This window comes from Pseudomonas sp. Pse79, from assembly GCF_024519615.1.
GTDB classification, from domain to species: Bacteria; Pseudomonadota; Gammaproteobacteria; order Pseudomonadales; family Pseudomonadaceae; genus Aquipseudomonas; species Aquipseudomonas veronii.
This window is the reverse complement of the sequence record NZ_JALJRR010000004.1, coordinates 57,672-115,342: the sequence shown is the minus strand read 5'-3', so window position 1 is coordinate 115,342 and position 57,671 is coordinate 57,672. Positions and strand designations below refer to the sequence as shown.

Below are 57,671 nucleotides of genomic sequence, written 5' to 3'. Positions count from 1 at the left end.
CTCGGCGGTCTCGATGCCTTCGGCCACGACCTTGAGCTTGAGGTTGTGGGCCATGGCGATCACGGCTGAGGTGATTTCCATGTCGTCCTGGTTGTCCGGGATTTCGTGGATAAAGCTGCGATCGATCTTGATGATGTCGATCGGGAATTTTTTCAAGTAGCTCAGCGACGAGTAACCGGTGCCGAAGTCGTCCATGGCCAGGGTCAGGCCCAGGCTTTTCAACTGGTCCAGTTGCAGACGGGTGTCCTCGGTGGCCTCCAGCAGCAGGCCTTCGGTCAACTCAAGTTCGAGCAGGTTGGCCGGCAGTTCTTCTTCCTTGAGGATCGAGGCAATCGAGGCCACCAGGTCCGGGTCGGAGAACTGTTTGGGCGACAGGTTGATCGCCACCTGCAGGTTGCCCAGGCCGGCGGCGCTCAGTTGCTTGCTCATGCGGCAGGCCTGGCGGGCGATCCATTTGCCGATGGGGATGATCAGGCCGGTTTCTTCGGCCACGCTGATGAACTGGTCGGGGCGGATCATGCCCTTTTCCGGGTGGTTCCAACGCAGCAGCGCCTCCATGCCCAACAAGCGGCCACTGCGCAGGCACAGCTTGGGCTGGTAGAACACGTCCAGCTCGTTCTGGGTCAGGGCGCGGCGCAGGTTGTTTTCCACGAACAGTTTGTAGCTGGCCTCGGCGTTCAGCGCTTCGGTAAACACTTGTACCTGGTGTTTGCCGTTGGCTTTGGCCTTGTGCAGGGCCAAGCCGGCGTTGCGCATCAGGGTTTGCGGGTCGCGGCCATGCAGCGGCGCGCAGGCCAGGCCCACGGAGCCGGTGACGCTGATCAATTGGTTGTCGACGAACATCGGCTTGTCGAGGGTCGCCAACAGTTGGCTGGCAACGAGCTGGCCGCTCTCCAGGTCGGTGTCGTCGAGCAATACCGCAAATTCGTTACTGGCAAAGCGCGCCAGGCTGCCACCGGCGCTGAGGCTGTTGCGCAGGCGCCGGGCCAGGCTGATCAGCAGCTTGTCGCCGGTCTGGTGGCCGAGGCTGTCGTTGATCCGCTTGAAGTTGTCGATGTCCACCAGCAACAGACAGATCGGGCTGTCGCTGTCGCGGGCAAAGCGTTCGTCGAGGTTGCGGATAAACGCCGGACGGTTGCCCAGGTTGGTCAGGTTGTCGGTATAGGCCAGGCGCTCGATGCGCTGCTGGGCCAGCTTGGTCTGGGTGATGTCTTCGTAGATGCCGATATAGTGGGTCAGCTCGCGATTGTCGCCATAGACCTTGGAGATCGACAGCTGGCCCCAATAGGGTTCGAGGTTCTTGCGTCGGCTCTTGAACTCGCCCTGCCAGCTGTTGCTCTTGGCCAGGCTCGACGGCGCGTCGAACAGCAATTCGCTGAGGTTTTCCAGCGCGGGCAATTGCGCCAGGCGATGGCCGTGGACCTCTTCGGTACTGTACTGGGTGATCGCGGTAAAACTGGGGTTGACGTACTCCACCACGCCATCGCAATTGACCAGCAGGAAGGCGTTGGCGCTTTGTTCCACCGCGCGCTGAAACAGGTGCAGGGCGCTGGTGGCGGTACGACGGTTGTGATTGTTGATCACTTGCGCGAACTGATCCGCCAGCTCGCCGGCAAAGGCGATCTCGTCGGACTGCCAGACGCGTGTGCAGCCGCTTTGTTCCAGGCACAGCACACCCACGACCTGGCCATCGACACGGATGCTCGCGTCGAGCATTGCATGCACGTCGTTGGCCTGCAGCGATTCGGCCATTTCGCGGGTGCGTGGGTCGCGCATGACATTGGTAGCATCGATCGCCCGGCTGGTTTGCAGGGCTTCGAGATAGTCCGGAAAGCCACTGGCATCAATCGGCTCGGGCAAGTGGTGGCGCTGATCGGCGCGCTGGTACGCCGAGATCGGTACCAGGCGCTGGCCTTCGAGGTTCCAGATGCTGGCGCAATCGATCTGGTAGATATCGCAGGCGCTGCGGGTAATCAGCTCGGCGGCTTCCTGCAGCGAATTATTCGTGGTGTAGCGCTGGCGTGCGAGCAGCAGGATCAGCTCTTGCTGGGCGCGTACCCGTTCCAGGTGCAGCAACTGTTCCTGTTGCGCGCGCTGGTTGAGTTCCAGGGCGATCTGCAGGCGGCTGTTCTGGCTTTCCAGGTCGGCTGTCGGCGCTGTCGACGGGATCTCGCTGAACAGGCCGTCGACCACCATCAGGTAGCCCCGCAGCAGGTGGCGATTGTGTTGTTTGTAGGCTTCGCCCAGTTCCAGCAGGCTTAGAGGGCCGTCGTTGGTGTGCAGGGTGTAGCGCACCAGGTAATGAGGGCTCTCGGCCAGTTGCTGCTGGATGGCATCGTGCAGTTGATAGCGCGCCTGTGGCTCCATCAGGCTGGCGTAGGGCGAGCCGATCAGCGCGCACAGTTCAACCGCCGGCAGGCCGAATTGGCGCTCGCAATTGGGGTCTAGGTAGAGCAGGGCCCAGCTTGCCTCATTCAGCCGCTCGAAACGCAGCATACCGAGGCGCGAAGGCACCGGTAATTGCGTCACTACCTCGGCCGCCGTCCGGGCGACATCGGGTTGGCTTTTCATGGGGAAGCTCACTTGAAAAAACGCACTCGGCGCCGGGCTCACGCCCTCTTTACTGTTGCCTGCAGCAAGGTTGCATCATGCAGCCCAGGCTGACAAGAGAGGATGAAGGCTAAGTGCTATAAGGGTTATATCGGCTACGCGGTCGATTTCTGCAATCGGGGTGATAGGTGGTGTACAACCCTGTTTTTACTGTCCAAGAAACGCGCAAAAAAAGCCCCGCCAAGTGGCGGGGTTGAGGTACGAGCGTGGCGCTCGGAAATCGATGCAATCGGGCCTCCCTCGTGCAAGGGAGGCCCGTCGCGGCTTACAGCAAGATGGTGCGGATGTCGTTCAGCAGTTGGCTCAGGCGCTGGGTGAAGCGTGCCGCTGCGGCGCCGTTGATCACGCGGTGATCGTAGGACAGCGACAGTGGCAGCATCAGCTTCGGCTGGAAGGCTTTACCGTCCCATACCGGCTGGATGGTCGCCTTGGAAACGCCCAGGATCGCCACTTCCGGCGCATTGACGATTGGCGTGAAGCCAGTGCCGCCAATGTGACCGAGGCTGGAGATGGTGAAGCATGCGCCCTGCATGTCGTCCGCGGTGAGCTTCTTGTCGCGGGCCTTGGCAGCCAGCGCAGCGGCTTCGGCAGCCAGTTGCAGCAGGCTCTTCTGGTCGACGTTCTTGATGACCGGTACCAGCAGGCCATCCGGGGTGTCGACGGCAAAGCCGATGTGAACGTACTTCTTGCGAATGATCGCCTTGCCGCTTGGCGCCAGCGAACTGTTGAAGTCCGGCAGCTCCTTGAGCAGGTGCGCGCAGGCCTTGAGCAACAGTGGCAGCACGGTCAGTTTCACGCCGGCCTTCTCGGCCACGGCTTTCTGCGCAACGCGGAAAGCTTCCAGGTCGGTGATGTCGGCCTGGTCGAACTGGGTCACGTGCGGGATGTTCAGCCAACTGCGGTGCAGGCTCGACGCGCCGATTTGCATCAGGCGGGTCATCTGCACTTCTTCGGTTTCGCCGAAGCGGCTGAAGTCCACGACCGGGATCGGCGGAATGCCAGCACCACCGGTAGCATTGCCGGCAGCCGGGGCTTCCTTGGCTTTCTGCATCATGGATTTGACGTAAACCTGCACGTCTTCCTTGAGCACGCGACCGTGCGGGCCGGTGGCCGTGACGGCGTTCAGCTCGACGCCGAACTCGCGGGCCAGTTGGCGCACGGCAGGGCCGGCGTGAACCTTGGCACCGCTTCGTGCCGGTGCCGCCGCCGGGGCCGGTGCGGCCTCGGCGTTTGCGGCAGGCGCTGGAGCTGGAGCCGCGGCGGCCGGTGCGGCTTCAGCCTTGGCAGCCGGCGCAGCGGCCGGTGCCGGGGCAGCAGCCGACGCAGCGCCTTGGACTTTCAGCTTGAGGATGAAGTCGCCAGTGCCGACTTCGTCTTCCAGCTTGACCGCGATGCTTTCCACCACGCCGGCAGCCGGCGAAGGGATTTCCATGGAGGCCTTGTCGGACTCCAGGGTGATCAGCGACTGGTCGGCTTCGACGGTGTCGCCGACCTTGACCAGCAGTTCGATGATCTTGGCCTTGCCCGACGAGCCGATGTCCGGGACATGAATGTCCTGGATGGTGGCTGCGGCCGGTGCGGCAGCCGGGGCCGCAGGAGCCTCGGCAGCAGCAGGTTTTTCAGCCGGCGCTGGCGCTGGCGCCGGTGCAGCTGCGGCAGCTGGAGCAGGGGCCGCAGCGGCGGCGCCCTCGATTTCCAGCTCCAGCAGTTCGTCGCCTTCTTTCAGGCGATCGCCCAGCTTCACTTTCAGGCTCTTGACCACGCCGGCCTTGGGAGCAGGGATTTCCATGCTCGCCTTGTCCGATTCCAGGGTCAGGATGCTCTGGTCGGCTTCGACGGTGTCGCCGACCTTCACAAACAGCTCGATTACTTCACCTTCACCGCTGCCGATGTCAGGTACGCGAATGAGTTCGCTCACAAAAAGTCTCCTCAGCAGTCCAGTGGGTTGCGTTTTTCCGGGTTGATCCCGAACTTGACGATGGCGTCAGCCACCACCTTGGGTTCGATCTCACCGCGGTCAGCCAAGGCTTCCAGGGCTGCCAACACCACGAAGTGACGGTCGACTTCGAAGAAGTGACGCAGCTTCTTGCGGCTGTCACTGCGGCCGAAACCGTCGGTGCCCAGGACTTTGAATTCCTTGGACGGGACCCACTGGCGAATTTGTTCCGCAAACAGCTTCATGTAGTCGGTGGATGCGATGACCGGACCTTTACGGCCAGTCAGGCATTCTTCGACGTAGCTCAGCTCAGGCTTCTGACCTGGGTGCAGGCGGTTGTTGCGTTCTACGGCCAGGCCGTCGCGACGCAGTTCGTTGAAGCTGGTCACGCTCCACACGTCGGCGCCGACGTTGAATTCGTCACGCAGGATCTTCGCCGCTTCACGCACTTCGCGCAGGATGGTGCCGGAGCCCATCAGTTGCACGTGATGCGCTGCTTCCTTGGTGTCTTCTTCGAGCAGGTACATGCCCTTGATGATGCCTTCCTCGACACCGGCCGGCATGGCAGGTTGCTGGTAGGACTCGTTCATCACGGTGATGTAGTAGAAAACGTCCTGCTGCTCCTGGGTCATCTTCTTCATGCCGTCCTGGATGATCACCGCCAGCTCATAGCCGTAGGTTGGATCAAAGGTGCGGCAGTTCGGAATGGTGGCCGCCAGGATGTGGCTGTGACCGTCTTCGTGTTGCAGGCCTTCGCCGTTCAGCGTGGTGCGGCCGGCGGTGCCGCCGATCAGGAAACCACGGGTACGGCTGTCGCCTGCTGCCCAGGCCAGGTCGCCGATACGCTGGAAGCCGAACATCGAGTAGAAGATGTAGAACGGCAGCATCGGCTGGTTGTGGCAGGAGTACGACGTACCGGCCGCGATGAAGGAGCTCATGGCGCCCGCTTCGTTGATGCCTTCTTCGAGGATCTGGCCCTTCTTGTCTTCCTTGTAGAACATCACCTGGTCTTTATCGACTGGCTCGTAGAGCTGGCCGACGGAGGAGTAGATGCCCAACTGACGGAACATGCCTTCCATACCGAAGGTACGGGCTTCGTCCGGGATGATCGGCACGATGCGCGAACCGACTTCCTTATCCTTGACCAACTGCGCGAGGATCCGCACGAAGGCCATGGTGGTGGAGATTTCACGGTCGCCCGAGCCGTCGAGGATGGCCTTGAGGGTATCCAGCGCCGGTGTTGGGATGTTGACGCTCTTGGCACGGCGCTGTGGCACGAAACCGCCCAGTGCGGCACGACGCTCGCTCAGGTAACGGGCTTCGGCGCTGTTCGGCTCTGGCTTGAAGAACGGCAGGTTTTCCAGCTCTTCGTCCTTGACCGGGATGTCGAAGCGGTCGCGGAACAGCTTCAGGCTGCCGACGTCGACTTTCTTGGTGTTGTGCGCAGTGTTCTTCGCTTCGCCGGCACCGGTGCCATAACCCTTGATGGTCTTGGCCAGGATGACGGTCGGTTGTTCTTTGTGGTTGACCGCTTCGTGGTACGCCGCGTAGACCTTGTACGGGTCGTGGCCGCCACGGTTGAGTTTCCAGATCTCGTCGTCGGACAGGTCGGCAACCATCGCCTTGAGTTCAGGCGTGTTGAAGAAGTGTTCACGCACGAACGCGCCGTCTTTGGCCTTGTAGTTCTGGTACTCGCCGTCGATGACTTCGTCCATGCGACGTTGCAGGATACCGTCGACGTCCTTGGCCAGCAGTGGGTCCCAGAAACGGCCCCAGATGACTTTGGTCACGTTCCACTGAGCACCGCGGAACACGCCTTCGAGTTCCTGGATGATCTTGCCGTTGCCGCGAACCGGGCCGTCGAGGCGCTGCAGGTTGCAGTTGATGACGAAGATCAGGTTGTCCAGCTTCTCGCGGCCGGCCAGGGAGATGGCACCCAGGGATTCCGGCTCGTCGCACTCGCCGTCGCCCAGGAAGCACCAGACTTTCTGCTTGCCTTCGGGGATGAAACCACGGGCTTCCATGTACTTCATGAAGCGCGCCTGGTAGATCGCCTGGATCGGGCCCAGACCCATGGAAACGGTCGGGAACTGCCAGAAATCAGGCATCAGCCAAGGGTGCGGGTAGGACGACAGGCCCTGACCGTCGACTTCCTGGCGGAAGTTGTTCATCTGTTCTTCGCTGATGCGACCTTCCATGAACGCACGGGCGTAGACGCCTGGCGAGGTGTGGCCCTGGAAGTAGATCAGGTCGCCGCCGTGTTCGTCGGTCGGGGCCTGGAAGAAGTAGTTGAAGCCGATGTCATAGAGCGTTGCGCTGGAAGCGAAGCTGGAGATGTGACCGCCCAGGTCAGAATCTTTCAAGTTCGTACGCATTACCATCGCCATGGCGTTCCAACGTACCAGCGAGCGAATGCGGCGTTCCATGAACAGGTCGCCAGGCATGCGTGCTTCGTGGGTAACAGGGATGGTATTGCGATATGGCGTGGTGATGGCGTAGGGCAGTTGCGAGCCGCTGCGGGTCGCGAGTTCGCCCATACGGGTCATCAGATAGTGAGCACGGTCTTCGCCTTCTTTGTCGAGAACCGATTCCAGGGCGTCCAGCCATTCCTGGGTTTCGACGGGATCGAGGTCTTGCATGGCTTGCTCCAGGGCGGAAAGGCTACCAGAATCGGTTGCCTGAAGTTTGCGACTGGCCTTGTGGGCAGACGACATAAATTCTTGGATGGCCGGAGGTTGCTCCGGCGTCCTGTAGTTTTACTACAAATCGTCGGCCATTTCAGCCTTTCGAATGTATATACGAGTAGTAAAACTACACAAGACTGAGCGGATTGCTCGGTCCGTTAGGTGAGCATAATCGTTATTGTTGATCTTTTGCGAAGAAGAAAAGGTAGAAATTTAATGTTACCTGCCAAAATTTATGAATTTTCAGCTATTTCTAACTTTTGTTCGACAGTCATTCATCGCGCCTGCCTCCTGCGTTCACCGCAACAAGCCCTTTACGCGCCGTTCAAGGATAGACCATGAGCCTTCCAACGCTGGCCGAGCTGCCGGCCGTTCTCTTGCCGTTCGCCATTCGGGCCGAACAGTCATTCCGTGACGCAGTGGCCGCGCTGGACGACGATCATGGCCTTTCTGAATGGACGCCGCAACGCTGGGCCGATTTCGCGCGGGTGTGCGCGGCCAGTGATTTCGTGATTGAACAGAGTGTTCGTGACCCGTTGATGTTGCTCGAACTGGTCGCCTGGGGCGAGTTGGACCGTGGTTTTGCACCGGGCGAGCTGTGCGGGCAGATTGCCGGTGCCGTGCAACAGGCTGAAACAGAAGATGAGTTGGGCCGCGTGCTGCGCCGCCAGCGTACCCGCCAGCAAGTCCGCATCATCTGGCGCGACCTGACCCGCCAGGCGGATCTGGTGCAAACCTGTCGCGACCTCTCCGACATGGCCGACGCCAGCATCGACCAGGCCTACCAGTGGCTGTACCAGCGCCATTGCGCGCAGTTCGGCACGCCGACCGGGCGCCGCAGCGGTGAGCCGCAGCAGATGGTGATCCTCGGCATGGGCAAGCTCGGCGCGGTGGAGCTGAACCTGTCATCCGACATCGACTTGATCTTCGCCTACCCCGAAGGCGGCGAGACGGTGGGGGTGAAGCGCGCCCTGGATAACCAGGAGTTCTTCATTCGCCTGGGGCAAAAACTGATCAAGGCCCTCGACCCGATGACCGTCGACGGTTTTGTCTTCCGTGTCGACATGCGCCTGCGGCCTTACGGTTCGGCGGGCGCGCTGGTGCTCAGCTTCAATGCGTTGGAACAGTATTACCAGGACCAGGGCCGCGACTGGGAGCGCTACGCCATGATCAAGGCGCGCGTGGTGGCCGGCGATCAGGTGGCCGGTGCGCAACTGCTCGACATGCTGCGACCGTTCGTCTACCGCCGCTATTTGGACTTCTCCGCCATCGAAGCGCTGCGCACCATGAAGCAGTTGATCCAGCAGGAAGTGCGGCGCAAGGGCATGGCCGACAACATCAAGCTCGGTTCGGGCGGCATCCGCGAAGTGGAATTTATCGCCCAGGCGTTCCAGCTGATCCATGGCGGGCGCGACCTCAGCCTGCAGCAACGGCCGTTGCTCAAGGTGCTGGGCACCCTGGAAGGCCAGGGCTACCTGCCGCCGGCGGTGATCGCCGAGTTGCGCGATGGCTACGAATTCCTGCGTTACACCGAGCATGCGATCCAGGCGATTGCCGACCGCCAGACCCAGATGCTGCCGGACAGCCCCGAAGACCAGGCGCGCATTGCCTTTATGCTCGGCTTCGCCGATTGGGCCGCGTTCCATGAGCGCCTGATGTACTGGCGTGGGCGGGTAGACTGGCACTTCCGCCAGGTGATCGCTGATCCGGATGAAGAAGACGGCGAAGAAAGCGAATTGGTCGTCGGTGGGGAATGGTTGCCACTGTGGGAAGAGTCCCAGGACGAAGACGCGGCCTGCCGCCAACTGGCCGAAGGTGGCTTCACTGACGCGCCCAAAGCGCTCAAAGCCTTGGCCGGCCTGCGCGGCAGCCCGCAATTGCGCGCCATGCAGCGCCTCGGTCGCGAGCGCCTGGATGCGTTTATCCCGCGTCTGCTGGCGCAGGCCGTCGAGCACGCCAACCCGGACCTGGTGCTGGAACGCGTCTTGCCGCTGGTGGAAGCCGTCGCCCGGCGGTCCGCCTACCTGGTGTTGCTCACGGAAAACCCCGACGCCCTGCGGCGCCTGTTGACCTTGTGCGCCGCCAGCCCGTGGATCGCCGAACAGATCACCCGCTTCCCGCTGCTGCTCGACGAATTGCTCAACGAAGGCCGCTTGTTCAAGCCGCCGTTGGCGCCGGAACTCGCCGCCGAACTGCGCGAACGGCTTACGCGTATCCCCGAAGACGACCTTGAGCAGCAGATGGAAGCGCTGCGGCACTTCAAGCTGGCTCACCGCTTGCGCGTGGCCGCCTCGGAAATCGCCGGCAGCCTGCCGCTGATGAAAGTCAGCGACTACCTGACCTGGCTCGCCGAAGCCATCCTCGAACAAGTGCTGGCCCTGGCCTGGCGCCAGACCGTCGCCCGCCACGGCGCGCCGCAACGGTTGGACGGCAGCGTGTGCGATCCTGGGTTCATCATTGTCGGTTATGGGAAAGTCGGCGGCATCGAATTGGGGCATGGTTCGGACTTGGACCTGGTGTTTATCCATGACGGCGACCCGCAGGCCGAAACCGATGGCGCCAAGCCGATCGACGGCGCGCAGTTCTTCACGCGCCTGGGCCAGCGGATCATCCACTTGCTGACCACCCAGACCAACTCGGGGCAATTGTATGAAGTGGACATGCGCCTGCGGCCGTCGGGCGCATCCGGTTTGCTGGTGAGTTCCCTCGGCGCCTTCGCGCGCTATCAGGAAAACGAAGCCTGGACCTGGGAACATCAGGCCCTGATCCGCGCGCGGGTGTTGGTGGGCAGCCAGGACGTGGGCCGCGCCTTCGAGCAGGTGCGGGCCAAGGTGTTGGGCCGTGAACGCGACCTGACGAAGCTGCGCCAGGAGGTCAGCGAGATGCGCGCCAAGATGCGCGACAACCTCGGGACCCGGGCCACGGCGGCCGGTACCGGCGCGAATGCCTTCGAACCGACGGTGGCGTTCGACCTCAAGCAGGACGCCGGAGGTATCGTCGATATTGAATTTATGGTGCAATACGCCGCTTTGGCATGGTCTGCGCAACATCCATCGTTGCTGCGCTACACCGACAATATCCGCATTCTGGAGGGCCTGGAGCAGGTCGGGCTGATGCCCGCCGCCGATGCCCATTTACTGCGCGAGGTATATAAGGCCTACCGTTCCGCGGCGCACCGCCAGGCTTTGCAGAACGAAGCCGGTACGGTGGCCGGGGATCAGTTCGCCGACGAACGGCGCCAGGTGATGCGAATCTGGCAGGCGCTGGGGTTAAGCTGACACTCGATTAAATGAGCGACGCCAATCTAATGTGGAAACCGGCTTCATGTGGGAGCAGGCTTGCTCGTGATGCAGGCGCTGCGGTCTGTCTAGCGGACCGCGGTGATGCTATCGCGAGCGAGCCCGCTGCCACACAAAGTGCGATCTACAGTAATCATCGAGGCGGGGAGGCGTAAGCCTCCCCGCATCGTTTGTGGAAACTACATGAATATTCTGATCGTTGGGCCCAGCTGGGTCGGTGACATGGTGATGGCGCAGACACTGTTCCAGTGCCTCAAACAACGTCATCCCGACTGCCAAATCGACGTGCTCGCCCCTGAGTGGAGCCGGCCGATCCTTGAGCGCATGCCGCAAGTGCGCCAGGCTTTGAGCTTCCCGCTCGGCCATGGCGCCCTCGAACTGGCGACCCGCCGTCGCATCGGCAAATCCCTGGCCGGGCAGTACGACCAGGCGATCTTGCTGCCCAACTCGATGAAATCGGCGCTGGTGCCGTTTTTCGCCGGCATTCCCAAGCGCACCGGTTGGCGCGGCGAGTTTCGCTACGGTCTGCTCAACGACGTGCGCAAGCTCGACAAGGCGCGCTACCCGCTGATGATCGAACGCTTCATGGCCCTGGCCTACGCGCCGGGTGCCGAGTTGCCGACGCCGTATCCGCGCCCGAGCCTGCAGATCGACCCGATCACCCGCGACGCGGCCCTGGCCAAGTTCAGCCTGGCCCTTGATCGTCCGGTGCTCGCGCTGTGCCCCGGTGCCGAGTTTGGCGAGTCCAAGCGCTGGCCGTCGGAGCATTACGCCAAAGTCGCGGAGACGAAGATCCGCGAAGGCTGGCAGGTGTGGCTGTTCGGCTCGAAGAACGATCATGCGGTGGGTGAAGACATCCGCCAGCGCCTGATCCCCGGCCTGCGCGAAGAAGCGGTGAACCTCAGTGGCGACACCTCGCTGGCCGAGGCCATCGACTTGCTGTCCTGCGCGGATGCGGTGGTGTCCAACGACTCCGGGCTGATGCACGTCGCGGCGGCGCTGAACCGCCCGCTGGTCGCGGTGTACGGCTCGACCTCCCCAGGGTTTACCCCGCCGTTGGCCGACAAGGTCGAAGTGGTGCGCCAGGGCCTGGAATGCAGCCCGTGTTTTGACCGCACCTGCCGTTTCGGCCACTACAACTGCCTGCGCCAGTTGTTGCCGCAACCGGTCAACGAAGCCTTGCAGCGGTTGCAGGGCACTGTGGTCGAGGTTCGCTGAGTTGCGGGTACTGGTAATCAAGACCTCATCCCTGGGCGACGTGATCCATGCGTTGCCGGCACTGACCGATGCGGCGCGGGCGATCCCGGGCATTCGATTCGACTGGGTGGTGGAAGAAGGCTTTGCCGAGATCCCCACCTGGCACCCGGCGGTGGACAAGGTGATCCCGGTGGCGATTCGCCGCTGGCGCAAGAACCTCTGGCAAACCTTCAAAAGTGGCGAATGGCGGCGCTTCAAGCAGCGTATCCAGTCAACCAAATACGACCTGGTGATCGACGCCCAGGGCCTGCTCAAAAGCGCCTGGCTGACCCGCTACGTGCGCGCCCCGGTGGCCGGGTTTGACAAAAACTCGGCGCGTGAACCGATCGCGGCGCGCTTTTATTCGCGGCGCCTGGCCGTGGCCCGCGGGCAGCACGCGGTGGAGCGCCTGCGCCAGCTGTTCGCCGTGGCCCTCGGCTATGACTTGCCCAAGGCCCTGGGCGACTACGGCCTGAGCGTCGACAAGCTGCTCGGCCTGCCGCCGAAAAAGCCGTTTGTGTTGTTGCTGCACGGCACCACCTGGGACACCAAGCACTGGCCCGAAGCCTACTGGCGCGAGCTGGCCGAGCGCATGGGCCGCCTGGGCGTGGACGTGAAGTTGCCATGGGGCAATGCCGCCGAAAAGGCCCGCGCCGAACGCCTGGCCCAGGGCCTGGACAACGCCGAGGTGCTGCCCAAACTGAACCTGGCCGGCGTCGCCCGCGTGCTCGCCGGCGCCCGCGCCTGCGTTGCGGTGGACACCGGCCTCGGGCACCTGGCCGCAGCCCTGGACGTGCCGACCATTTCGCTGTTCGGCCCCACCAACCCCGGCCTGACCGGCGCCTACGGCAAGAGCCAGATTCACCTGGCCAGCGACTTCCCGTGTGCGCCCTGCCTGCTGAAACAGTGTACCTATCAACCCACGGCCGACGATCTGCGTCGGTTCGACATCAAGCGCGAATCGCCCCTGTGCTTCACGCGGCTGAACCCTGAGCGTGTGGCGAGCCGGCTGAGCACGTTGTTACTGGCCGAGGAGATGCACTGATGCAACTGGCGTTTGTTCTGTACAAGTATTTCCCGTTCGGTGGCTTGCAGCGCGACTTCATGCGTATCGCCCTGGAGTGCCAGCAGCGCGGTCATCAGATCCGTGTCTACACCCTGATCTGGGAAGGCGATGTACCGCCCGGTTTCGAAGTGCTGGTGGCGCCGGTCAAGGCGCTGTTCAACCATCGCCGCAACGAAAAACTCTACGCCTGGATTCAGGCCGACCTGGCCAAGCGCCCGGTGGACCGCGTGGTCGGGTTCAATAAAATGCCCGGGCTGGACCTGTACTTCGCCGCCGATGGCGTGTTTGAAGACAAGGCACAAACCCTGCGCAACCCGATGTATCGCTGGTTCGGCCGCTACAAACACTTTGCCGAGTACGAGCGCGCCGTCTTCGAACAGAGCGCCAAGACCCAGATCATGGTGCTCTCGGCCCATCAGCAGGAATTGTTCACGCGTTACTACGGCACCCAGGCGCAGCGCTTTCATTTGCTGCCGCCGGGCATCGCCCGTGACCGGCGCGCGCCGCCGAATGCCGCGCAGATCCGCGCACAGTTTCGCGATGAGTTCGGCCTGGCCGAGGACGATTTGCTGTTGGTGCAGATCGGTTCCGGCTTCAAGACCAAGGGCGTCGACCGCAGCCTCAAGGCCGTGGCCGCATTGCCGTCGGCGCTGAAGAAACGTACCCGGCTGTTTGTAATCGGCCAGGACGACCCCAAAGTATTCCAATTACAGAGCGCCGCACTGGGCCTGGGCGAGCAAGTGCATTTCTTCAAGGGGCGCAGCGATATTCCGCGCTTTCTGCTGGGGGCCGACCTGTTGATCCACCCGGCCTACAACGAAGCGGCCGGCATGGTGCTGATCGAGGCGGTTGTCGCCGGCCTGCCGGTGCTGGTGAGCAAGGTCTGCGGTTATGCCTTCTATATCGACAAGGCCGGCAATGGCCGGGTGTTGGACGAGCCGTTCGAACAGGCTCAACTCAATCAATACCTGGTCGATATGCTCGACGATCCACAAGCGCGCGCGACCATGAGTCGCAATGGTCTGGCCTTCGCCGAGACGGCCGACCTCTATAGCATGCCGCAGTACGCTGCGGACCTGATCCTGGCGGAGCCGAACCGATGAAGTTGATGCTTGCCGAACCGTTCAAGACCCTTTGGGCCGGACGCGATGCGTTCGCCGAAGTCGAGAAGCTGGACGGCCTGGTGTACCGCGAACTCGATGCCCGTCGTACCTTGCGTACAGAGGTCGAGGGCCGCGGTTATTTCGTGAAGATTCACCGTGGTATCGGCTGGGCCGAAATCCTCAAGAACCTGATCACCGCGAAGTTGCCGGTATTGGGCGCCGGCCAGGAATGGCGGGCGATCCAGCGCTTGCAGCAAGTCGGCGTGCCGACCATGACCGCCGTGGCTTATGGCGAAAAGGGCAGCAACCCGGCCGACCAGCATTCGTTTATCGTCACCGAAGAGCTGGCGCCCACCGTCAGCCTCGAAGACCTGAGCATGGACTGGCTCAAGCAACCGCCATCGCCAGTCATCAAGCATGCGCTGATCGCCGAAGTGGCGCGCATGACCGGCATGATGCACCGCGCCGGGGTCAACCATCGCGACTGCTATATCTGCCATTTCCTGCTGCACACGGACAAGCCGCTGGTGGCCGACGATTTCAAGTTGTCGGTGATCGATCTGCACCGTGCGCAGGTGCGCTCGAAGATCCCGCTGCGCTGGCGCAACAAGGACCTGGCGGCGCTGTATTTTTCGGCGCTGGATATCGGCCTGACCCAGCGTGACAAGCTGCGTTTTCTCAAGGGCTACTTCCAACAGCCGTTGCGCCAGATTCTCGCCGAAGAGGCCGCACTGCTGCAGTGGCTTGAGCACAAGGCGGCCAAGCTCTACGCGCGCAAACAACGTTACGGGGATGCGCTCTGATGGCGGGTTGGAACCTGGAACCCGCATACGCCGGCCTCGCGGATGATTTTGGAAGCCTTGAAGCGGTGTTCGCCCTGCAAGGCGAGCGGCTGACCCGCGACCCGCTGTCGGAAGTGATCCGGGTGGCGCGCGGCGGGGTCAATTACTACGTCAAGCGCTACGTCGGTGCCGGCAAGGGCCTGCGCCGCTACCTGGGCAAGCCGCGGGTGAAGTCCGAGTGGCAGAACCTCAAGCGTTTCGCCAAGTGGGGCATTCCCACCGCCGACGTGGTCGCCTGGGGCCTGGAGCGCAATGGCCTGGCCTACGCCCGCGGCGCGCTGATCACCCGTGAGTTGCCCAAGACCGAAGACTTGTCGGTGCTGGCCGAGCGCAGCGACGTGCGCCTCAAAGACCCCAAATGGGTCGATGCGGTCAGCCGCCAGCTCGCCGAATACACGCGTACCATGCACGATCATCACTTCACCCATAACGACTTGAAGTGGCGCAACCTGCTGATCGACGACCAGCACACCCTGTACCTGATCGATTGCCCCAACGGCGATTTCTGGCGCGGGTTCTGGCTCAAATACCGCATCACCAAAGACCTGGCCTGCCTGGACAAGGTGGCCAAGTATCACCTGTCGGCCACCCAGCGCCTGCGCTTCTACCTGCAATACCGCCAGCGCGCGCACCTGAGTGCGTCGGACAAACAGCGAATTCGCCATGTGGTGAAGTTTTTCGAGGGACGCGAATGAGTGATTTCCTGGCGGCCGAAGACCGCGCTCTGCTGGAGCGCAACGGTCTGGCCAGTTTCGATGCCCTGTGGGCCAAGCAACTGGACGCGGTGGACGAGCCGAACACCAGCCGTGGCGGCTGGAGCAGCGTGTTCCGCCTGGAGCTCGACGGCCACGGTTACTACCTCAAGCGCCAGAGCAACTACCTCACGCGCAGCTTGCACCGACCGTTTGGCGAACCGAGTTTTTCCCGCGAGTTTCGTAACATCAGCCGTTATCGCGCGTTGGGTATCCCGGCCTTGCAGGCGGCGTTCTACGGTGAGCGCAAAGTCGCTGGCGAGCACCGCGCGATGCTGTTGACCCGTGCCCTGGACGGCTGGAATGACCTGGACTCGTTGCTCGAACAGTGGCCGCAACTGAGCGACGCCCAGCACCGTGCGATCCTGTTGGCCTGCGGCCAATTGGCGCGCCGTCTGCACGGCGTGGGACAGGTCCACGGGTGTTTTTACCCCAAGCATATTTTCCTGCAGGCCACCGGCGACGGTTATGCCGCGCAGTTGATCGACCTGGAGAAAACCCGCCCGCTGCTGTTTGGCTGGCGTGACCGGGTCAAGGACCTGGAGCCGCTGTTGCGCCGTGCGCCGCAGTGGTCGGATGCGCAAACGCGTCACCTGCTGGCGGCGTATCTGGAACAACCTGAAGACAGCCCGCTGGTCGCCACCTGGCAGCAGCGCCTGACCGCTCGCCGCAGCCACAAGGAGCACCGTTAATGCGTTTATCCGCGCTGAAGCAGGCCGGCCGCAGCCCAAGCCTGCCGCTGACCATCGAACTGGCGGACGCCGCAGGCCCTGGTCAATTGCAATTGCTCAGCCTGTTGCGCGTGTTGCCGGGCCAGCGCTATGTGGGCGCCGGTGTCTGGCGCGGTCGCGCGGTGTTGGCCAAGTTGTTGGTGGGCAGCAAGGCGGCGCGGCATTTTCAGCGTGAGCTCAACGGCGTGCGCCTGCTGGCCGAGCAAGGCCTGACCACGCCGCTGCTGCTGGCCGACGGTTTGCAGGAAGGCGAGGGCGGTTGGCTGCTGTTTGAGTTTATCGACGGCGCCGAAAGCCTGGCCGATGCCTGGCAAGCGGTCGAAGGCCTGCCGCCGTTGGCCGATGAGCAGACCGCTGTGCTCGCCGAAGCGCTGGACGCGATCGCCCGTATGCACGCCAAGGGCCTGTGGCAGGAAGACCTGCACCTGGATAACCTGCTGCGCCAGGGCGGCAAGCTGTACCTGATCGATGGTGCCGGGATCTGCGTGGAACAGGCGGGCCAGCCGCTGTCGCGCAACCGGGTGCTGGAAAACCTAGGGGTGTTTTTCGCCCAGTTGCCGAAAAACCTCGCGCCGTTTACCGAAGAGTTGCTGGTGTATTACCTGCTGAGCAACGGCGAGCATGCGTTACCGCTCGAAGCCCTGGAGAAGCAGGTGCGCAAGGTCAGCGCCTGGCGCCTGAAGGACTTCCTCGACAAGGTCGGCCGCGAATGCACGCTGTTCAGCGTGGTGCGCGGCGCGTTTGGCTTGCGGGCGATCCGTCGCGAGGAGGAGCGCGCGATGCTGCCGGTGCTGGAGCAGGCCGATGCCTTGCTCGACCAGGGGCATTTGTACAAGACCGGCGGTGCGGCCAGCGTGGCCAAGGTCGAAGTGGCCGGCCGGCCGCTGGTGATCAAACGCTACAACATCAAGGGCTTCGCCCATTGGCTCAAGCGTTTCTGGCGCCCGAGCCGCGCCTGGCATTCCTGGCGCGAAGGCAATCGCCTGGCGTTCCTCGGCATTGCCACACCCAAGCCGCTGGCCGTGCTGGAAAAGCGCTTTTTCTGGCTGCGCAGCCGCGCTTATCTGGTCACTGAATACCTGCCGGGGCCGGACATCATCGAGCGCTTCGCACCGTATGTGGAGCAGGGCGACGCGCCTGAAAACGAACTGCTGGCGCTGGACCACCTGTTCGCCGAGCTGATACGCGAGCGCATCAGCCATGGCGATTTCAAGGGCCATAACCTGTTCTGGCACGACGGCCGCTGGGCCTTGATCGACCTGGATGCGATGCGCCAGCACCGCTCCGACGCCAGCTTCGCCGCGGCGTTTGCCAAGGACCGCGCACGCTTCATGCGTAATTGGCCGCAAGGCAGTGCGCTGTATCAGGTCATCGATCAGCGTTTGCCGAAGGAAGTCGGCGGCGCCGGCTGACGGTCGAGCGAGGTTTTCAGGTAGAACGTGGTCAAGTGTGGGGGCAGGCTTGCAGGGGCCTGTCCCCCAGCAGCCAGTTGGCCTGCACGAACCGCTCGAATCTGGCAATTATGTATCATTTTATACAATGCCCGGTTGCGAGGCTGTCTTGATACGGGTTGCGGGCTTTAAGTAAGTTAGAAGTTGAAACGGGTTCGGCGGATAGCGCGAAGTGTGCTGGTTTATATCAGACTTGTCCTAGAGCAATTTATTGGGGCAAGGTATTTGTTTGGTTGTATTGTACTTCTTGTTTTAAACGGATACATGTGTGGCGCATGTTGCGGGTTGAGCATTCTTTTATCGTTCTATAAATTTGTTCTACAGCCGATGAGGTTGTTCAATTATTTATAGGAGGTTTTTATGTCGTCTATCAATGCTAACTCAAACGTGGCTGCTGATTATCAGAGGTACGAAAGTAATAACTTTAATGAGAAGGGGCAAAACAATCCGCTGGATCAGGCGGCCGGGGAAGATGCTGAGTATTTGGATGCGCAAAATCAGCCGATTGATCATGAGATTCAATCCGACGGTAACGGTGGTTTCTATCAGCCAGGTACGGGCAGGGGGCAGCCGGGTAATGGTGAGCCAGGGTTAGGAAGCATCAACGTTGGAGCGGGGCATCAAATTGACTTTGATGGTGCGGAGCCTCCGCGGTCGCTGCACTATTAAGGCGCCCGTGGGCGTGTAAGGTCGAAAAGAATGCTGCTGCATGGGTATGCGCAGCATTCATGCCGTCTCGTCGCTATTGCGTTTTTTGGGTAATGGGTTTTATGCCGTTGATCATGTTGATAGTTGCAGGTACGGTTTAAAGGAAGGGTTGGTTTGAACGTTAATCAAGCGTATTGATTTGCCCGTCAGTGCTCTTTGCTCCGGTGTGTTTGCGGCGCGAAGCAACTAAGTCTGTATTGTCTTCTCGGAACTTTCTCACAGAACGTATCGGTGTGTCGGTGTAGGCTATCTTCGCTGGCGATGTTAGTGTGGTCGACCCTCTATGCTGAACGGTGTCGTTCATGATCCGTATGTACCCTGTGTTGCTTGCTGCTCTCCTGGCAATCTCCGGTTGCGGGACCATCAACACCGTCTTTCGCCCGGACGCTGTCGCCAGCCAGAACCTCAAGGAGTCGCGCAGCTACTGCGAAAATATCCCGCGCATCTACAGTGGGGTGATCTACGGGTTTTGTACGCTCAATGCTGAGCCCGCCCCAGAAAAAAGCCTGAATGACCGAGCCCTGTCGGACCACGAGAACAATGCTTTCCCGATCATCGCCATCGAGTTCATCGGCTCTGGCGTGCTGGACACCCTGGTCCTGCCCTACACGATCTACCGTCAGAACAAGGACGGCAGCATCGAGATCTTCCGCTGAACCTCCTCGACGCTCGCCGCTAACAGCTTCCTCCTGCTTTTGAGCTATAATCCCGCCCTTTAGCTGTTTCTCGCCCAGGCGAGAGGCACACTTTTTTCAGGCGTAACGCGCCTGCATGCAGACTAAAAGAGGCTAGACCCCTGTGGCATTGACGATTCTTGGCCTGTCCGGCGCCCTTAGCCATGATCCTTCCGCAGCCCTGTATATCGACGGCAAGCTGATCGCGGCCGCCGAAGAAGAACGCTTCGTGCGCGACAAGCATGCAAAGCACCGCATGCCCTACGAATCGGCGAAATTCTGCCTGGAACAGGCCGGCATCAAGCCTTCCGACGTTGATGTGGTCGCGATCCCGTTCGCCCCGATCAGCCTGTTCGGCGAAGCGCGCTGGCACTATGCCAAGCGTTACTGGTACGCCCCGGACCGCGCTCTCGATGCGATCCTGATGGGCAACCGGCGCTACAAGCGCTACCGCAACAAGATCGTCTGGTGCCTGGAACAGCTGGGCTTCGATCCGAAGAAAATCAAGATCGAGCCGGTTGAACACCACTTGGCCCACGCCTCCAGTGCCTACCACTGCTCCGGTTTCAAGGAGAAAACCGCGATCCTGGGGATCGACGGCAAGGGTGAGTACGCCACCACGTTCTTCGGCTACGGCGAAAACGGCAAGATCCACAAGATCAAGGAATTCTACGATCCGGACTCCCTCGGCGGCCTGTACGGCGCGGTCACCGAGTTCCTCGGTTTCGAGATGCTCGACGGCGAGTTCAAGGTCATGGGCATGGCGCCTTATGGCGATGCCAGCAAGTACGACTTCTCGCGCCTGGCCTCCTTTGAAAACGGCGAGCTGGTGATCAACACCGACTACGCCAACGTCATCGGCCTGCGTCGTTATAAAGAGAAGGGCAAGGGTTTCTACTTCTCGCCCAAACTGATCGAGTGGCTGGGGCCCAAGCGCGAAGGCGACATCGCCGACGAGCCGTACATCCACTACGCGGCCAGCATGCAGGCGCTGTTCGAGAAGCTGTCCCTGCAGATGATCGACTACTACCTGGGCGACATCCTCAAGGAAACCGGCAAGCTGGCCTTCGCCGGCGGCTGTGCGCTGAACGTCAAGCTGAACCAGAAAATCATTGCCCGTGACGACGTGAAAGAGCTGTTCGTGCAACCGGCGTCCGGCGATGCCGGCACCGCCGTGGGCGCCGCCGCTTACGTGTCCAACGCCCGTGGTGTGCCGGTGGAGAAGATGGAACACGTCTACCTCGGCCCGTCCTACAGCAACGAAGACGTGATCGCCGCTTGCGCCAAGCACCCGAGCAAGCCGGACTGGCGCAAGATCGACAGCATGCCTAAACGCATCGCCAAGATCATGGTCGACGGCAACCCGGTGGCCTGGTTCCAGGGGCGCATGGAGTTTGGCCCGCGTGCCTTGGGCGGTCGTTCGATCATTGGTTGCCCGAGCGCTACCGGCGTGGCGGACCGCATCAACCATCAGATCAAGTTCCGCGAGCGCTGGAGGCCTTTCTGCCCGTCGATGCTCGACACCGTGGCCCCGCTGATGATCAAGGTCGATCACCCGGCGCCGTTCATGACCTTCACCTTTGAAGTGTCGGAAGAGTGGAAAACCCGCGTGCCGGAAGTGGTCCATGAGGACGGCACGTCCCGCGCCCAGGTACTCAAGCGCGAATACAACCCGCGCTACTACGACATGATGAAAGAACTCGAAGTGCTGACCGGCAACGGCGTGTCCCTGAATACTTCGCTCAACCGTCGTGGCGAAGCGATGATCTGCTCGCCGACCGATGCGCTGAACATGTTCTTCGGTTCCGACCTGCAGTACCTGATCATGGAAGACATCCTGGTGGTCAAGGACGGCGTGGACCCTTATGACGCTGTGGTTTAAATGCTGAATCGCTTCCAGGGTTGGCGTGAACGCGGCTGGGTACCTGTCGAGGCCGAGGTCTACGCCCAGGCCTGGCAGCGGTTTGGCGGCAGCGTGGCGACGCATCCGCTGATCGTCGAACGGTTGGCGGACCTGGCGCAGATTCCGGTGCGCTACCTGGGCTGGGAGCAGGACGGCGAGCTCAAGGGCGCGATTGCCACTTGGGGGCGCGACCTGGCCTTGTCCAAGGACGTGCTCAAGCGGCGCGGCAAGAAAGGCGTGTTCGATCTGGGCAATGCCGAAATCATCCTGCCGATCGCCGCCGACGCGCAGTTGCCGGTGCGCCACCGTGGGCGTTACCTGTCGGCGTTGAACGAGGGGCGCGTCAGCACCCTCAAGCCCCAGGCCGAGCAGTTGGCCATGGCGCGCACCCCGGAAGACCTGTCGAAGAAGTTTCGCTACAACCAGCGCCGCGAATTGCGGTTGCTCGAAGAAGCCGGCGGCGTGGTGCGGGCGGTGAGTGAGTTTTCCAGCAGCGAGCTGGCGGCGATCTACTGCGACCTGTTCCAGCGCCGCTGGGGCTTCCCGGCCACCGGCGCCGAGCATCTGGCGCAGGTGCTGGGCTTGCTCAAGGAGTTCCTGGTGGGCTCGGTACTGTTTCTCAACGATGCGCCGATTGCCGTGCAACTGGTGTATCGCGTCGAGGCGCCCGAGTGGGTCAGCATCGAATACGTCAACGGCGGTGTCGACCCCCAGACCCGTGAGTTCAGCCCCGGCAGCGTGTTGAGTTTCCTCAATACGCAAAGCGCCTGGGAACAGGCGCGGGCCGTGGATAAACCGCTGCGCTTTTCCTTCGGGCGCGCCGACCGTGAATACAAGGAGCGCTGGTGCAACCCGGTGCCGGTGTTCAGCCTATGAGCCGCAAGCAGCAACTGCTCAAGCGTCATCGGCGCACCAAGCGCATCGCGCTGCTGATTGGCTTGCTGGTGCTGATCGCGGCCGGTGTGCTCGTGGCCTGGTGGCTGCCGTTGATTCTGGCGGTGGTGCTGTGGGCGGCCCATGAAGCCTGGTTTGCCGATCATCTGTTCTATTCGCCCAACGAGGATTATGCCTACGCATTCCCTCACGGCAGTGAAGTGCCAGGCCTGCGCCTGGACGCGGGGCGGCTGCTGCTGGACGCGCCGCTGGCGGCGGACGACACCCTGATCGTCGGCATCGAGCTGCGCAGCTCGTGGCTCGGGCGTTTCATCGACCCGGCGGTGGAACTGCTGGGCCTGCAAACGCCGGACCGGCAAGTGTTCGAGCGTGGCGTCGGCGGGCGCCGTTACCTCAACCTGACCGGCGCCGCCGACGCATTGGCCGCCAGCAAACTGCGGGTGCGCGGGCGTTTTTGCCGGATCAACGGCCAGCCGACGCTGTGGCGTTTCCGCCAGCCGGATTATCGCCAGCAACGTGTGATGGTGATTGCGCCCCATGCCGACGACGCCGAACTGGCGGCCTTCAGCCTGTACAGCCAGGCGGCCGAAAGTTGGATCGTCACGTTGACCGCCGGTGAAATCGAAGCCGAGCATTATCAACAGATGGGCCTGCCCAAGGCGCAAGCGGCGCAACTCAAAGGGCGCCTGCGGGCCTGGGACAGCATTGCCGTGCCGCGCTGGGCCGGCGTTCCCGAAGCACAGTGCGTGCAATTGGGCTACTTCTGCATGCAGTTGGCGGCCATGCAGGCCGCGCCGGACCAGGCTCAAGCCTCCCGCGAGGCGCAATTGAGCGATACGCGGCTGTTTCGTCAGTTCAATGCCTTTGCGCTGCCCGGCGACGTGGACGGCGCGCCGACCTGGCACAACCTGATCGCCGACCTGCGCGCGCTGCTGCTCAAGGCGCGACCGCAGGTGATCGTGCTGCCGACGCCGTTGCTCGATCCGCACGCCGACCATATCTGCGCGCACGCGGCGATACTGGAAGCCCTGGAGGGCCTGGCGTGGCAGCCCGACACATTGCTCGGTTACGCCAATCACTTGCATGATAACGACCGCTGGCCCATGGGCGACTCGGGCGCCGGCGTGGCCCTGCCGCCGCGTTTCGACACCGCGGACGAACTGGTCCCCTGCAGTTTCACGCTCGCCTTGAGCCAGCAGCAGGACAAGGCCATGGCCCTGGGCATGATGCACGACCTGCAACCGCGCGCGCCGTTCAAGCGCCGTGTGCGTCGCTGGTTGCAACAGGTGCTGGCCGGGCGTAGCCCATCGCCATACGGAGAGAACGAATTCTTCCGCAAGGCTGTGCGTCGGCATGAATTGCTGTGGGTCCTGAAACAGGACTGAGACCTTATTTACGGCAGACCGCATCCGTTTGCCGCACCATTTTTTGCCGGGCTGCGCGCCCGCAGCCAGATCGCTGCATGGAGAGTTATGAAGCCTCGTTTCAAGGTTTTGCAGTTACAGCCGGACTACAACGTCAAGACCAATGACTTCGCCGACCTGGGTGAGCAGATCGTCAAATCGTTGCCGGTTGAACGCTTCGAGGTGACATCGGGGTATCTCAGTGGCCGCCCGTTACCGGGCCAGCCGCTGAGCGTGGCCGAGCACTCCCACTATTTCGAACTGCCGGAGAAGTCCCTCAAGGGCATCCGCTTTGGCGCCATGTGGCAGATCTACAAGTATTGCCGCGAGCAGAAGTTCGATGTGGTCATCTGCAACCGCTTCAAGTCGGTGAACATGATGCTGTCCCTCAACCGCTGGTTGAAGATCCCGCTGTGCATCGGCATCTCCCATGGTTTCGGCGAGTACGCCCGTGGCTACCGCCGGCGTCAGACCCAGCGCTGGGTGAGCCCGGCGTGGCGCTTCGTCGGCGTGTCGGAGGCGGTGCAGGAGTACCTGGTGGCGCTCAATTGCGGGTTTACCCGTGAAAACACCACCTATGTCACCAACGCCATCGACATCCCGCAGGCAGAAGCCTTGCAGTTGCCGCGCGATGAAGCACGCAAGGCCCTGGGCCTGCCGCTGGATGCGCGGATGATCGGCGCCCTGGGCCGCCTGGTGCCGATCAAGGGCCACACGCATCTGCTGCAGGCGTTTGCCACGCTCAAGGACAAATACCCGCAGGCACAGGTGGGGATCATCGGTTCCGGCCGCGCCGAAGCCGACCTGCGTGCCGACATCGAGCGCCTCGGCCTGACCGGTCGCGCGCACCTGTTGGGGTTCCGTGAAGACGGCATGAAGTACGTGCGCGGTTTCGATATCTGGACCATGCCGTCGCTGTTCGAAGGCCTGGGCCTGGCGCTGCTGGAAGGCATGAGCGGGCATTTGCCGGTGATCGCCTCCAACGGTCCGGCGATGCTGCCGCTGGTGCAGGGCGCGGGCGGGCTGTCTCACGATCCGGGCAACGTCGAGCAACTGGCCGCGGCGCTGGATACCTACCTGGCGCTGAGCGATGAGCAATTGCGTGCCAAGGGCGAGGAGGTGTTCCGTTACCTGGTAGCCAACCACACCCTGGACGAGTTCAAGCACAAGTACCTGACCCTGATTGAAACCGGTTTGCGTGAAGTAGGTAGAGCATGAATCAGCCACAACCCCTGGTCTCGGTGATCATCGCGTCCTACAACCATGGCCCGTACATCGAGCAGAGCATCCTCAGCGTGCTGGGGCAGACCTACGCGAACATCGAACTGTTGGTGGTCGACGATGGCTCCAAGGACGACAGCGTCGAGCGCATCCGGCGCTTGCAGGCCGAGCACGGCTTTGATTTCCAGGTCCAGCAGAACCAGGGGCTGACCAATACGCTCAACGGCGCGATCGCCCGGGCCAAAGGCACGCTGATCGCGCCGTTCGGTTCCGACGACATCATGTTGCCCGAGCGCATTGCGGCCCAGGTCGCCTATATGGAAGGCAAGCCCAAGGTCGGCATCTGCGCGGGCAACATCGAGTTGATCGATGGCGATGGCCAGCCCTATCCCGACAAGAAGCAGCACCGGGACCTGCCGTTTCGCAGCCTGGACTTCGATGACCTGTTCCTGGACCGCAAGCCGTTCCCGCCAGCACCGACCCTGTTGATCCGCCGCGAAGCGCTGGAGCAGGTGGGGGGCTTCGATCCGCTGATTCCGCTGGAAGACTTGCTGATCGAATTGAAGATCACCCACGCCGGCTACACCATCGACGTGTTGAACATGGTCATGGCGCGCTATCGCCAGCACGCCACCAACACGTACAAGAACCATCGCTACATGATTCAGAACATCCTCAAGACTTATGGATTGTTCAGCGAACACCCGTCGTATGACGCGGTGCGCTACAACTTCCTCAACTCGATGTTCCTCAAGACCGCCGACCGTGACCGGCCGCTGGCGCGGGAGATCCTCAAGCAGATCCCGTTGAAGTTCTGGGGGCGCAAGACCCTGCGCGGGCTGGTGCGGTTGTATCTGGCGCCCCTCAGAAGCTGAGGCGGCGGTGGCAGTGAAAAAGGCGACTATCAGCAGTGATAGTCGCCTTTTTTATCAGGCGGCCGGGCTAGCCAGGCCCTGGACCTGCTCGCGGATTTTTGCCGTGGCTTTTGGGCTGGCGATGCTGGCGTAACCCTTGGCCAGTTGCTCGAAGTGCGCTTCGAACAGCCAGTTGCGGTCCTGCGGGTAACGTTGCATATGGCGCAGGTTGCGTTGGCGCAAGGCATTGCGCAGGGCCGACGGGAAGATGCGCAGGTCGGCGATATCGATCAGCGCGAACTCGCCGTCATCCATCAGCAGCACGTTGCCCAGGTGCAGCGAGCGGAAGTACACACCACGCTCATGCAATTGGGCCATGAATCGACCGAAGCGCTCGATCAGCGATTCGCGCAGGCTGCTGTCCAGGCTTTGCAGGGCCTGGCGCAGGGTCAGGCCGGGCAGTGGCGAGTAGGTGACGGCGCTGCTGGCGTCGCGCAGGCTGTACATGCCGAGGATCTGCGGGGTGGGAATGCCCAGGCTGCGTAATTGTTCGGCGTTGTTGGCAAACCGCTCGGAATAAGGGTTGAAGCTGCCCGAGGTGTACCAGCGGCGCGCGCGGAAAACCTTGAGGAAACTGCCGTCTTCCAGGCGCAGGACTTTCGGGCCCAGGCCGTCGGCTTCAATCACATGGGCGTCGTGGCACAGTTGATCGAAGGCCTCGGCCTTGAGGGTTTGCACCGGCATGCACAGCAGGCTGTGGCGGCGCTGGGCGATGCTCAGGCCGGCGATGATCGCCAAAGGAATCCACAGCAGGAACCAGTGTTCCTTGGGGCGCGACAGGATGCCGCCGCCCTCGGTCAGGCCGGCGCCGATGCCGTAGGCCAGCAGGGAGGACGCAAGGATGAACAGCGGTTGCGCCCGTTCTTTGAGGCTTTTGTACAGGCCCCAGCCGAGCATGAAGATCCACGGGATAAAGCCGATGATGCCGACGTAATACAGCACGCCCAGGGCAAAACTGTGGGGTTCGCGCAGTTGGAAGCCGTTGGCCTGAGCCAGGGTCAGGTACAGCTCGGAATCGTAGCTGTGGCCTATCCACGGGTGTTCGGCGATGCGCTGCAGCGTCATGCTCCACAGTTCGAAGCGGAATGAACTGCCGCGGTTGGTGATCAGTTCAGGGTAGAACAGCAAGAGCGCCGCGGCGCTCAGGACCAAGCCCGCGATCATCATGGCCGAGCGGCGGTTGCGGCTGACAAAACTCATCCACAGGATGGCCAGGGTCAGGGCCACCAACGGTGTGCGGGAACCGGTGGCCAGGACCGCGGCGGTCATGATTGCCAGGGCCGGTACGCTGAACCACAGCACCTGAAAGCGCTGGCTGGTCATGCAGACATACAACCAGTAGACGCTGAAAAAACCGAACACGTGGGAGCTGAGCAGCGGGTTGTCGAGGGCGCCGCGGCCGCCGATCATGCGTATTTCAAGGCCCGGCTCAAACCCCTTGGCGAAGGCCACCAGGTCACACAGGGTCGCCACCAGTGCGATCACTGCCGCACTGAAGAACACGGGCTTGAACAGGTCGTTGCGGTAATGCAGCAACAGCCCGCAGCCGGCAAACAACATGAACGTGTGCAGCGGTCGCTTGAACAGGTCGGTGTCGGGATGAAACTCCGGGCTCCAGAACAGGCTGGTCAGGGCCCAGGCGGAGAAGACCAGGAATGCGATGGCCAGCGGCTCACGCAGCAATTCCATGAATTCCCTGGGGCGCAGGCACAACAGCAACAAGGTCGGCGCGCTGAACAGGACGTAGTAGAACCTGTGCAGCACGTTGCGATTGGTGACGAAGAACAGCGAACTCAGCAGAAGCAACAAGCCAATGGGCAAAATCCATAGGACCAGGAAGTCGAAGACGCGATTTGAGCCATAGGTAAGACGCTTGCACTGCATACGGTAAAAGCCATTTCAGAAATAGAAAGCCGACCATCTTAGAGTAGTGGCTATATAATGTCGCCGGTTGGATTTCGCCGGCCCGCGGGTCATGTGGGGTGCAAGTACAACAGAGAAGCTGTGCTAAAGTCAGCCTCCTTTTTTAAAACGCCGCGTGATATGACCGACTCCAGTCCGAGCGCAAGCCCTTCGAGCTTGAAAATATACTTCCGCCTGCTCAGTTACGTCAGGCCCTATGCGGGTTTGTTCGCGCTGAGTATTGTCGGATTTCTGATTTTCGCGTCGACCCAGCCGATGCTGGGGTACATCCTCAAGTACTTTGTCGACGGCCTTTCGAACCCGCAAGCCGTGTTGTTCCCCAGCGTGCCGTTCCTGCGCGACCTGCAATTGCTGCAGGCCGTGCCGCTGCTGATCATCCTGATCGCCGCCTGGCAGGGCCTGGGTTCGTTCCTCGGTAACTACTTGCTGGCCAAGGTTTCCCTGGGCCTGGTCCACGACCTGCGGGTGCAACTGTTCAACAACCTGCTGACACTGCCCAACCGCTACTTCGACAATCACAACTCCGGGCACCTGATTTCCCGCATCACCTTCAACGTGACCATGGTCACGGGGGCGGCGACCGATGCGATCAAGGTGGTGATTCGCGAAGGCATGACCGTGATCTTCCTGTTCGCTTCGCTGCTGTTCATGAACTGGCGCCTGACGCTGGTGATGATCGCCATCCTGCCGTTGATTGCGGTGATGGTCAGCACGGCCAGCAAGAAATTCCGCAAACAGAGCAAGAAGATCCAGGTGGCCATGGGCGACGTGACCCATGTGGCGTCTGAAACCATCCAGGGTTACCGCGTCGTGCGCAGCTTCGGCGGCGAGATCTACGAGGAAAAACGCTTCCTCAAGGCCAGCCAGAGCAACACCAACAAGCAACTGCGCATGACCCGCACCGGGGCGATCTACACCCCGGCGCTGCAACTGGTGATCTACACCGCCATGGCCGTGCTGATGTTCCTGGTGCTTTACCTGCGCGGCGACGCATCGGCCGGCGACATGGTGGCCTACATCACTTTGGCCGGTCTGCTGCCTAAGCCGATCCGCCAGTTGTCGGAAGTCAGCTCGACCATCCAGAAGGGTGTGGCGGGCGCCGAAAGTATTTTCGAACAGCTGGACGAAGAGGCTGAAGTCGACAACGGCACGATTGAGCGCGACAAGGTCAGCGGCCATCTGGAAGTGCGTCACCTCAACTTCACCTATCCCGGCACCGAACGTCCTGTACTCAAGGACATCAGCTTTACCGCCGAGCCTGGGCAGATGATCGCCCTGGTGGGGCGCTCGGGCAGCGGCAAGTCGACCCTGGCCAGCCTGATCCCGCGTTTCTACCACCATGCAAGCGGTGAAATCCTGCTCGATGGCGTCGAGATCGAAGACTACAAACTGCTCAACCTGCGCAAGCACATCGCCCAGGTGACCCAGCACGTGACCCTGTTCAGCGACACGGTGACCAACAACATCGCCTACGGCGACCTGGCCGGCGCACCACGGGCCGACGTCGAAGCCGCCGCGATGGATGCCAACGCCAAGGACTTCATCGACCAGTTGCCTAAAGGCTTCGACACCCAGGTTGGCGAAAACGGCGTGCTGCTGTCCGGCGGCCAACGCCAGCGCCTGGCAATTGCCCGCGCCCTGCTCAAGAATGCGCCGCTGCTGATTCTCGACGAGGCCACCTCGGCCCTCGACACTGAGTCCGAGCGCCACATTCAGGCGGCGCTGGACAAGGTCATGCAAGGCCGCACGACCCTGGTGATCGCGCACCGCCTGTCCACCATCGAGAAGGCCGACCTGATCCTGGTGATGGACGACGGGCGTATTGTCGAGCGCGGCACCCACGGTCAATTGCTTGCACAGAACGGCTACTACGCCCGCCTGCATGCCATGGGCCTGGATGCCCCGGTGTCGGCGGATATCACCTGATACCCTTGGTGGGGCGGGCAATCCGCCTCACCAACGTTCCTGCAACATCTTCTGTCACACCCCCACAAGCCTTCTGTAACCCTGTGCTAATATCGCGCCCCTGTTCATTTTGTATGTGGGTTGCTCCATGAAGTTGTCCATGCCGCGATTCGATCAAGCCCCTGTCTTGGTGGTCGGCGATGTCATGCTCGACCGTTACTGGCATGGCGGAACCTCACGGATTTCCCCTGAGGCGCCGGTACCGGTAGTCAAGGTCGAGCAAATCGAAGACCGTCCAGGCGGCGCTGCCAACGTTGCCCTCAATATTGCCGCCCTCGGCGCCCCTGCCTCCCTGGTGGGCGTGACCGGCGACGACGAAGCCGCCGACAGCCTGGCCAACAGCCTGCGCGGTGCCGGCGTGCGCGCGCTGTTCCAGCGCATCGCCCATCAGCCGACCATCGTCAAGCTGCGGGTCATGAGCCGTCACCAGCAATTGCTGCGCATCGATTTCGAAGAGCCCTTCGCCACCGACGCCCTGGCCCTCAGCGCGCAGGTCGATGAGTTGCTCGAAGGCATCAAGGTGCTGGTGTTGTCCGACTACGGCAAAGGCGCGTTGAAGAACCACCAGATGCTGATCCAGGCCGCCAAGGCCCGCAATATTCCGGTGCTGGCCGATCCCAAGGGCAAGGACTTCTCGATTTATCGCGGCGCCAGCCTGATCACGCCGAACCTCAGCGAGTTCGAAGCCATCGTCGGCGGTTGCGCCGATGAGCACGAACTGGTGAGCAAGGGCGCGACGCTGATGGCCGAACTGGACCTGGGCGCCTTGCTGGTGACCCGTGGCGAGCACGGCATGACCTTGCTGCGCCCGGGCTATGCGGCGATGCACCTGCCGGCGCGTGCGCGTGAAGTGTTCGACGTCACCGGCGCCGGCGACACCGTGATTTCCACCCTGGCCGCCTCCATCGCGGCCGGCGAGGAATTGCCCCACGCCGTGGCCCTGGCCAACCTGGCAGCGGGCATCGTGGTCGGCAAGCTCGGCACCGCCGCGATCAGCGCGCCCGAACTGCGCCGTGCGATCCAGCGTTCCGAAGGCTCCGAGCGTGGAGTGTTGAGTCTCGAGCAATTGCTGCTGGCGATTGACGACGCGCGCGCCCACAACGAAAGCATTGTGTTCACCAATGGCTGTTTCGACATCCTGCATGCCGGTCATGTGACCTACCTGGAACAGGCGCGCGCCCAAGGCGATCGCCTGATCGTCGCGGTCAATGACGATGCGTCGGTCAGCCGCCTGAAAGGTCCGGGCCGGCCGATCAACAGTGTCGACCGACGCATGGCGGTCCTGGCCGGCCTGGGTGCGGTGGACTGGGTGATCAGCTTCCCCGAAGCCACCCCGGAAAACCTGCTGGCCCAGGTCAAGCCCGATGTGCTGGTCAAGGGCGGCGACTATTCCGTCGACCAGGTGGTCGGCGCCGACATCGTCAGCGCCTACGGCGGCAAGGTCAAAGTGCTGGGGTTGGTTGAGAACAGCTCGACGACCGCGATCGTGGAAAAAATCCGCAATCACGAATAAGGCTTGCGGCCGTAGGCGCGGGCCTGCTCGCTCCTACGGTCTGGCCTTCTTTGGCACGATCTTGCGCAACATCTGCCGGGCCTTGCCGGTCAGGCGCTTGAGCTTCGACTCTTTCTCCGGGACGGCCAGGCCTTGCTGCCTGAGCCAATCCTTCCAACGAATCCGCTCGTCGCGCACCACCCAGCCGTCCTGCTGGGCGAAGCTCTCCGCCAGGTACAAACCCCGCGTGCTCGCCGGGTACAGCTGATCTTTCTTGACCGTATACAGTTCGGCGAGCGGCTGCCCGTCCTTCAAGGGCATCAGGTACAGGTCCGGGCGCTGGCGGTCCAGGCGCGCGACCAGTTGATCGCCTTCGAGTCGCTCATCCACATGGAACAGGCTCAAGGATTTGGCTTCCTTGGGCACCTCCAGGCGCAAGTCATAAATCAATTGCAGCGAGGCCGTAGGCAAGTGGACGTAGGCCCGTGGGCGCTCGATCAGTTGCGTGGTCGCGCAGCGCACCGGGCGGGCCGCGCCGGACAAGGGGCTCAAGCGAAACGGCAAGGCTTCGCGGTAGTGCAGTGCGGCGGAGTAGGGCGCCGGCAGCCAGGTGTCGTTGAAGCGCCCGCTGAGCCAGCCTTCGGGCGTCTCCAGCAGGCACTCTTCGGCGATTTCCTGGATGGCGGTGTGCAGCGGCAGGTTCAGCTCATGGGCGGGGACGTAGCCGGAAATCAGCTTGAGTACCACGTCGCCACGGTCCTGGCGGCGTTGGCGTACCAGCACCCAGTAATCCTTGTTTTGCCAATGCAGGGTCAAACGCACCGACACGCCGAGGTTGGCCAGCTCGAGGGCGAAACGCTCCGGGTCTGTCACTTCTACCGGCTTGCGCCGTTGCAGGGTCTGGGCAAAGTTGAGCGGCATGCCGACGCTCTGGTAGCTCAGGCCTTCGGGGGTGGCTTCGACATGCAGTGGCAGAGTCTTGAAGTTGCTGGGGTTTTTTCTTATGAGCGTTCGCGACATGTCGGCTCCTTCTTACGTCGGGGCGGCCGCGTCGGCGGCATCAGAGTTGACGAATGACCTGGGCAGCGGTCGCCACGTTGTGAGCCAGGTGCAGCGGATTAATGGTCCCGACAATAGCACTGGCGACACCCGTTTGCGCAAACAACAACATGAAACTGGCACGTATGGGGTCCATTCCCGGTTCCAGGCAGACGTGGCCGCTGGCGAGGGCTTTTTTCACCAGGATGCCCTTGCCATGGGCGGCCGCATAATCAATGACGGCTTTCTCGGCCTGTTCGTTCAGATTGTAGGTGACCATTGCGCAATCGCCCTGTTCCAGAGCCTTCACGCCGCCTTCGACGGTTTTGCCGGAGAAGCCGAAACCGCGGATTTTGCCTTCTCGTTTCAAGTCTGCGAGGGTCTGGTACACCTCGCAGTCGTTGAGAATGTGCAGGTCGTTGCCGTCGGAATGCACCAGCACCAGGTCGATAAAGTCGGTTTCCAGTCGTTTCAGGCTGCGTTCGATCGACATCCGGGTATGGGCCGCGCTGAAGTCGTGACGGGACACGCCGTTGTCGAATTCTTCGCCGACCTTGCTGACAATCACCCACTCGTTGCGCTGGCCCCGCAACAGCGGCCCCAGGCGTTCTTCGCTGCGGCCATAGGCCGGCGCGGTATCGATCAGGTTGATGCCCAACTGACGGGCCTGGCGCAGCAGCAGGCGCGCTTCGTCGTCATCGGGAATCTGGAAGCCGCTGGGGTATTTCACCCCTTGGTCGCGACCGAGCTTGACGGTGCCCAGGCCCAGCGGCGACACCAGCAGGCCGGTACTGCCCAGCGGGCGGTGCAGGTCGTGCAGGGTGGGCAGGCTCATGGCAACAGTTTCTCCCAGGCCGGTTGGCCGATGGCGGGTTTGGGCAGCTCGGGCAGCGGGGTGGCGGGGCCGGGTTGGATGCCATCGCGTTCGAGGGCGTGGAGCACCCGGTCGGCGAAGTCCGGTGCCAGGGCCAGCTTGGTCGGCCAGCCCACGAGCAGGCGGCCCTGTTCGGCGAGGAAGGCGTTGTCGGGGCGAGTCAGGCCCGATTGCAGCGGCTCGGCACGTTCGACGCGCAGGGTGGCCCATTCGGTGTGGCTCATGTCGATCCACGGCAGCAGAAGCGCCAACTCGTGCTGCGCGGTGGCGATCTGTTCCTGTGGCGTGCGTGCTACGCCGTCGGCCTCGGCGATGTCGCCGCCCATGTACCACACCCAGTTGCCATCGGCGGCCGGGTGCGTGGTCACGGTGAGGCGCGGTTTGGTGCCGCCGCCCAGGCAGTGGGCGTACAGCGGTTTCAGGCCTGGGCCTTTGGCGATGATCATGTGCAGCGCACGCTTTTGCATGGCCGGCTCGCTCAGGCCCAGAGCGGCGAGCAGATCGGCAGTGCCGCCGCCGGCGCTCAAGACGATGCGCTGGGCGCGGATCTCGCGGCCGTCGACTTTCAGACCGACCAGTGCGTCGTTTTCGCGCAGCGGTTCGATGTGTTGTCCGGCGAGCAAACTATCGCCGGCCAACTGCGCCAGGCGTCCGATCAGGCTCGGCACGTCGACCACCAATTCCGACAGGCGATAGACCTTGCCCTTGAAGCGGCGGTCTTGCAGGGCTGGCGGCAGCGCGTCGCCCTTGACCTGATCGACACGGCCGCGCACGGCCTTGCTGGCGAAGAAGCTGGTGAGGTTGCCGGCGAGCGTGCCAGGGGACCACAGGTAATGGGCTTCGGAGAGTAAGCGCACGCCGGTCAGGTCCAGTTCGCCGTGACCGGCCAGGGCCTCACGCCAGCGCCGCGGCATATCGGCAATCGCTTCGGAGGCGCCGGTGAGTGCACCGTGCAGCGCGTATTTCGCACCGCCATGAATGATGCCTTGGGACTTCACGCTTTGCCCGCCTCCCAGGGTGGCGTTTTCCACCACCACCGTGGAAAACCCCTGGCGGCGCAGGCGCGCATTCAGCCAGAGGCCGGCAACTCCGGCGCCGACAATCAGAACGTCGGTGGAAATAACGGATGGCATGGGCAACCTCAGTGTTCAAATCAAGGTGCCAAGTATACAGACTCAACGAATGGATCTTTGCGCGGGATCAATATTGACGCGTGAGGTCAGTGCCCCGCCGTTTTCGAGAACAGTTGAATCACCACCACGCCCAACACAATCAAGCCCATCCCCAGCATTGCCGGCAGATCGAGCTTCTGCCCATAGATGAACAGCGCCGCGACGCTGACCATCACGATGCCCATCCCAGCCCACACGGCATACGCCACGCCGACCGGCACTGTACGCACCACCAGGGTCAGCATCCAGAACGCCACGCCGTAGCCGACGATCACCAGCAGCAGTGGGATCGGTGTGCTCCAGCCTTTGATGGCTTTCATGGAAACGGTGGCGATGACTTCCGAGCAGATGGCGATGGCCAGGTAGTAGTAGGCAGGGGTCATGGTGCGGTCCTCGGTGTGTAGCGCGCTGGATAAGGTCGGCATTCTAGAGGCTCGTCAGATGGGGTAAAGTCATTACCTATCCGAATTGAAGATGGGTTGTGCCATGAATGTGCAGTGGAACCTGGAACAGATGCGCCTGTTCGTCAGCGTCGCCGAGCAGCGTTCTTTTTCGGCGGTGGCGCGTCAGCAGCGCAAGGCTCAGTCGGCAGTCAGCAACGGGATCGCCTTGCTGGAAGCGGACCTGGGCGTCAGCCTGTTTGAACGAAGCAGCGGCCGCCAGCCGCGCTTGACCGAAGCCGGCACGGTGCTGCTCGAAGAGGCTCGGGAAGTGCTGCGCCAGTGCGAACGCCTCAATGGCCGCGCACTGTCGTTGGTGCGCGGCGAAGAAGCCTGCCTGCGCCTGGCCCAGGATGAAGCGATGCTGTACCAGCCGGTCCTCGACAGTCTCGACGCCTTGGCCGGCCAGTTTCCCAACCTCGAGGTGCAGCTTTCCAGCGCTGCCCAGGGCGATGTCGCACGCAAACTGGTGGAGCGCAGGGCCGACCTGGGCATGTTGTTCTATCACGATCAAATCCCCGAAGCGTTGGAGCGGCGGGTCGTCGGCAGTGTGGAAATGGTCACGGTGTGCGGGCGTCGCCATCCGCTGGCTGCGCAGCAAACCGTGGACTGCCAGGGGTTGGCGCAGTATCGCCAGTTGCTGATGTCGACCCAGACCAGCGTCTACCCCGGCAGCGAGGCCGCCAGCCCGCAGGTGTGGCGCGCCGACAGCTTCTACGTGCTGGCCGAATGGCTTATCCGTGGCCTGGGTTGGGCCTGGTTGCCCCGGCATGTGGTGCAATACCCCGCGTACCAGAACCAAATGGTCGAACTCGACAGCGAATGGACCCCGCCGGCGCTTGTGGTCGAGCTGGTGTGGCGCCGCGATGAACCCCTGGGCCCTGCCGCGCGCTTTCTCGCCGAACGTTTTGCCGAGTGCTTGCAGGCGATCGATTGAAAAAGCCGATAAACTCCGCCGCCATGAATAGAACTCTCTACAGCTGTCTGTTTTACCTGGCGCTGCCGTTGGTGGCTTTACGTCTATGGCTGCGTGCGCGCAAGGCGCCGGCCTACGCCAAGCGCGTGGGCGAGCGCTTTTCCTACGGCTTGCCGCGGATGCAACCGGGCGGGATCTGGGTGCATGCGGTGTCGGTGGGCGAGAGCATCGCCGCCGCGCCGATGATCCGTGGCCTGCTGGAGCGTTACCCGCGGTTGCCGATGACGGTCACCTGCATGACGCCCACCGGCTCCGAGCGTATCCAGGCATTGTTCGCCGATGAACCGCGCGTCCAGCATTGCTACTTGCCCTATGACTTGCCCTGCGCGGCCAAGCGTTTTCTCGACCGTGTCCAGCCCAAACTGGCGGTGATCATGGAGACCGAACTGTGGCCCAACCACATCCACGCCTGCGCCCAGCGCGGGATTCCGGTGGCGCTGGCCAATGCACGCTTGTCGGCGCGTTCGGCCAAGGGCTACGCACGTTTTGCCAGACTGACGGCGCCGATGCTGGCAGAAATGAGTCTGATCGCCGTGCAGACCGAGACTGAGGCCGAGCGTTTCCGCAGCCTGGGTGCGCGTGCGGACACGGTGCAAGTGACCGGCTCGATCAAGTTCGACCTGACCATCGACCCGCAACTGCTGGCGCGCGCGGCCGCGTTGCGCGAACAGTGGGGCGCCGGCGAGCGCCCGGTGTGGATCGCCGCCAGTACCCACGAAGGCGAAGATGAGGTGGTGCTGGCGGCCCATCGCCAACTGCTCGCCAGCTATCCCAATGCGCTGCTGATTCTGGTGCCGCGCCATCAGGAACGCTTCGGCCCGATGTTTGAGCTGTGCGAGCGACAAGGGTTCGCCACGGTGCGTCGTTCCAGCGGCGAGCCGGTCACCGCGCACACCGCCGTGTTGCTCGGCGACACCATGGGCGAGTTGCTGTTTTTGTATGCCTTGGCCGACAGCGCGTTGGTGGGTGGCAGCCTGGTCGCGACCGGCGGGCACAACCCACTGGAACCGGCGGCGTTGGGCAAGCCAGTGATCATGGGGCCGCACCGGTTCAACTTCCTCGAAATCAGCGCAATGCTGCGCGACGCCGGGGCGTTGCGTGAGGTGGATGATGCCGAAGGTTTGGCCGAGGCCGTGCGGCAGCTGTTCGAGCTACCGCAGGATGCCCAGCGGATGGCGCAGGCGGGGCTTAAGGTGATGCAGGCCAACCAGGGCGCTTTGAAGCGATTGTTGGATGGCCTTGATCGCCTGATAACTCACTGACGCAATACCGATCCAAATGTGGAAGGGAGCAAGCCCCTTCTCACATTGGTTCTGTGGTGCGATCAATAACCCGGGCGGGCCTTGAGCTGCTCGGCGGCGGCCTTGGCCAGGTCCGGCGGCAGGAAGTCGCGGTCCGGGTTGTAGTCGGCCTTGAGATAACGCGTCAGGTCTTGCAGGTCCCCAGGGTTCAACGTGCCGGCTGCCTGCTTCAAGCGCAGGTTGTCGAGGATGTAGTCGTAGCGGCTGTTGTTGTAGTTGCGCACCGACGCATAGAGCTGGCGCTGGGCGTCGAGCACGTCGACGATATTGCGCGTACCCACCTGATAACCGATTTCCGTGGCTTCCACCGCGCTCTGGTTGGAGATGATCGACTGGCGGCGTGCCTGCACCTGCTCCACGTCGGTGTTGACCGCGCGGTGCAGGTTGCGTGTGTTTTCCACCACCTGGCGGCGCAGGCCTTCGCGTTGCTGCTCGGTCTGGCCCAGGCGCGAGTACGATTCGCGCACTTGCGAGCTGGTCAGGCCACCGCTGTACAGCGGGATATTCAGGCGCAGGCCAATGGTGCGTTGCGAGACATCGCCGCCATAAGGCGTGCCGAAGGCATTCGGGTTGCTGAAGCCGAGCGCGTCGTTATCGCCCTTTTCATACTGCGCCACGGCGTCCAGGGTCGGCGCATGCCCGGCCTTGCGCTGCTTGAGGGTTTCCTCGGCGGCGGTGACGGCGTAGTTGCTGGCGAGCAGGTTCAGGTTCTGGCGGCCGGCGGTTTCGACCCAGGCCTTGGCGTCGTTCGGCAGCGGCGGCAGCACCGGCAGTGTATGCACAATGCCCTGGATCGAATTGTATTGACGGTTGGTCAGCGCGATCAGTGCTTCGAAGGCGTCGTCCACCTGGCGTTGCGCGACGATCCGGTTGGCCCGCGCGGTGTCGTAGCTGGCCTGGGATTGCAGCACGTCGGTCTTGTCCGACAGGCCCACGTCGAAGCGCTCGTTGGACTGGTCCAGTTGGCGCTTGAAGGCGCTTTCTTCGGCCTTGGTGGAGGCCAGGTTGTCCTGGGCGCGCAGCACGGCGAAGTAGTTCTCGGCGCTTTGCAGGATCAGGTTCTGTTCGGTGGCTGAAAGTTGCAGCGCAGCCTGTTCGTTGACGGCTTCGGCGGCTTGCAGTTGGAACCAGCGGTCGGCGCGGAACAGCGGCTGGCTCAAGGTCGCACGCCAGGAATGCGCGTCGCGGTTGGCGGTGGCGGCCGGGGTGTCGATCTGGGTGCGCGAATTGTTGATATCGGCACCGGCCGACAGGTTGGGCAGCAAGCCGGCGCGGGCCTGGGGCACCACTTCTTTCTGCGCACCGTACTGGGCGCGGGCGGCGGCCAGGTCGGCGTTGTTGTCCACCGCTTCCTGGTAGACGCTGACCAGGTCGGTTCGGGCGGACAAGGGCGCTTCAGCTGCCCAGACCATTCCGTTGGTCGCACAAGACACGGCGAGAGCCAGTGAGAGTTTGCGCAGCATGAATTGATCCCTAGTTTTAATATTACGATGATAATTTAACGCCCAAGGCTACGGTTGGCCATTCCTGGCGTCAAGCGTCGGGGCAGTCACCGAGTGTAGTGGTGGTTACACGGCGCAACAATCCTGCAATTGCGCCATTCATCACGCTGAATGCTCCGTTATTGGCAATTTGCCCTCACCCTGTCTAGACTGGCCGGGTTCTTGTCGGGGTGCCTTGTTGGAAGGCTGAGATCGGTAAATACCGGATCCCGTTGAACCTGATCAGGTTAACGCCTGCGTAGGGAACAAGATTTCTCGTCACCCGGCGAGTCCTCTTGTGCTTTGTCCGGGATGTTGTTCGACCTTCGAACAACCCTCGAGTACCCAGCACAGCACTGCTTCCAGTGCGTCCATCCGCCACAGGTTCGCTCCGACAAAAATCCACCGCCTGGATAGTTGGAGAGCCCGTGATGAGTACAAAACCAAAAAATACCGTGCATTTGAGTGAATCGGCCAAGGTCGACTCCGGCTCCGTGCAACCGTTTACCCGCTCGCAGAAAATCTACGTGCAAGGCACCCGTCCGGACATCCGCGTGCCGATGCGTGAAATCAGCCTCGACGTCACCCCCACCGATTTCGGTGGTGAGATCAACGCCCCCGTGGTGGTCTACGACACCTCCGGCCCCTACACCGACCCCAACGTCATCATCGATGTGCGCAAGGGCCTGGGCGATGTGCGCTCGCCGTGGATCGAGTCGCGTGGCGACACCGAACGCCTGTCGGGCCTGAGCTCGCACTTCGGCCAGCAACGCCTGACCGATGCCGAACTGACCGCGCTGCGCTTCGCCCATGTGAAGAACCCGCGCCGCGCCAAGGCCGGTGCCAACGTCACGCAGATGCACTATGCGCGCAAAGGCATCATCACCGCCGAGATGGAATACGTCGCCATCCGCGAAAACATGAAGCTCGAAGAAGCCCGCGCCAGCGGCCTGCTCGACCAGCAACACGCCGGCTACAGCTTCGGCGCCAGCGTGCCGAAGATCATCACCCCGGAATTCGTGCGCGAAGAAATCGCCCGCGGCCGCGCGATCATCCCGGCCAACATCAACCACACCGAACTGGAACCGATGATCATCGGCCGTAACTTCCTGGTGAAGATCAACGGCAACATCGGCAACAGCGCCCTGGGCTCGTCCATCGAAGAAGAAGTGGCGAAACTGACCTGGGGCATTCGCTGGGGCTCGGACACGGTGATGGACCTGTCCACCGGCAAACACATCCACGAAACCCGCGAGTGGATCATCCGCAACTCGCCGGTGCCGATCGGCACAGTGCCGATCTACCAGGCCCTGGAAAAAGTCGGCGGCGCCGCCGAAGACCTGACCTGGGAGCTGTTCCGCGACACCCTGATCGAACAGGCCGAGCAGGGCGTCGACTACTTCACCATCCACGCTGGCGTGCTGCTGCGCTACGTTCCGCTGACCGCCAAGCGCGTTACCGGCATCGTCTCCCGCGGCGGCTCGATCATGGCCAAGTGGTGCCTGGCGCACCACAAAGAGAACTTCACCTACACGCATTTCGACGAAATCTGCGAAATCATGAAGGCCTATGACGTCAGCTTCTCCTTAGGCGACGGTCTGCGCCCGGGTTCGATCGCCGACGCCAACGATGCCGCGCAATTCGGCGAGCTGGAAACCCTCGGCGAGCTGACCAAGATCGCCTGGAAGCACGACGTGCAAACCATGATCGAAGGCCCCGGCCACGTGCCGATGCAACTGATCAAGGAAAACATGGACAAGCAGCTCGAATGCTGCGACGAGGCGCCGTTCTACACCCTCGGCCCGCTGACCACCGACATCGCGCCGGGCTACGACCACATCACCTCCGGCATCGGTGCGGCGATGATCGGTTGGTTCGGTTGCGCCATGCTCTGCTACGTCACACCCAAGGAACACCTGGGCCTGCCGAACAAGGATGACGTGAAGACCGGGATCATCACTTACAAGATCGCCGCCCATGCAGCCGATCTCGCGAAAGGTCATCCGGGCGCGCAGATCCGCGATAACGCACTGAGCAAGGCACGCTTCGAGTTCCGTTGGGAGGACCAGTTCAACCTCGGCCTCGACCCGGACACCGCGCGTTCGTATCACGACGAAACCCTGCCGAAGGACTCGGCCAAGGTCGCGCATTTCTGCTCGATGTGCGGGCCGAAGTTCTGCTCGATGAAAATCACCCAGGAAGTGCGTGAGTACGCGGCCAACCAGCGCATCGATGCGGTGGATGTGGAGGTGGCCAAGGGCTTGGCCGAGCAGGCGGAGCGGTTCAAGCAGGAAGGCAGCCAGCTCTACAAGAAGGTCTGATCCGAGGTTGTAGGCGCTTTCAAGGGCCTTATCGGGGGCAAGCCCCCTCCCACATTTTGAATTGTGAACACATTCAAGTGTGGGAGGGGGCTTGCCCCCGATAACAATCTTTCAAACAACAAATGCCCCTCAGAGATTCCATCCTTGAGCATTCAACCCAGCACCTATTCCCCCGACATCGCAGTACCGACCGGCAAACGCGTTTTCGGCGCCCGCGATCTGTTTTCCCTGTGGTTCTCCCTCGGCATCGGCCTGATGGTCCTGCAAACCGGCGCGCTGCTCGCGCCCGGCCTGGGCCTGGCCGGTGGGTTGCTGGCAATTTTCCTCGGCACCCTGGTCGGCGTGCTGCTGCTCGCCGCTGTCGGCGTGATCGGCAGCGACACCGGGCTGTCCGCCATGGCCGCGCTCAAGCTCAGCCTCGGCGCCAAAGGCGCGAGCCTGCCGGCATTGTTGAACCTGCTGCAACTGATCGGTTGGGGCGCGTTTGAAATCATCGTCATGCGCGATGCCGCCAGCCTGTTGGGCGCGCGGGCCTTCAGCGACGCCAGCCTGTTGGCCAGCCCGATGCTGTGGACCCTGTTTTTCGGTGGCCTGGCGACCTTGCTGGCGGTCAGTGGCCCGCTGACGTTCGTGCGCCAGATCCTGCGTAAATGGGGCATCTGGCTGCTGCTCGCGGCCTGCCTGTGGTTGACCTGGAACCTGTTCGCCAAAGCCGATCTCGCCACGCTATGGGCCCAGGCCGGTGACGGTTCGATGCCCTTCGCGGTGGGGTTTGACATCGCCATCGCCATGCCGCTGTCGTGGCTGCCGCTGATCGCCGATTATTCGCGCTTCGGCAAACGCGCGAAAAGCGTGTTCGGCGGCACGGCGCTGGGCTTTTTTATCGGCAATTTCTGGCTGATGAGCCTGGGCGTGGCCTACACCCTGGCGTTTGCGCCGAGCGGTGAAGTCAACGCGCTGTTGCTGGCGCTGGCCGGCGCGGGGCTGGGGATTCCGTTGTTGCTGATCCTGTTGGATGAGTCGGAAAACGCCTTTGCCGATATTCACTCGGCAGCCGTCTCCAGCGGGATTCTGTTGCGCCTGAAGGTCGAGCACCTGGCCTTGGCCATCGGTGTGCTCTGCACGTTGATCGCCTGCTTTGCTCCGTTGGCGCAGTACCAGAACTTTCTGCTGTTGATCGGTTCGGTATTCGCGCCGCTGTTTGGTGTGGTGCTGGTCGATCATTTCATCCTGCGCCGCCGCGGCCAGGGCGCGCTTGCCACGCTACGCTGGACGGCGCTGCTGGCCTGGCTGGGCGGCATCGGCACCTACCACTTGCTGGCCAACCTGTATCCGGATATCGGCGCGACCCTGCCGGCACTGGCGCTGGCAGGGCTGTTGCAGTTCATCCTCGGGCGCGCCTTCAGCGGCGCGCGGGCACCAGCTCAGGCTTGATGATGCCTTCCAGGCGCGAGTAAGGAATCTGCAGCTCGATGTGGCCCAGGGCATACGGCGCGATCGTGGTGGTGGGGTACTTGAGGGTCACGCTGGCGGAGGTCAGCGCCACGTTCGGGGTTTTCTGGAACGGGTAGCGCTTGACGAACTCCGGCTCCAGGCTCAGGCGGGTGCTGATCAGCCAGCTGTTGTGCGCCACCTGGGCGGCCTTCCAGAATGCTTCTTCCTTGCCGGGCAGCAGCATGTCGCTCAGCGACAGGGCTTTTTGCTGCGGGCGCGAATAGTTGATGAAGGCGCGGCCCGGTTCGCCGTGGGTGGCGCCCTGGTCCAGGTAGCTGGACAGTTCGATGATCACCAAGCCGTCATGCTGCTCGCGTACCTTGGCCTGCAAGTACATGCTGTTGCGTGGCGCGGCGGTGCTCAGGAACTGCTCGCGGTACGTCGCCAGGCTCGACGGCAACGGGTCGCTCGACCGGGTGCGGGTCATTTCCAGCAGGCGTTGTTCGATCAGTGCGTCGAGCTTGGGCTCCTTGGCAAAATGCACGGTGTCGATATTCACCAGCGGGCAATCGGCGTTGGCGCAGTCCGGCTTGCTTTGCTCGCTGGCGTCGCGGGTGGCTTCCAGCGGGGTGCTGTAGTTCGGTTGGAACAGGCTCTGGCAGGCGCCGAGCGTCAAGGCGATACACGCCACGGAGGCGATTTTTAAAAGTGACATGTAGGGTCTTCGTCCGTCGATAAGAGCGAAATTCGTGGAGCTTCGACTACCGGCATGGCAGTCAGTTCGCCACTAAGCTCATTAGAGTGAGTTTGACGCCCGCCGTCTATCCCGGCAACCGTAAAGGGGCTGCGCCAACGGGCGGGAGCGCGTTAGGATGGCGCCAATTGCACGGGCATAACGAGGAAGGATATGACGGACATCGCGAAATCGACGCCGAGCACGATCGAGATTGTTCAGCGCGACAATGCCTATCAGGGTTTCTACAAGCTCGATCGCGTGCAACTGCGCCACGAAAAATTCGACGGCGGCATGAGCCGGGTGATCAACCGCGAGGTCTTCGTGCGGCATGACGCCGTGTGCGTGCTGCCCTACGACCCGCAGCGCGATGAAGTGGTGCTGATCGAGCAGTTTCGCGTAGGCGCCATGGGCCGCGCCGCCAACCCGTGGCTGGTGGAAATGGTCGCCGGCCTGATCGACAAGGACGAACAACCGGAGGAGGTTGCACACCGCGAAGCCGAGGAGGAAGCTGGACTGACATTCTCCGCACTGTGGCCGATCACCCAATATTTCCCTTCGCCCGGCGGCAGTACCGAATTCGTCCACTTGTACCTGGGCCGTTGCGACAGTTCGGGCGCCGGTGGCGTCCATGGACTGGAAGAGGAGGCAGAAGATATCCGCGTCAGCACCTGGGCTTTCGAAGATGCCTTGCAAGCGGTGCGTGATGGTCGGATATCCAATGCGCCCAGCATTATTGCCTTGCAATGGCTAGCGCTCAATCGCGCGGAAGTGAGGGGGTTATGGCAGTAAAGGCACGGGAACGATACCGGGTTGACCTGATCGGGCTGCAAGCCGCCTGCGAGGCCAACTATGCGCGGCTGATGCGCCTGCTGCCGGACATGCGCCACACGCCCGAGGCACGGCGCATCGCCGTGACCCATGGCGACCAGATGCTCGGCGTGCTGACCCTGGAAGTCATCGTCAATTGCCCGTACACCACCACCCTGCGCGTGCGCCAGGAGCACAGCCTGCCATGGCTGCCGGTGCCGCAACTGGAAGTGCAGGTGTACCACGATGCGCGAATGGCCGAAGTCATCAGCGCCGAACATGCGCGACGCTTTCGCAGCATCTATCCTTACCCCAATGTGTTCATGCACCAGCCCGATGAGAAAGCACAGCTCAATGTGTTCCTCGGTGAATGGTTGAGTCACTGCCTGGCCCTGGGCCACGAGTTCGAAGTCGTGCGGTAGATGTGAACTGCATCTGCTTCCCTGGGTTTCCTCTTTGTGTCCTGCCCCAGCATAATCGCGCCATACGTCCATTCCTGTGATTGCCTTGGGAGAGCACCTTGCCCCGCGTACCCACCGTGACCCCCGATGCACCGGCATTGCTGGTGCAACTGTCCGACAGCCATCTGTTTGCCGAGGCCGACGCCACGCTGGTGGGCATGAACACCCGTGAGAGCTTGCAACGGGTGATCGGCCTGGTGCGCGAGCAGCAGCCCCGGATCGACTTGCTGCTGGCCACGGGGGACTTGTCCCAGGACGGTACGCTGGCGTCCTATCAGCACTTCCGGGAGATGACCGCGCCCTTTGGCGTGCCGGCGCGCTGGATTCCAGGCAACCACGATGAGCCGCAGATCATGGCCCACGCCGCCCTGCACAGCGACCTGCTGGAACCGGTGGTCGACGTCGGCAATTGGCGCATTACCCTGCTCGACTCCGCCGTACCCGGTTCGGTGCCGGGTTATCTGCAGGACAGCCAACTGCAACTGCTGGCCCAAGCCTTGAGCGAAGCGCCGCACCGCCATCATCTGGTGTGTTTCCACCATCATCCGGTGCCCGTCGGCTGTGCGTGGATGGAACCCATCGGCCTGCGCAACCCCGAGGCACTGTTTGCCGTGCTGGACCGTTTCCCTCAGGTCCGGGCCTTGCTCTGGGGGCATGTACACCAGGAGATCGACCGCGAGCGCAACGGCGTGCGTCTGCTGGCGTCGCCGTCCACCTGCATCCAGTTCACGCCGGGCAGCGAGGACTTCAACGTCAGCACCGAGGCGCCGGGCTATCGCTGGCTGCGTCTGCATGCCGACGGGCGGTTGGAGACCGGGGTGGAACGGGTCAAAGGCTTTGCCTTTACCGTGGATTACGCCAGCAACGGCTACTGAAGGTGGGAGGGGAAGACAGGGGACTCACCACTCCGATCCCTGTAAACTGCGCCTTTTTGGCGCAAGCACGGAGAGCCCGGCATGTCCGCTTCGATCCTGTATATCCACGGTTTCAACAGCGCGCCTGCGTCGAACAAGGCCAGCCAGTTGATCCGCGTGATGGACACCCTCGGCCTGGCCGACCAACTGCGCGTGCCGGCCCTGCATCACCACCCTCGCCAGGCGATTCCTCAATTGGAGGCGGCCATCGCAGAACTGGGGCGGCCGCTGCTGGTCGGCAGCTCGCTCGGCGGCTACTATGCAACCTGTCTTGCCGAGCGCCATGGCCTCAAGGCGCTGCTGGTCAACCCGGCGGTCAGCCCCCATCGGATGTTCGACGGTTACCTGGGCACCCAGAAGAACCTCTATACCGATGAAACCTGGGAACTGACCCACGATCACGTCACGGCGCTGGCCGAGCTGGAAGTCCCGGCGCCCCAGGATGCCGCGCGTTATCAGGTGTGGTTGCAGACCGGGGACGAAACCCTGGATTATCGCCTCGCCCAGCAGTATTACCGGGCCTGTGCCTTGCGCATCCAGGCCGGTGGCGACCACGGTTACCAGGGGTTTGCCCGGCAGTTGCCGGCGTTGTTGAGCTTTGCCGGCATTGGCGCGGATCAGTATCAATCCTTCGATTTCTCGGCACTGTAATTGCCTTGGAAACCGCAGGTCACTTTTTAATCGAACGACTCACGACGAGACCCCATGGCCACTCCCAGCGCTAGCTCTTATAACGCCGACGCCATCGAAGTCCTCTCGGGCCTCGACCCGGTGCGCAAACGCCCCGGCATGTACACCGACACCAGTCGGCCGAACCACCTTGCCCAGGAAGTCATCGACAACAGCGTCGACGAAGCCTTGGCCGGGCACGCCAAGTCGGTGCATGTCATTCTCCACGCTGACCACTCCCTGGAAGTGTCCGACGACGGTCGCGGCATGCCGGTGGACATTCACCCGGAAGAGGGGGTGTCGGGCGTCGAGTTGATCCTCACCAAGCTGCACGCCGGCGGCAAGTTCTCCAACAAGAACTACCAGTTCTCCGGTGGCTTGCACGGTGTCGGTATTTCCGTGGTCAACGCCCTGTCGACGTTGGTGCGGGTGCGGGTCAAGCGCGACGGCAACGAATACGAGATGACCTTCGCCGATGGCTACAAAGCCACCGACCTGCAGGTGATCGGCACCGTTGGCAAGCGCAACACCGGCACCAGCGTGTACTTCGCCCCGGACCCGAAATACTTCGATTCGCCGAAATTCTCCGTCAGCCGCCTCAAGCATGTGCTCAAGGCCAAGGCCGTGTTGTGCCCGGGCCTGCTGGTCACCTTTGAAGACAAAGGCAGCGGCGAAAAGGTCGAGTGGCACTACGAAGACGGCCTGCGCTCCTACCTGGAAGACGCCGTCAGCGATTTCGAACGCCTGCCCAACGAGCCGTTCTGCGGCAGCCTGGCCGGGAACAAAGAAGCCGTCGACTGGGCGCTGCTGTGGCTTCCCGAAGGCGGCGACAGCGTGCAGGAAAGCTACGTCAACCTGATCCCCACCGCCCAGGGCGGCACCCACGTCAACGGCTTGCGCCAGGGCCTTCTCGACGCCATGCGCGAGTTCTGCGAATACCGCAGCCTGCTGCCGCGCGGCGTGAAGCTGGCGCCGGAAGACGTGTGGGAGCGCATCGCGTTCGTGCTGTCGATGAAAATGCAGGAGCCGCAATTCTCCGGCCAGACCAAAGAACGTTTGTCATCCCGCGAGGCGGCGGCGTTTGTCTCCGGTGTGGTCAAGGATGCGTTCAGCCTGTGGCTCAACGAGCACCCGGAATTGGGCCTGGCCCTGGCGGAACTGGCGATCAACAACGCCGGCCGTCGCCTCAAGGCCAGCAAGAAGGTCGAGCGCAAACGCATCACGGCGGGCCCGGCACTGCCGGGCAAGCTGGCCGATTGCGCCGGGCAGGACCCGATGCGCTCCGAGCTGTTCCTGGTGGAAGGTGACTCCGCCGGCGGTTCCGCCAAGCAAGCGCGGGACAAGGAATTCCAGGCGATCCTGCCGTTGCGCGGCAAGATCCTCAACACCTGGGAAGTCGACGGCAGCGAAGTCCTGGCCAGCCAGGAAGTGCACAATATTGCCGTGGCCATCGGCGTCGACCCCGGCGCGGCGGACATGAGCCAGTTGCGCTACGGCAAGATCTGCATCCTCGCCGACGCCGACTCCGACGGTCTGCACATCGCCACCTTGCTGTGCGCGCTGTTCGTGCAGCACTTCCGCCCGTTGGTGGACGCCGGTCACGTCTACGTCGCGATGCCGCCGCTGTACCGTATCGACCTGGGCAAGGAGATTTTCTACGCCCTCGACGAAGGCGAGCGCGATGGCATCCTCGACCGCCTGATCGCCGAGAAGAAACGCGGCAAGCCGCAGGTCACGCGATTCAAAGGCCTGGGTGAGATGAACCCGCCGCAACTGCGCGAAACCACCATGGACCCGAACACGCGGCGCCTGGTGCAGTTGACCCTGGACGACTTCGCTGCCACCTCGGAAATGATGGACATGCTGCTGGCGAAGAAACGCGCGCCGGACCGCAAGTCCTGGCTGGAGTCCAAGGGCAACCTCGCCGAGGTCCTGGGCTGATGCGTACAGGTTTCGCCCTGGCGATCCTGATGTTGAGCGGGTTGGCGGCCACCCAGGCGGTCGCCGCGCCCGTGGCTGAGCTCAAGCTGGTGTCCGAACACCCGGTGGACGGCATGCGCGGCGGTAACCTGTCGGGCCTGGCTTTGTGTGGCAACGCGTTGTGGACGGTTTCCGACCGCGACGACGACCAGATCTACCGCCTGGATATCAGCGCGCCGACCTGGCAGGCCGAAACGGTCAAGCTCGACGTGCCGCCCGTGCCTGACTCCGGCCTGCCCTGGGGGCTGCGTTCGCGCACCAAGGCGGCGTCGCTGATTCGCGGCGGCGACCTGGATTTTGAAGGCATCGGCTGCGATGCCGCGGGTAACCGCTACGTGGTCAGCGAAGCCCATGCGGCGGTGCTGAAAGTGCCGGCGAGCGGTGCGCCCGAGTGGTTGAAGATCGCCCCCGGCATGGTGCGTGAAGCCCGCGCCAGCGGCATGTTGCTGCATTTCAATGCGTTGTTCGAAGGCCTCGCGGTGAACCCCGAGGGCAATCAGATCTGGCTGGCGGCGGAGCGTGAACGGCGCGGGCTGATTTCCATCAAGCGCCAGCAAAGCGTGTGGGATTGCGCGGGCGCGTGCGTGCTGTTGAGCGAGGCCGGCCAGGAAGTGCAGCCGGCACAGTTTCCCAGTGCCAAGGCGGTGTCCAAGGACTTTTCCGACCTGGCGCTGTTCAACGGTAAGTTGTTTACCCTGGAGCGCAATGCGTTCCAGATTTGTCGGCGCGATGCGCTCACGGCCAAGGTCGAGCTGTGCTGGTCGTTCGCCGACGAGACCCTGACGCCCGAACGGCGCTACGCCCAGCCTTATGGCCTGGCCGAAGCCCTGGTGCTGGATGCAGACGGTGCCTGGTTGGGCATCGACAATAATTTCGGCGCCCGCGCCGATGGCGAAAAACGCCCGGTGGTCTATCGTTTCGCCGCCCCCGCCGGTGGCTGGAGCGCCCAGCCATGAGCCACCCCTGTTTTGAATTGACCCGGCGCCGCGGCATTTCCGCTGCGCCTTACCAAACAATGATGAGGCCCGCATGAGTGACATCCTCGCAGACAGCTTAGACGGCGTAGAACGCCGGTCGCTGGCTGACTTCACCGAAAATGCCTACCTCAACTACTCCATGTACGTGATCATGGACCGTGCCTTGCCGCATATCGGCGATGGCCTGAAGCCCGTACAACGGCGCATCATCTACGCCATGAGTGAGTTGGGCCTGGACGCAGATTCCAAGCACAAGAAGTCGGCGCGTACCGTCGGTGACGTGCTCGGTAAGTTCCACCCCCACGGCGACTCGGCCTGCTATGAAGCCATGGTGCTGATGGCCCAGCCGTTCAGCTACCGCTACACGCTGGTAGATGGCCAGGGGAACTGGGGTGCGCCGGATGATCCCAAGTCTTTCGCGGCCATGCGTTACACCGAGGCGCGCCTGTCGCGTTATTCGGAAGTGCTGCTCAGCGAACTGGGCCAGGGCACCGCGAACTGGGGCCCGAACTTCGACGGCACCCTCGACGAGCCCCTGGTGTTGCCGGCACGTTTGCCGAACATCCTGCTCAATGGCACCACCGGCATCGCCGTCGGCATGGCCACCGACGTACCGCCGCACAACCTGCGGGAAGTCGCCACGGCCTGCGTGCGCTTGCTCGATGAACCCAAAGCCACGGTCGAGCAGCTCTGCGAGCACATCCAGGGCCCGGATTACCCGACCGAAGCGGAAATCATCACGCCGCGTGCCGACCTGCTGAAAATGTACGAAACCGGCAAGGGCTCGGTGCGTATGCGCGCCGTGTACCACGTCGAAGACGGCGACATCATCGTCACCGCGTTGCCGCATCAGGTGTCCGGCGCCAAGGTGCTGGAACAGATCGCCGCGCTAATGCAGGCCAAACCGTCGAAATTGCCGCAGGTCGCTGACCTGCGCGACGAGTCCGACCACGAAAACCCGTGCCGCATCGTGATTATTCCGACCAACAGCCGGGTCGACCATGAAGTGCTGATGCAGCATCTGTTCGCCAGCACCGACTTGGAGTCCAGCTACCGGGTCAACATCAACATCATCGGCCTGGACGGCAAGCCGCAGCTGAAGAACCTGCGCAATCTGCTGGTGGAGTGGCTGGAGTTCCGCGTCCAGACCGTGCGTCGTCGCCTGCAGTTCCGCCTGGACAAGGTCGAGCGCCGCCTGCACCTGTTGGACGGCTTGCTGATTGCCTACCTCAACCTGGATGAAGTGATCCACATCATCCGTACCGCCGAGCACCCGAAAGCCGAGCTGATCGCGCGTTTCGAGCTGAGCGAGATCCAGGCCGACTACATCCTCGACACCCGCTTGCGTCAGTTGGCGCGACTGGAAGAAATGAAGCTGCGCGACGAACAGGACGCGTTGCTCAAGGAGCAAGCCAAGCTGCAAGCCCTGCTGGGCAGCGAAACCAAGCTCAAGAAGCTGGTGCGCAGCGAGCTGATCAAAGACGCCGAGACCTATGGCGACGACCGCCGTTCGCCGATCGTTGAGCGCGCCGAAGCGAAAGCGCTGACAGAAACCGAGCTGCTGCCAAACGAGAAAATTACTGTCGTTCTGTCGGAAAAGGGTTGGGTCCGTTCCGCCAAGGGGCATGATATCGATGCGACCGGCTTGTCGTACAAGGCTGGCGACGGCTTCAAGACCGCCGCCGCCGGGCGGTCCAACCAGTTTGCGGTGTTTATCGACTCCACCGGGCGCAGTTACTCGGTGCCGGCCCACACCTTGCCGTCTGCGCGCGGGCAGGGCGAGCCGTTGACCGGGCGCCTGACGCCGCCACCGGGGGCGAGTTTCGAATGCGTGCTGCTGCCGGACGACGACTCGCTGTATGTGATCGCCTCCGACGCGGGTTACGGCTTTGTGGTCAAGGGTGAAGACCTGCAGGCCAAGAACAAAGCCGGTAAAGCACTGTTGAGCCTGCCGAATAACGCCAAGGTGATCCTGCCGCGGCCGGTGGACGATCGCGAGGGTAATTGGCTGGCGTCGGTGACCACGGAAGGGCGTTTGCTGGTGTTCAAGATCAGCGACTTGCCGCAGTTGGGCAAAGGCAAAGGCAACAAGATCATTGGTATTCCCGGCGAGCGGGTGGCCAGTCGCGAAGAGTACGTGACAGACATCGCAGTGATCCCGGAAGGTTCTACCCTGGTGCTCCAGGCCGGCAAGCGCACGTTGTCGCTGCGCCCTGACGATCTTGAGCACTACAAGGGCGAGCGTGGCCGACGCGGTAATAAACTGCCTCGTGGCTTCCAGCGCGTGGATGCTTTACTGGTGGAAACGCCGGTTTAGCGCGGATTAGAGCTCTTGATCTACGATTTAACGCGTAGATCGACGCTTTCGCGCTGGAGTCATGGCGCATATTCACGGATGATATGGCCTTTCCAGCGCCGGCGTGGCCGAGCGTGTTTAGGTTATTTTTAGTATTACATTGTGGTTTGCCTTGTGGCAGCCGCCTGGATGGGATGATGACTGCTCCACGCCTTCCTTTTATTTTTATGCTCGCTGGCCTTCTGGGGTTGGCGGGTTGCAGCACGCACCAGCCGGTGTCGCTGTACCAGCTGGACAGCGGAAGTCCCGCTCAGCCAGCTCAATCGGCCGGCATGGCCGTCTTGCTCGGCCCGGTCGTCGTCGCTGACTACCTGCAACGCGAAACATTGCTGCAACGTCAGAACGACGGCAGCCTGCAAGGTTCCACCGATGGTCGTTGGGCGGGCAGTTTGTCGTCCGACATCAATCAGCTGATGTTGCGCCAGGTGGCGGGTCAGTTGGACAGTCAGCGTGTGGTCCTGGCGCCCGCGCCCGCCGGTTTTTCCCCGGATGTGCAGGTGTTGCTGACCATTACCCGACTCGACTCCGGCACCTCGCAACCGGCGATCCTCGATGCGCAATGGCGCTTGATCGACCGCCGCGGCCAGGTGCGTGATAGCCGCATCGTGCATCTGCAGGAAGAGCATGCCGGCACCACGGCGTCCCAGGTCCAGGCCCAGGGCGTGCTGTTGCAGCATCTGGCGCAGCAGTTGTCGGTGGCCCTCAAGCCATTGGCCAACCAGCCACCAGTCGCCGAGGCGCCGCGCAAGCAAGCGCCGGTACAGGCCAAACCGGCGGCTCCGGGGAAACCGAAAATGCCGATGGCTACGCCGATCCGCACGGATATGGAAGTGTTCAGGTTCTGATCTGAATGGCTCCAACCCAAAAGGCCCGCTTATTCAGCGGGCCTTTTTGTTTGTGCGCGATTTACTTGAGGCTTGTGGCGTCCAAATGTGGGAGGGGGCTTGCCCCCGATAGCGATGTGTCAGTTGCCGCCGTTTTGACTGACGCGCCGTCATCGGGGGCAAGCCCCCTCTCACATGTCAGTCAGGGCTTGGCACGGGACTCGTGCATCCGCGCCAATTGCCGCTCCAGCATCGACGGATACGGCTCCATCAAGCGCTCTACGCAACTGGCGCCCTCGGGGCTGGCAATCGGACGGATGCGCGCGCGTTGGCGGATCAGCGTGTCTTCGCTGATCTTGCGCTCCACCAGCAGCAGGTTGCGGCTGTGTTGGGACAGGGCCAAGGCGTCCTGGGCGATTTCGGTCAGTAGCAGGTCGATCTGGCTCATGCCGAACAGGTCGTCGCCAACGGTCAGGCCCAGTTGCAGTTGCAGCGTGATGCCGCTGTCGGCCACTTCGATCTGCAACTCATGACCCAGGGCGCGCAGCAGTTCGCCGCAGCAGATGGCGTTGGTCAGGTAGTCTTCGCCGCTGTCTTCGCTGTGGAACAGCATCAGTGTGCTGCCATCGTTCAGGGTGTGCAGCTCGCTCTGGTAGAGCGAGGCGGCCTGGTCGAGGCAGTCGCGGTAGCGTTCCAGCAATTCCGTCAGGCGGGCGCGGGGCAGGCGGCGCAGTTGGTCCTGGGCGCCCAGTTGCACGGCCAGGACCGCACTGTGTTGGGGTTCGGTGTTCTTTGCCGGCACGGGCTTCGGCGCGATGGCCGGGCTGCTGGCCGAGGTGTCGCGCAGGTCGGCGAACGGGTCTTCGTCGTCCAGTTCGTCTTCTTCGGCCTTGATTACATGGCGTGGCGCAGGCTTCAGGCCCGCGACCGGCGCGCTTTCGTCAAAACCCGGGTCGCGCAGGTTGTGCACTTCAAAGGCAGGTTCGTCGTAATCGCTGTCGTCGAACTCGGGCTCGGGTTCAACCTCGTGTACCACCGGTTCCGGGGCGAAGCTGGCGTGAAGCTGGCGCGCAAGGTCGCCGATCTCGTCCTGACGATCGGTGGCCGGGGTGTGCTCGTCGATATCCCGCAGCCAGATGCGCAGTTGCATCAACGGCGTGGAGATATGCCGCCCCAGGCGCAGGCTCAAGGCCAGGGCCAGCGCCAGCAGGATCGCGCTGAGGATGCCCATGCTTTGCAGGCTGATGGTCATCGGCTGCTGGAATTGCTGCATGTCCAGGCTGATGCGCAATTGGCCGGCTTTCACATCCTGAAACGTGATATTGCTCTGGTACAGGCCTTCGGCCTCACCCAGCAGGCCGTTTTTCGGGCGTTGCCCGGCTTCGGCCATGATCCGGTTGTCCACGCTGTAGATGGCGGCGTGGGCCACCAGCGGGTTCTTGGTCAGGTTGTTGAGCAGCACGTTGAGGCTGAGGATGTCGTTGGACACCAGCAGCTCGGTCGCCGAGGTGGCGGTCTGGGTGGTCAAGCTCTCGCCCAGGGCATCGGCTTGTTCGTGCATGGCCTGTTTGAACTGCAAACCCATCACGCAGGCGTAGATCACCAGGGCCAGGGCGACCAGGATCACGTTATGGCTGGCGATGCGTAATGCGATCGGTACACGGCGGTGGCGCAGTGCCCGGAAGATCAGCAGGAAGAAGTTGTCGGTTTTTACTGGCGTGGGCCGGTTCACTTGAGCTCGGCTCTTTAGTCCGTGAAGTTGACGCGCAGTATAGCGACAGGCCCAAGACCGGCAAAGCGCTGGCTGTGCCCGATGGTCACTGAAAGTGGGTAGAATGCGGTTTTTTTCCAGCCTGGGGGTGCGCTTTGCGCGAAATTGTCCTGATTAACATCACGGGGGAAGACCGGCCAGGTCTGACCGCCGCCATTACCGGTGTTCTGGCCCAGGGTGGTGTGAACATTCTCGACATCGGCCAGGCGGTGATCCACGACACCCTGTCCTTCGGGATTCTGGTGGAAATCCCCAGCACCGAGCAGGCGTCGTCTGTCCTCAAGGACATCCTGTTTACCGCGTACAAGCTGGATCAGCAGGTGCGTTTCACCCCGGTGTCCGAAGAGGATTACCGGCATTGGGTGTCCGGCCAGGGCAAAAAACGCCATATCGTGACCTTGCTGACCCGCAAGGTGACGGCCGAGCAGTTGCAGCGCGTCAGCTCGATCACCGCGCAATATGGCTTGAATATCGACCATATCGACCGTCTGTCGGGCCGCATGCCATTGGACACGCCAGATGACCAGGGCAAGGGTTGCATCGAGTTTTCCGTGCGCGGCGAACCGGCCGATCCCCAAGCCTTGCGTGCCGACTTCCTGAGCGTGGCGCAGGAGCTGAATGTCGATATCGCCTTCCAGGAAGATTCGCTGTTCCGCCGCAACCGCCGCCTGGCGGTGTTCGACATGGACTCCACGCTGATCGAAGCCGAAGTCATCGACGAACTGGCCAAGGCTGCCGGTGTGGGTGAGCAAGTCTCCGCGATCACCGAGCGCGCCATGGCCGGCGAGCTGGATTTCCGCGCCAGCTTCAAGGAGCGCCTGGCGTTGCTCAAGGGCCTGGATGTCAGCGTGCTGGATTCGATCGGCGCCTCCCTGCGCCTGACCGAAGGCGCCGAAACCCTGTTCGCCGAACTCAAGCGCCTGGGCTACAAGACTGCGATCCTGTCCGGCGGCTTCAGCTACTTCGCCAAGCAATTGCAGGCCAAGCTGGGCATCGACTATGTGTTCGCCAATGAGCTGGAAGTGGTGGATGGCAAGGTGACCGGCGTGGCCGTGGAGCCGATCGTCGACGCGCAGCGCAAGGCCGACTTGCTGCGGGAATTGGCTCACAAGGAAGGTTTGCGTCTGGAGCAGACCATTGCGGTCGGCGACGGTGCGAATGACTTGCCGATGCTGGCGATTGCCGGGTTGGGCGTGGCGTTCCGCGCCAAGCCGCTGGTCAAACAATCGGCCAAGCAGGCGATTTCGACCCTTGGGTTGGACGGTGTGTTGTATTTGCTGGGCTTTCGCGACCGCGACGGGCAGCTCTAACTGAAACAATGCGCTTAAAAATGTGGGAGGGGGCTTGCCCCCGATGGCAGTGGTTCAGCTACAAATAAGTGACTGAGCCACCGCTATCGGGGGCAAGCCCCCTCCCACATTGGATCTTTGCAGGTTTCGGATCAGGCTTTCGGCAGTGCGATACCCTGGCCCATCTGCACTGGCGAACCCGCCACCAGTGTTTCTGCCCACTGCACCTGATCCGGCCCGAACAGCACGATCGCGGTCGAACCCAGCTTGAAGCGACCCAGCTCTGCGCCTTTCTCCAGGTGAATCGGCGCACGCGCGGCTTCGTCGTAGCGGAAGGTTTTCAGCTCGCGCTTGGGCGGCGTGACCAGGCCGGCCCACACGGTTTCGATCGACGCCACAATCATCGCGCCCACCAACACCACGGCCATCGGGCCGCGTTCGGTGTCGAACAGGCAGACAACCCGCTCGTTACGCGCAAACAGCTCCGGCACGTTTTCGGCGGTGGTCTGGTTGACCGAGAAAATCCGCCCTGGCACGTAGACCATCTCGCGCAAGGTGCCCGCCAGTGGCATATGCACCCGGTGGTAGTCTTTCGGCGACAGGTAAATGGTGGCGAAATCGCCGCCCATGAACGGCGCAGCCATGGCCGCATCGCCGCCCAGCAATTCCAGCACGCTGAAACTGTGGCCCTTGGCCTGGAACACGCGACCATGCTCGATCGGGCCGAGCTGGCTGACTGCGCCATCGGCTGGGCTCAGCACGGCGCCCGGGGTTTGATCGAGTGGGCGCGCGCCGTCTTTCAGGGCGCGGGTGAAGAACGCGTTGAAGTGTTCGTAGGCGCTCAGGTCTTCAACCAGGGCCTGGGACATGTCCACTTGATAGCGCTTGGCGAACCAGGCGGTGAAGGCGTTCTTGAACCAGCGCACGCGGCACTCGGCAATGCAGCCGGCCAGGCGCGACAGCAAGTGGTGCGGCAGCAAGTACTGGCTGAGGATGAACAACTGCTTTTTCATTAACTGTCCTTAAACCTTAAATCTCGACGGGGGTGTCGGGGTGGTTGCCCCATTCGCCCCAGGAACCGGCATAACCTTTGACTCGCGGATAACCGAGCGCCTTGGCCACCAGGTAGGTGAAGCCAGAGCGGTGATGAGTCTGGCAGTGGGTGATGATTTCTTTGTCGCGGGTCAGCCCGAGGTTTTCGAGGATCTGCGGCATGTCGCGGCGGATGCGCAGGTTGCGCGCCTTGTCCATGCCGGCAGTCCACTCGAAGTTCACGGCGCCGGGGATGTGACCGCCCTTGGCTGCCAGGACCTTTTCGCCGGAATATTCCAGCGGGCCGCGTGCGTCCCAGATGCCCAGGTCGGCGGCGCCGAGACGGCTTTGCAGGTATTCGCGGGTCGCGGTGGGGCCGTCATGCAGGGTGAGGCTGACAGGCCCGCCAGCCGGGGCCGGCACCTCGGTGGACAGCGGGAGCGGGTCTGCCAGCCACGCCAGCAGGCCGCCGTCGAGGTAGTGGTATTTCGTGTGGCCGATCACGTCGAGCAGCCAGATGAAACGTCCGGCCCAGCCACCGCCTTCGTCGTCGTAGACCACGTAGGTCGCGTCCGGGGTGTGGCCCAGTTCGCCGAACAGTTTTTCCAGGTCTGCCTTGTTCGGCAACAGGCCGGGGGCTGGCGGCTGGCCCAGTTGGGTGCGCTTGGGGTCAACGAAATGCGCGCCGGGGATATGCCCTTCGGCGTAGCGGGCGGCGCTGGTGAGGTCCACCAGAATCAGTTGGTCGGCATCAAGGCGGCCAAGCAGGTCGCTGGGTTCGATCACCAGCGGCAAGCCAGAGAAGTCAGGCATGTGAGGTCTCCTGGGCACAAATGTTGGCGATAAAAGAGGGCGATTGTAGCGCAAGCATCAGCCGGTGCGGTTGGTAAAGCTGTGCAGGGCTTTCTCGATGCATTGAGCGGTTTTGCCGAAGGCCTGCACGGTGGTTTCCGAGAACGGCCCGCCGCCCTGGTCGGCGATCATCAGCATGACCACCCGGCCGTTGCAGCTCAGTGAGCGCAACAGCAGGTGTTCACCGTTGAACAGGCGACGCAGGATCGGCGGCAACAGGGCGGCAAATTGCGCGTGATTGTCGGGCGTGAGGCGCACCTGGGCGGATTTTTCCAGCATGCGTTGCAGCAGCGTGCTGTTGACCACGTCGAGGCTCAAGTTGGCGGCGTCCTTCGGCAGGCCGGCGGCCTGGTGGACGCGCAGGGTGCTTAGGGCGCGATCGGCCATGAACAGCAAGACGCGCTGCATGCCGCTGGCCTCCAGGGCTTCCTTGGCGCAGGTGGTCAGGTGCATGGCGTTGGCGAAGCGGCTTGGCTCCACCAGCAGTTCGGTGCAACGGCTGCGCCAGACGGCCAGGGCCTCGGCGGTCGGCGGCGGTGCGGGCAGCAGGCCACGATGGATTTTCTGTACATTCCACGGCCAGATCAGCGACAGCGCCGGGTGCCAGAGGTCGGGCATCAGGGTTGCGCGAGCGCTGATCACCGCTTGCTGGTGAACCTGTTGCTGCACCTCGCTCAACGGCTGTTGCAGGTACAGCGCGGTGAGGTATTGCCAGCGCTCGGTATGCGGGCAGGTCCAGGATTCCTGGGCCGACATCGCCAGGCCGTTGGCCAGCAACACCGTATTGGCCGGCTGGTTCAGCCAGCGCCGCAAACTGGGTTCGGCATCCAGCAGTTGTTGCTGGCGCAGTGGGTCGTCTTCCCGGGCGATGCGCAATGCCTTGACCAGCAAGCGTTGCTCGGTCAGCAGCAGGTGATAGCCCTGGGATACCCAGATCGGCAGGTGCCAGGTTTCGGTCAGGCCAAGGCACAGGTCGAGCAGGCGCACGCCGAACAATTCCTGTTCGACCTGACGCGCCGATTGGCCTTTGTGGATCACCCGCAGTTCCCATTCTTCCAGGAGCTTGGGGTAGGCCACCGCCATTGGCCACAACGGCGCCAGGAACAGCAGGCTGCCCCAATGAATGTCTTGCCACAACCGCGCCAGGCGGCTGGCGAAC

General features: G+C 62.6%; 44 protein-coding genes and 1 riboswitch (2 of these 45 cut by a window edge). Of the genes, 30 read left to right on the top strand and 14 right to left on the bottom strand.

Annotated features, from left to right (window positions below; translation table 11 throughout):
• The 3 genes from NR164_RS07570 to aceE form a co-directional block, all read right to left on the bottom strand.
• Positions 1 to 2,571 carry the 5' portion of a bifunctional diguanylate cyclase/phosphodiesterase gene (locus NR164_RS07570; protein WP_079442701.1) on the bottom strand. Its footprint begins 123 nt before the window's first position, so only the first 2,571 of its 2,694 coding nucleotides appear in the window; it begins with the start codon at positions 2,569 to 2,571; its stop codon lies beyond the left edge, outside the window.
• Between the two features lie 304 nt (positions 2,572 to 2,875).
• Entirely contained in the window at positions 2,876 to 4,528 is a 1,653-nt protein-coding gene (gene aceF, locus NR164_RS07565; protein WP_256822560.1) for a dihydrolipoyllysine-residue acetyltransferase, read from the bottom strand.
• Positions 4,529 to 4,539: 11 nt separating this feature from the next.
• Positions 4,540 to 7,185, bottom strand: coding sequence for a pyruvate dehydrogenase (acetyl-transferring), homodimeric type (gene aceE / locus NR164_RS07560; protein WP_046384939.1), 2,646 nt, complete (start codon positions 7,183 to 7,185; stop codon positions 4,540 to 4,542).
• A 383-nt stretch (positions 7,186 to 7,568) separates the two neighbouring features.
• On the opposite strand from aceE, the gene glnE reads away from it, so the two are divergent.
• The 15 genes from glnE to NR164_RS07485 all read left to right on the top strand — a co-directional run bounded on the left by glnE (position 7,569) and on the right by NR164_RS07485 (position 25,388).
• On the top strand, positions 7,569 to 10,508 hold the full coding sequence (gene glnE / locus NR164_RS07555; RefSeq protein ID WP_046384938.1) for a bifunctional [glutamate--ammonia ligase]-adenylyl-L-tyrosine phosphorylase/[glutamate--ammonia-ligase] adenylyltransferase: 2,940 nt from the start codon (positions 7,569 to 7,571) through the stop codon (positions 10,506 to 10,508).
• Between the two features lie 204 nt (positions 10,509 to 10,712).
• Complete coding sequence (gene waaF / locus NR164_RS07550) at positions 10,713 to 11,747, top strand: lipopolysaccharide heptosyltransferase II (protein WP_256822559.1); 1,035 nt, start codon at positions 10,713 to 10,715, stop codon at positions 11,745 to 11,747.
• A 1-nt stretch (position 11,748) separates the two neighbouring features.
• Positions 11,749 to 12,810, top strand: a complete 1,062-nt coding sequence (waaC, locus tag NR164_RS07545; protein WP_046384936.1) for a lipopolysaccharide heptosyltransferase I — start codon at positions 11,749 to 11,751, stop codon at positions 12,808 to 12,810.
• Entirely contained in the window at positions 12,810 to 13,934 is a 1,125-nt protein-coding gene (locus NR164_RS07540; RefSeq protein ID WP_046384935.1) for a glycosyltransferase family 4 protein, read from the top strand. Before waaC ends, NR164_RS07540 begins: the two co-directional genes overlap by 1 nt.
• Positions 13,931 to 14,737, top strand: coding sequence for a lipopolysaccharide core heptose(I) kinase RfaP (rfaP, locus tag NR164_RS07535; RefSeq protein WP_046384934.1), 807 nt, complete (start codon positions 13,931 to 13,933; stop codon positions 14,735 to 14,737). The genes NR164_RS07540 and rfaP overlap by 4 nt, the downstream gene beginning before the upstream one ends.
• On the top strand, positions 14,737 to 15,471 hold the full coding sequence (locus NR164_RS07530) for a lipopolysaccharide kinase InaA family protein (protein WP_046384933.1): 735 nt from the start codon (positions 14,737 to 14,739) through the stop codon (positions 15,469 to 15,471). Before rfaP ends, NR164_RS07530 begins: the two co-directional genes overlap by 1 nt.
• Positions 15,468 to 16,220: a lipopolysaccharide kinase InaA family protein gene (locus NR164_RS07525; protein ID WP_177029548.1), complete on the top strand. Its 753-nt coding sequence runs from the start codon at positions 15,468 to 15,470 to the stop codon at positions 16,218 to 16,220. Before NR164_RS07530 ends, NR164_RS07525 begins: the two co-directional genes overlap by 4 nt.
• Positions 16,220 to 17,671 (top strand): lipopolysaccharide kinase InaA family protein, encoded by a 1,452-nt coding sequence (locus NR164_RS07520; RefSeq protein ID WP_046384931.1) that lies wholly within the window; start codon positions 16,220 to 16,222, stop codon positions 17,669 to 17,671. The genes NR164_RS07525 and NR164_RS07520 overlap by 1 nt, the downstream gene beginning before the upstream one ends.
• A gap of 399 nt (positions 17,672 to 18,070) precedes the next feature.
• Positions 18,071 to 18,379, top strand: coding sequence for a hypothetical protein (locus tag NR164_RS07515; protein ID WP_102617188.1), 309 nt, complete (start codon positions 18,071 to 18,073; stop codon positions 18,377 to 18,379).
• A gap of 341 nt (positions 18,380 to 18,720) precedes the next feature.
• Entirely contained in the window at positions 18,721 to 19,074 is a 354-nt protein-coding gene (locus NR164_RS07510) for a YceK/YidQ family lipoprotein (protein WP_057003658.1), read from the top strand.
• 142 nt (positions 19,075 to 19,216) lie between these two features.
• On the top strand, positions 19,217 to 20,974 hold the full coding sequence (locus NR164_RS07505) for a carbamoyltransferase (protein ID WP_017849797.1): 1,758 nt from the start codon (positions 19,217 to 19,219) through the stop codon (positions 20,972 to 20,974).
• Positions 20,975 to 21,871 carry an antimicrobial resistance protein Mig-14 gene (locus tag NR164_RS07500; RefSeq protein WP_046490751.1) on the top strand — a complete coding sequence of 299 codons (897 nt, stop codon included), beginning with the start codon at positions 20,975 to 20,977 and terminating at the stop codon, positions 21,869 to 21,871.
• Complete coding sequence (locus NR164_RS07495) at positions 21,868 to 23,274, top strand: PIG-L deacetylase family protein (RefSeq protein ID WP_256822557.1); 1,407 nt, start codon at positions 21,868 to 21,870, stop codon at positions 23,272 to 23,274. The genes NR164_RS07500 and NR164_RS07495 overlap by 4 nt, the downstream gene beginning before the upstream one ends.
• Before the next feature lie 87 nt (positions 23,275 to 23,361).
• The gene (locus NR164_RS07490; protein WP_017849794.1) at positions 23,362 to 24,510 is read left to right on the top strand and encodes a glycosyltransferase family 4 protein; all 1,149 of its coding nucleotides are present in this window, start codon (positions 23,362 to 23,364) and stop codon (positions 24,508 to 24,510) included.
• On the top strand, positions 24,507 to 25,388 hold the full coding sequence (locus NR164_RS07485) for a glycosyltransferase (protein ID WP_017849793.1): 882 nt from the start codon (positions 24,507 to 24,509) through the stop codon (positions 25,386 to 25,388). Before NR164_RS07490 ends, NR164_RS07485 begins: the two co-directional genes overlap by 4 nt.
• 54 nt (positions 25,389 to 25,442) lie before the next feature.
• Here NR164_RS07485 and NR164_RS07480 read toward each other — a convergent pair whose 3' ends face one another.
• Positions 25,443 to 27,311, bottom strand: a complete 1,869-nt coding sequence (locus tag NR164_RS07480; protein WP_256822556.1) for a bifunctional O-antigen ligase/aminoglycoside phosphotransferase family protein — start codon at positions 27,309 to 27,311, stop codon at positions 25,443 to 25,445.
• A 159-nt stretch (positions 27,312 to 27,470) separates the two neighbouring features.
• Here NR164_RS07480 and msbA point away from each other — a divergent pair, with 159 nt between their 5' ends.
• Both msbA and hldE read left to right on the top strand, forming a co-directional pair.
• Entirely contained in the window at positions 27,471 to 29,276 is a 1,806-nt protein-coding gene (gene msbA / locus NR164_RS07475; protein ID WP_046384924.1) for a lipid A export permease/ATP-binding protein MsbA, read from the top strand.
• 127 nt (positions 29,277 to 29,403) lie between these two features.
• On the top strand, positions 29,404 to 30,828 hold the full coding sequence (hldE, locus tag NR164_RS07470) for a bifunctional D-glycero-beta-D-manno-heptose-7-phosphate kinase/D-glycero-beta-D-manno-heptose 1-phosphate adenylyltransferase HldE (RefSeq protein ID WP_026140386.1): 1,425 nt from the start codon (positions 29,404 to 29,406) through the stop codon (positions 30,826 to 30,828).
• A 33-nt stretch (positions 30,829 to 30,861) separates the two neighbouring features.
• On the opposite strand, the gene NR164_RS07465 is transcribed toward hldE, so the two are convergent.
• From NR164_RS07465 to NR164_RS07450, 4 genes are all read right to left on the bottom strand, one after another.
• Positions 30,862 to 31,827 carry a hypothetical protein gene (locus tag NR164_RS07465; RefSeq protein ID WP_017849789.1) on the bottom strand — a complete coding sequence of 322 codons (966 nt, stop codon included), beginning with the start codon at positions 31,825 to 31,827 and terminating at the stop codon, positions 30,862 to 30,864.
• Positions 31,828 to 31,867: 40 nt separating this feature from the next.
• A complete protein-coding gene (locus tag NR164_RS07460) occupies positions 31,868 to 32,680 on the bottom strand; it encodes an aldo/keto reductase (protein WP_017849788.1) in 813 nt (270 codons plus the stop codon).
• On the bottom strand, positions 32,677 to 33,852 hold the full coding sequence (locus NR164_RS07455; protein ID WP_256822554.1) for an FAD-binding oxidoreductase: 1,176 nt from the start codon (positions 33,850 to 33,852) through the stop codon (positions 32,677 to 32,679). Before NR164_RS07455 ends, NR164_RS07460 begins: the two co-directional genes overlap by 4 nt.
• Positions 33,853 to 33,938: 86 nt before the next feature.
• Positions 33,939 to 34,274, bottom strand: coding sequence for a multidrug efflux SMR transporter (locus NR164_RS07450; protein ID WP_026140385.1), 336 nt, complete (start codon positions 34,272 to 34,274; stop codon positions 33,939 to 33,941).
• 103 nt (positions 34,275 to 34,377) lie between these two features.
• On the opposite strand from NR164_RS07450, the gene NR164_RS07445 reads away from it, so the two are divergent.
• Both NR164_RS07445 and waaA read left to right on the top strand, forming a co-directional pair.
• Positions 34,378 to 35,268, top strand: a complete 891-nt coding sequence (locus tag NR164_RS07445) for a LysR family transcriptional regulator (RefSeq protein ID WP_017849785.1) — start codon at positions 34,378 to 34,380, stop codon at positions 35,266 to 35,268.
• A gap of 23 nt (positions 35,269 to 35,291) precedes the next feature.
• Positions 35,292 to 36,569: a lipid IV(A) 3-deoxy-D-manno-octulosonic acid transferase gene (gene waaA, locus NR164_RS07440; RefSeq protein WP_256822553.1), complete on the top strand. Its 1,278-nt coding sequence runs from the start codon at positions 35,292 to 35,294 to the stop codon at positions 36,567 to 36,569.
• Positions 36,570 to 36,631: 62 nt separating this feature from the next.
• Here the strand turns inward: waaA and NR164_RS07435 are convergent, their stop codons facing one another.
• Positions 36,632 to 38,071, bottom strand: coding sequence for a TolC family outer membrane protein (locus NR164_RS07435; RefSeq protein WP_046384920.1), 1,440 nt, complete (start codon positions 38,069 to 38,071; stop codon positions 36,632 to 36,634).
• 195 nt (positions 38,072 to 38,266) lie between these two features.
• Positions 38,267 to 38,372: riboswitch (TPP riboswitch) on the top strand.
• A 148-nt stretch (positions 38,373 to 38,520) separates the two neighbouring features.
• Between NR164_RS07435 and thiC the strand changes: the two genes are divergently transcribed.
• Positions 38,521 to 40,410, top strand: a complete 1,890-nt coding sequence (gene thiC, locus NR164_RS07430; protein WP_046384919.1) for a phosphomethylpyrimidine synthase ThiC — start codon at positions 38,521 to 38,523, stop codon at positions 40,408 to 40,410.
• Between the two features lie 144 nt (positions 40,411 to 40,554).
• Positions 40,555 to 41,844 (top strand): putative hydroxymethylpyrimidine transporter CytX, encoded by a 1,290-nt coding sequence (gene cytX / locus NR164_RS07425; protein ID WP_079442715.1) that lies wholly within the window; start codon positions 40,555 to 40,557, stop codon positions 41,842 to 41,844.
• Here the strand turns inward: cytX and NR164_RS07420 are convergent.
• Positions 41,813 to 42,559, bottom strand: a complete 747-nt coding sequence (locus tag NR164_RS07420; RefSeq protein WP_046384917.1) for an RsiV family protein — start codon at positions 42,557 to 42,559, stop codon at positions 41,813 to 41,815. The genes cytX and NR164_RS07420 overlap by 32 nt on opposite strands.
• Before the next feature lie 192 nt (positions 42,560 to 42,751).
• Here NR164_RS07420 and NR164_RS07415 point away from each other — a divergent pair, with 192 nt between their 5' ends.
• From NR164_RS07415 to NR164_RS07380, 8 genes are all read left to right on the top strand, one after another.
• The gene (locus NR164_RS07415; RefSeq protein ID WP_017849779.1) at positions 42,752 to 43,369 is read left to right on the top strand and encodes an NUDIX domain-containing protein; all 618 of its coding nucleotides are present in this window, start codon (positions 42,752 to 42,754) and stop codon (positions 43,367 to 43,369) included.
• Positions 43,360 to 43,809: a DUF1249 domain-containing protein gene (locus tag NR164_RS07410; protein ID WP_003209507.1), complete on the top strand. Its 450-nt coding sequence runs from the start codon at positions 43,360 to 43,362 to the stop codon at positions 43,807 to 43,809. The genes NR164_RS07415 and NR164_RS07410 overlap by 10 nt, the downstream gene beginning before the upstream one ends.
• A 98-nt stretch (positions 43,810 to 43,907) precedes the next feature.
• Complete coding sequence (gene cpdA / locus NR164_RS07405; protein ID WP_102617182.1) at positions 43,908 to 44,723, top strand: 3',5'-cyclic-AMP phosphodiesterase; 816 nt, start codon at positions 43,908 to 43,910, stop codon at positions 44,721 to 44,723.
• Positions 44,724 to 44,804: 81 nt separating this feature from the next.
• Positions 44,805 to 45,413, top strand: coding sequence for a YqiA/YcfP family alpha/beta fold hydrolase (locus tag NR164_RS07400; protein WP_017849777.1), 609 nt, complete (start codon positions 44,805 to 44,807; stop codon positions 45,411 to 45,413).
• Between the two features lie 54 nt (positions 45,414 to 45,467).
• Positions 45,468 to 47,372: a DNA topoisomerase IV subunit B gene (gene parE, locus NR164_RS07395; RefSeq protein WP_046384916.1), complete on the top strand. Its 1,905-nt coding sequence runs from the start codon at positions 45,468 to 45,470 to the stop codon at positions 47,370 to 47,372.
• Positions 47,372 to 48,367 (top strand): esterase-like activity of phytase family protein, encoded by a 996-nt coding sequence (locus NR164_RS07390; RefSeq protein ID WP_079442716.1) that lies wholly within the window; start codon positions 47,372 to 47,374, stop codon positions 48,365 to 48,367. Before parE ends, NR164_RS07390 begins: the two co-directional genes overlap by 1 nt.
• A 73-nt stretch (positions 48,368 to 48,440) precedes the next feature.
• Positions 48,441 to 50,705, top strand: a complete 2,265-nt coding sequence (parC, locus tag NR164_RS07385; RefSeq protein ID WP_017849774.1) for a DNA topoisomerase IV subunit A — start codon at positions 48,441 to 48,443, stop codon at positions 50,703 to 50,705.
• Between the two features lie 173 nt (positions 50,706 to 50,878).
• Positions 50,879 to 51,589 carry a membrane integrity-associated transporter subunit PqiC gene (locus NR164_RS07380; protein WP_026140384.1) on the top strand — a complete coding sequence of 237 codons (711 nt, stop codon included), beginning with the start codon at positions 50,879 to 50,881 and terminating at the stop codon, positions 51,587 to 51,589.
• A gap of 181 nt (positions 51,590 to 51,770) precedes the next feature.
• Here NR164_RS07380 and NR164_RS07375 read toward each other — a convergent pair whose 3' ends face one another.
• Complete coding sequence (locus NR164_RS07375) at positions 51,771 to 53,300, bottom strand: AhpA/YtjB family protein (RefSeq protein WP_256822552.1); 1,530 nt, start codon at positions 53,298 to 53,300, stop codon at positions 51,771 to 51,773.
• Positions 53,301 to 53,434: 134 nt separating this feature from the next.
• On the opposite strand from NR164_RS07375, the gene serB reads away from it, so the two are divergent.
• Positions 53,435 to 54,649, top strand: coding sequence for a phosphoserine phosphatase SerB (gene serB, locus NR164_RS07370; protein ID WP_017849771.1), 1,215 nt, complete (start codon positions 53,435 to 53,437; stop codon positions 54,647 to 54,649).
• Positions 54,650 to 54,780: 131 nt separating this feature from the next.
• Here serB and asd read toward each other — a convergent pair whose 3' ends face one another.
• The 3 genes in view from asd to NR164_RS07355 are tightly spaced (at most 57 nt apart) and all read right to left on the bottom strand, a layout consistent with a single transcriptional unit that may run on beyond the window.
• Positions 54,781 to 55,641 (bottom strand): archaetidylserine decarboxylase, encoded by an 861-nt coding sequence (gene asd / locus NR164_RS07365; protein ID WP_017849770.1) that lies wholly within the window; start codon positions 55,639 to 55,641, stop codon positions 54,781 to 54,783.
• A gap of 16 nt (positions 55,642 to 55,657) precedes the next feature.
• A complete protein-coding gene (rhdA, locus tag NR164_RS07360; RefSeq protein ID WP_017849769.1) occupies positions 55,658 to 56,473 on the bottom strand; it encodes a thiosulfate sulfurtransferase in 816 nt (271 codons plus the stop codon).
• 57 nt (positions 56,474 to 56,530) lie between these two features.
• Positions 56,531 to 57,671 carry the 3' portion of an HDOD domain-containing protein gene (locus NR164_RS07355; RefSeq protein ID WP_046384912.1) on the bottom strand. The gene runs 395 nt beyond the window's last position, so only the last 1,141 of its 1,536 coding nucleotides appear in the window; the start codon falls outside the window, past its right edge; its stop codon occupies positions 56,531 to 56,533.

Excerpts from the sequence above, each read along its gene's own strand:
- NR164_RS07390 (WP_079442716.1), top strand. The coding sequence starts at position 47,372 with ATGCGTACAGGTTTCGCCCTGGCGATCCTGATGTTGAGCGGGTTGGCG.
- asd (WP_017849770.1), bottom strand. The coding sequence starts at position 55,641 with ATGAAAAAGCAGTTGTTCATCCTCAGCCAGTACTTGCTGCCGCACCAC.
- NR164_RS07450 (WP_026140385.1), bottom strand. The coding sequence starts at position 34,274 with ATGACCCCTGCCTACTACTACCTGGCCATCGCCATCTGCTCGGAAGTC.
- NR164_RS07420 (WP_046384917.1), bottom strand. The coding sequence starts at position 42,559 with ATGTCACTTTTAAAAATCGCCTCCGTGGCGTGTATCGCCTTGACGCTC.
- NR164_RS07435 (WP_046384920.1), bottom strand. The coding sequence starts at position 38,071 with ATGCTGCGCAAACTCTCACTGGCTCTCGCCGTGTCTTGTGCGACCAAC.
- thiC (WP_046384919.1), top strand. The coding sequence starts at position 38,521 with ATGAGTACAAAACCAAAAAATACCGTGCATTTGAGTGAATCGGCCAAG.
- parE (WP_046384916.1), top strand. The coding sequence starts at position 45,468 with ATGGCCACTCCCAGCGCTAGCTCTTATAACGCCGACGCCATCGAAGTC.
- NR164_RS07540 (WP_046384935.1), top strand. The coding sequence starts at position 12,810 with ATGCAACTGGCGTTTGTTCTGTACAAGTATTTCCCGTTCGGTGGCTTG.
- NR164_RS07415 (WP_017849779.1), top strand. The coding sequence starts at position 42,752 with ATGACGGACATCGCGAAATCGACGCCGAGCACGATCGAGATTGTTCAG.
- NR164_RS07495 (WP_256822557.1), top strand. The coding sequence starts at position 21,868 with ATGAGCCGCAAGCAGCAACTGCTCAAGCGTCATCGGCGCACCAAGCGC.
- NR164_RS07485 (WP_017849793.1), top strand. The coding sequence starts at position 24,507 with ATGAATCAGCCACAACCCCTGGTCTCGGTGATCATCGCGTCCTACAAC.
- NR164_RS07520 (WP_046384931.1), top strand. The coding sequence starts at position 16,220 with ATGCGTTTATCCGCGCTGAAGCAGGCCGGCCGCAGCCCAAGCCTGCCG.
- rhdA (WP_017849769.1), bottom strand. The coding sequence starts at position 56,473 with ATGCCTGACTTCTCTGGCTTGCCGCTGGTGATCGAACCCAGCGACCTG.
- NR164_RS07530 (WP_046384933.1), top strand. The coding sequence starts at position 14,737 with ATGGCGGGTTGGAACCTGGAACCCGCATACGCCGGCCTCGCGGATGAT.
- NR164_RS07500 (WP_046490751.1), top strand. The coding sequence starts at position 20,975 with ATGCTGAATCGCTTCCAGGGTTGGCGTGAACGCGGCTGGGTACCTGTC.
- NR164_RS07525 (WP_177029548.1), top strand. The coding sequence starts at position 15,468 with ATGAGTGATTTCCTGGCGGCCGAAGACCGCGCTCTGCTGGAGCGCAAC.
- NR164_RS07465 (WP_017849789.1), bottom strand. The coding sequence starts at position 31,827 with ATGTCGCGAACGCTCATAAGAAAAAACCCCAGCAACTTCAAGACTCTG.
- hldE (WP_026140386.1), top strand. The coding sequence starts at position 29,404 with ATGAAGTTGTCCATGCCGCGATTCGATCAAGCCCCTGTCTTGGTGGTC.
- NR164_RS07400 (WP_017849777.1), top strand. The coding sequence starts at position 44,805 with ATGTCCGCTTCGATCCTGTATATCCACGGTTTCAACAGCGCGCCTGCG.
- NR164_RS07480 (WP_256822556.1), bottom strand. The coding sequence starts at position 27,311 with ATGCAGTGCAAGCGTCTTACCTATGGCTCAAATCGCGTCTTCGACTTC.
- NR164_RS07460 (WP_017849788.1), bottom strand. The coding sequence starts at position 32,680 with ATGAGCCTGCCCACCCTGCACGACCTGCACCGCCCGCTGGGCAGTACC.
- NR164_RS07515 (WP_102617188.1), top strand. The coding sequence starts at position 18,071 with ATGTCGTCTATCAATGCTAACTCAAACGTGGCTGCTGATTATCAGAGG.
- glnE (WP_046384938.1), top strand. The coding sequence starts at position 7,569 with ATGAGCCTTCCAACGCTGGCCGAGCTGCCGGCCGTTCTCTTGCCGTTC.
- NR164_RS07510 (WP_057003658.1), top strand. The coding sequence starts at position 18,721 with ATGATCCGTATGTACCCTGTGTTGCTTGCTGCTCTCCTGGCAATCTCC.
- waaF (WP_256822559.1), top strand. The coding sequence starts at position 10,713 with ATGAATATTCTGATCGTTGGGCCCAGCTGGGTCGGTGACATGGTGATG.
- msbA (WP_046384924.1), top strand. The coding sequence starts at position 27,471 with ATGACCGACTCCAGTCCGAGCGCAAGCCCTTCGAGCTTGAAAATATAC.
- waaA (WP_256822553.1), top strand. The coding sequence starts at position 35,292 with ATGAATAGAACTCTCTACAGCTGTCTGTTTTACCTGGCGCTGCCGTTG.
- parC (WP_017849774.1), top strand. The coding sequence starts at position 48,441 with ATGAGTGACATCCTCGCAGACAGCTTAGACGGCGTAGAACGCCGGTCG.
- aceE (WP_046384939.1), bottom strand. The coding sequence starts at position 7,185 with ATGCAAGACCTCGATCCCGTCGAAACCCAGGAATGGCTGGACGCCCTG.
- NR164_RS07410 (WP_003209507.1), top strand. The coding sequence starts at position 43,360 with ATGGCAGTAAAGGCACGGGAACGATACCGGGTTGACCTGATCGGGCTG.
- NR164_RS07455 (WP_256822554.1), bottom strand. The coding sequence starts at position 33,852 with ATGCCATCCGTTATTTCCACCGACGTTCTGATTGTCGGCGCCGGAGTT.
- NR164_RS07445 (WP_017849785.1), top strand. The coding sequence starts at position 34,378 with ATGAATGTGCAGTGGAACCTGGAACAGATGCGCCTGTTCGTCAGCGTC.
- rfaP (WP_046384934.1), top strand. The coding sequence starts at position 13,931 with ATGAAGTTGATGCTTGCCGAACCGTTCAAGACCCTTTGGGCCGGACGC.
- NR164_RS07490 (WP_017849794.1), top strand. The coding sequence starts at position 23,362 with ATGAAGCCTCGTTTCAAGGTTTTGCAGTTACAGCCGGACTACAACGTC.
- NR164_RS07380 (WP_026140384.1), top strand. The coding sequence starts at position 50,879 with ATGATGACTGCTCCACGCCTTCCTTTTATTTTTATGCTCGCTGGCCTT.